The sequence below is a fragment of the Campylobacter concisus genome, assembly GCF_002092845.1.
In the GTDB taxonomy this organism is placed as follows: domain Bacteria; phylum Campylobacterota; class Campylobacteria; order Campylobacterales; family Campylobacteraceae; genus Campylobacter_A; species Campylobacter_A concisus_AQ.
In genome coordinates this window covers 1-57671 of sequence record NZ_LVXF01000039.1, presented here as the reverse complement: position 1 = coordinate 57671, position 57671 = coordinate 1, and the positions used below count along the sequence as shown (strand labels likewise).

51 protein-coding genes, 1 other RNA gene and 1 pseudogene (1 of these 53 running past the window's edge) are annotated in these 57671 nt (G+C 37.9%); 30 read left to right on the top strand and 23 right to left on the bottom strand.

All coding sequences use genetic code 11. The annotated features are described in order from the left end of the window. A protein-coding gene (gene aroC / locus A3854_RS07750; RefSeq protein ID WP_084042000.1) for a chorismate synthase crosses the window boundary here: on the top strand, positions 1-29 show its 3' end. It extends 1039 nt beyond the left edge of the window; only the last 29 of its 1068 coding nucleotides appear in the window; its start codon lies beyond the left edge, outside the window; it ends in the stop codon at positions 27-29. A 46-nt stretch (positions 30-75) separates the two neighbouring features. Here the strand turns inward: aroC and A3854_RS07745 are convergent. Beyond that, positions 76-708 (bottom strand): annotated as a pseudogene (locus A3854_RS07745) (autotransporter domain-containing protein); the annotation flags it as partial. A gap of 260 nt (positions 709-968) precedes the next feature. Here A3854_RS07745 and A3854_RS07740 point away from each other — a divergent pair. Both A3854_RS07740 and A3854_RS07735 read left to right on the top strand, forming a co-directional pair. Continuing rightward, positions 969-2231 (top strand): Y-family DNA polymerase, encoded by a 1263-nt coding sequence (locus tag A3854_RS07740; protein ID WP_084041998.1) that lies wholly within the window; start codon positions 969-971, stop codon positions 2229-2231. Next, positions 2221-2529: a YolD-like family protein gene (locus tag A3854_RS07735; protein ID WP_149714768.1), complete on the top strand. Its 309-nt coding sequence runs from the start codon at positions 2221-2223 to the stop codon at positions 2527-2529. The genes A3854_RS07740 and A3854_RS07735 overlap by 11 nt, the downstream gene beginning before the upstream one ends. A gap of 31 nt (positions 2530-2560) precedes the next feature. Here the strand turns inward: A3854_RS07735 and A3854_RS07730 are convergent, their stop codons facing one another. The 7 genes from A3854_RS07730 to typA all read right to left on the bottom strand — a co-directional run bounded on the left by A3854_RS07730 (position 2561) and on the right by typA (position 10312). Then, on the bottom strand, positions 2561-5002 hold the full coding sequence (locus A3854_RS07730) for a molybdopterin-dependent oxidoreductase (protein ID WP_084041997.1): 2442 nt from the start codon (positions 5000-5002) through the stop codon (positions 2561-2563). Between the two features lie 20 nt (positions 5003-5022). After that, complete coding sequence (locus A3854_RS07725) at positions 5023-5592, bottom strand: hypothetical protein (RefSeq protein ID WP_084041996.1); 570 nt, start codon at positions 5590-5592, stop codon at positions 5023-5025. A gap of 385 nt (positions 5593-5977) precedes the next feature. Further along, positions 5978-6667 (bottom strand): tetratricopeptide repeat protein, encoded by a 690-nt coding sequence (locus A3854_RS07720; RefSeq protein WP_084041995.1) that lies wholly within the window; start codon positions 6665-6667, stop codon positions 5978-5980. 20 nt (positions 6668-6687) lie between these two features. Continuing rightward, a complete protein-coding gene (locus A3854_RS07715) occupies positions 6688-7242 on the bottom strand; it encodes a pyrroline-5-carboxylate reductase dimerization domain-containing protein (RefSeq protein WP_084041994.1) in 555 nt (184 codons plus the stop codon). After that, positions 7233-7604 (bottom strand): hypothetical protein, encoded by a 372-nt coding sequence (locus A3854_RS07710; RefSeq protein ID WP_084041993.1) that lies wholly within the window; start codon positions 7602-7604, stop codon positions 7233-7235. The genes A3854_RS07715 and A3854_RS07710 overlap by 10 nt, the downstream gene beginning before the upstream one ends. Beyond that, entirely contained in the window at positions 7601-8110 is a 510-nt protein-coding gene (locus A3854_RS07705; RefSeq protein ID WP_223155377.1) for a hypothetical protein, read from the bottom strand. Before A3854_RS07705 ends, A3854_RS07710 begins: the two co-directional genes overlap by 4 nt. Before the next feature lie 399 nt (positions 8111-8509). Further along, on the bottom strand, positions 8510-10312 hold the full coding sequence (gene typA, locus A3854_RS07700) for a translational GTPase TypA (protein WP_072595308.1): 1803 nt from the start codon (positions 10310-10312) through the stop codon (positions 8510-8512). A 161-nt stretch (positions 10313-10473) separates the two neighbouring features. Here typA and fliK point away from each other — a divergent pair, with 161 nt between their 5' ends. From fliK to A3854_RS07685, 3 genes are read left to right on the top strand one after another with little or no spacing between them, the layout of a single operon-like run. After that, on the top strand, positions 10474-11874 hold the full coding sequence (gene fliK / locus A3854_RS07695) for a flagellar hook-length control protein FliK (protein ID WP_084041991.1): 1401 nt from the start codon (positions 10474-10476) through the stop codon (positions 11872-11874). Positions 11875-11882: 8 nt separating this feature from the next. Then, positions 11883-12590 carry a flagellar basal body rod modification protein gene (locus tag A3854_RS07690; protein ID WP_084041990.1) on the top strand — a complete coding sequence of 236 codons (708 nt, stop codon included), beginning with the start codon at positions 11883-11885 and terminating at the stop codon, positions 12588-12590. An 8-nt stretch (positions 12591-12598) separates the two neighbouring features. Beyond that, a complete protein-coding gene (locus A3854_RS07685; protein ID WP_084042038.1) occupies positions 12599-14197 on the top strand; it encodes a flagellar hook protein FlgE in 1599 nt (532 codons plus the stop codon). Between the two features lie 45 nt (positions 14198-14242). On the opposite strand, the gene A3854_RS07680 is transcribed toward A3854_RS07685, so the two are convergent. Beyond that, positions 14243-14668: a hypothetical protein gene (locus A3854_RS07680; RefSeq protein WP_072595304.1), complete on the bottom strand. Its 426-nt coding sequence runs from the start codon at positions 14666-14668 to the stop codon at positions 14243-14245. A gap of 112 nt (positions 14669-14780) precedes the next feature. Here A3854_RS07680 and ffs point away from each other — a divergent pair. Then, positions 14781-14878, top strand: an RNA gene (ffs, locus tag A3854_RS07675) — signal recognition particle sRNA small type. On the opposite strand, the gene A3854_RS07670 is transcribed toward ffs, so the two are convergent. From A3854_RS07670 to dnaA, 5 genes are all read right to left on the bottom strand, one after another. Beyond that, complete coding sequence (locus A3854_RS07670) at positions 14865-16100, bottom strand: HD domain-containing protein (RefSeq protein ID WP_084041989.1); 1236 nt, start codon at positions 16098-16100, stop codon at positions 14865-14867. The two genes, ffs and A3854_RS07670, sit on opposite strands and share 14 nt — an antisense overlap. After that, entirely contained in the window at positions 16100-16717 is a 618-nt protein-coding gene (gene queF, locus A3854_RS07665) for a preQ(1) synthase (RefSeq protein ID WP_257639895.1), read from the bottom strand. Before queF ends, A3854_RS07670 begins: the two co-directional genes overlap by 1 nt. A gap of 16 nt (positions 16718-16733) precedes the next feature. After that, entirely contained in the window at positions 16734-19043 is a 2310-nt protein-coding gene (gene gyrB / locus A3854_RS07660) for a DNA topoisomerase (ATP-hydrolyzing) subunit B (RefSeq protein ID WP_084041988.1), read from the bottom strand. A 14-nt stretch (positions 19044-19057) separates the two neighbouring features. Further along, a complete protein-coding gene (dnaN, locus tag A3854_RS07655; RefSeq protein ID WP_084041987.1) occupies positions 19058-20131 on the bottom strand; it encodes a DNA polymerase III subunit beta in 1074 nt (357 codons plus the stop codon). Positions 20132-20285: 154 nt separating this feature from the next. Next, the gene (gene dnaA, locus A3854_RS07650; RefSeq protein ID WP_084041986.1) at positions 20286-21596 is read right to left on the bottom strand and encodes a chromosomal replication initiator protein DnaA; all 1311 of its coding nucleotides are present in this window, start codon (positions 21594-21596) and stop codon (positions 20286-20288) included. 122 nt (positions 21597-21718) lie between these two features. On the opposite strand from dnaA, the gene ruvC reads away from it, so the two are divergent. From ruvC to A3854_RS07630, 4 genes are all read left to right on the top strand, one after another. Beyond that, positions 21719-22198 (top strand): crossover junction endodeoxyribonuclease RuvC, encoded by a 480-nt coding sequence (gene ruvC / locus A3854_RS07645; protein ID WP_180378673.1) that lies wholly within the window; start codon positions 21719-21721, stop codon positions 22196-22198. Positions 22199-22215: 17 nt separating this feature from the next. Next, positions 22216-22905, top strand: coding sequence for an MOSC domain-containing protein (locus A3854_RS07640; RefSeq protein WP_084041984.1), 690 nt, complete (start codon positions 22216-22218; stop codon positions 22903-22905). A 134-nt stretch (positions 22906-23039) separates the two neighbouring features. Continuing rightward, positions 23040-23555 carry an S-ribosylhomocysteine lyase gene (luxS, locus tag A3854_RS07635; protein ID WP_084041983.1) on the top strand — a complete coding sequence of 172 codons (516 nt, stop codon included), beginning with the start codon at positions 23040-23042 and terminating at the stop codon, positions 23553-23555. A 1-nt stretch (position 23556) separates the two neighbouring features. Next, entirely contained in the window at positions 23557-24663 is a 1107-nt protein-coding gene (locus tag A3854_RS07630; protein ID WP_084041982.1) for a DNA adenine methylase, read from the top strand. A gap of 54 nt (positions 24664-24717) precedes the next feature. On the opposite strand, the gene thyX is transcribed toward A3854_RS07630, so the two are convergent. The 3 genes from thyX to A3854_RS07615 all read right to left on the bottom strand — a co-directional run bounded on the left by thyX (position 24718) and on the right by A3854_RS07615 (position 29398). Beyond that, a complete protein-coding gene (thyX, locus tag A3854_RS07625; RefSeq protein WP_084041981.1) occupies positions 24718-25347 on the bottom strand; it encodes an FAD-dependent thymidylate synthase in 630 nt (209 codons plus the stop codon). 118 nt (positions 25348-25465) lie between these two features. After that, positions 25466-27910 (bottom strand): flagellar hook protein FlgE, encoded by a 2445-nt coding sequence (flgE, locus tag A3854_RS07620; RefSeq protein ID WP_084042036.1) that lies wholly within the window; start codon positions 27908-27910, stop codon positions 25466-25468. Positions 27911-28030: 120 nt separating this feature from the next. Then, on the bottom strand, positions 28031-29398 hold the full coding sequence (locus tag A3854_RS07615) for a Na+/H+ antiporter NhaC family protein (RefSeq protein ID WP_084041980.1): 1368 nt from the start codon (positions 29396-29398) through the stop codon (positions 28031-28033). Positions 29399-29517: 119 nt separating this feature from the next. Between A3854_RS07615 and pyrE the strand changes: the two genes are divergently transcribed. The 15 genes from pyrE (at position 29518) to A3854_RS07540 (ending at position 45167) form a co-directional block, all read left to right on the top strand. Then, positions 29518-30126: an orotate phosphoribosyltransferase gene (pyrE, locus tag A3854_RS07610; protein WP_084041979.1), complete on the top strand. Its 609-nt coding sequence runs from the start codon at positions 29518-29520 to the stop codon at positions 30124-30126. Between the two features lie 244 nt (positions 30127-30370). Beyond that, complete coding sequence (locus tag A3854_RS07605; RefSeq protein ID WP_084041978.1) at positions 30371-31060, top strand: response regulator transcription factor; 690 nt, start codon at positions 30371-30373, stop codon at positions 31058-31060. Then, the gene (locus A3854_RS07600) at positions 31050-32477 is read left to right on the top strand and encodes an ATP-binding protein (protein WP_084041977.1); all 1428 of its coding nucleotides are present in this window, start codon (positions 31050-31052) and stop codon (positions 32475-32477) included. The genes A3854_RS07605 and A3854_RS07600 overlap by 11 nt, the downstream gene beginning before the upstream one ends. Positions 32478-32573: 96 nt before the next feature. After that, the gene (locus tag A3854_RS07595) at positions 32574-34640 is read left to right on the top strand and encodes a multiheme c-type cytochrome (RefSeq protein ID WP_021090404.1); all 2067 of its coding nucleotides are present in this window, start codon (positions 32574-32576) and stop codon (positions 34638-34640) included. A 44-nt stretch (positions 34641-34684) separates the two neighbouring features. Continuing rightward, complete coding sequence (locus A3854_RS07590) at positions 34685-35443, top strand: FKBP-type peptidyl-prolyl cis-trans isomerase (protein WP_084041976.1); 759 nt, start codon at positions 34685-34687, stop codon at positions 35441-35443. Positions 35444-35463: 20 nt separating this feature from the next. Beyond that, entirely contained in the window at positions 35464-36135 is a 672-nt protein-coding gene (locus tag A3854_RS07585; protein ID WP_021090331.1) for a 4Fe-4S dicluster domain-containing protein, read from the top strand. A 1-nt stretch (position 36136) separates the two neighbouring features. After that, a complete protein-coding gene (nrfD, locus tag A3854_RS07580) occupies positions 36137-37102 on the top strand; it encodes an NrfD/PsrC family molybdoenzyme membrane anchor subunit (RefSeq protein WP_084041975.1) in 966 nt (321 codons plus the stop codon). Between the two features lie 14 nt (positions 37103-37116). Beyond that, positions 37117-39732: a cytochrome c biogenesis protein gene (gene ccsA, locus A3854_RS07575; RefSeq protein ID WP_084041974.1), complete on the top strand. Its 2616-nt coding sequence runs from the start codon at positions 37117-37119 to the stop codon at positions 39730-39732. A gap of 8 nt (positions 39733-39740) precedes the next feature. Next, positions 39741-40565, top strand: coding sequence for a tetratricopeptide repeat protein (locus tag A3854_RS07570; protein ID WP_084041973.1), 825 nt, complete (start codon positions 39741-39743; stop codon positions 40563-40565). Between the two features lie 73 nt (positions 40566-40638). Then, a complete protein-coding gene (locus A3854_RS07565; RefSeq protein ID WP_084041972.1) occupies positions 40639-41760 on the top strand; it encodes a nitrous oxide reductase accessory protein NosL in 1122 nt (373 codons plus the stop codon). A gap of 1 nt (position 41761) precedes the next feature. Beyond that, the gene (locus A3854_RS07560) at positions 41762-41947 is read left to right on the top strand and encodes a hypothetical protein (protein ID WP_054197437.1); all 186 of its coding nucleotides are present in this window, start codon (positions 41762-41764) and stop codon (positions 41945-41947) included. After that, complete coding sequence (locus tag A3854_RS07555) at positions 41937-43046, top strand: ABC transporter permease (protein WP_084041971.1); 1110 nt, start codon at positions 41937-41939, stop codon at positions 43044-43046. The genes A3854_RS07560 and A3854_RS07555 overlap by 11 nt, the downstream gene beginning before the upstream one ends. After that, positions 43043-43711 (top strand): ABC transporter ATP-binding protein, encoded by a 669-nt coding sequence (locus A3854_RS07550; RefSeq protein ID WP_084041970.1) that lies wholly within the window; start codon positions 43043-43045, stop codon positions 43709-43711. Before A3854_RS07555 ends, A3854_RS07550 begins: the two co-directional genes overlap by 4 nt. Then, a complete protein-coding gene (locus A3854_RS07545; RefSeq protein WP_021090207.1) occupies positions 43708-44661 on the top strand; it encodes a hypothetical protein in 954 nt (317 codons plus the stop codon). Before A3854_RS07550 ends, A3854_RS07545 begins: the two co-directional genes overlap by 4 nt. Further along, a complete protein-coding gene (locus tag A3854_RS07540; RefSeq protein ID WP_084041969.1) occupies positions 44658-45167 on the top strand; it encodes a hypothetical protein in 510 nt (169 codons plus the stop codon). The genes A3854_RS07545 and A3854_RS07540 overlap by 4 nt, the downstream gene beginning before the upstream one ends. Before the next feature lie 64 nt (positions 45168-45231). On the opposite strand, the gene A3854_RS07535 is transcribed toward A3854_RS07540, so the two are convergent. The 5 genes from A3854_RS07535 to rsmA all read right to left on the bottom strand — a co-directional run bounded on the left by A3854_RS07535 (position 45232) and on the right by rsmA (position 50836). Further along, a complete protein-coding gene (locus A3854_RS07535; RefSeq protein WP_084041968.1) occupies positions 45232-46089 on the bottom strand; it encodes a tetratricopeptide repeat protein in 858 nt (285 codons plus the stop codon). Between the two features lie 71 nt (positions 46090-46160). Beyond that, a complete protein-coding gene (locus tag A3854_RS07530; RefSeq protein WP_084041967.1) occupies positions 46161-46934 on the bottom strand; it encodes a pseudouridine synthase in 774 nt (257 codons plus the stop codon). A 1-nt stretch (position 46935) separates the two neighbouring features. Then, positions 46936-47889: a KpsF/GutQ family sugar-phosphate isomerase gene (locus A3854_RS07525; RefSeq protein ID WP_084041966.1), complete on the bottom strand. Its 954-nt coding sequence runs from the start codon at positions 47887-47889 to the stop codon at positions 46936-46938. 9 nt (positions 47890-47898) lie between these two features. Further along, positions 47899-50028, bottom strand: coding sequence for a ribonuclease J (locus A3854_RS07520; RefSeq protein ID WP_180378669.1), 2130 nt, complete (start codon positions 50026-50028; stop codon positions 47899-47901). Continuing rightward, positions 49994-50836, bottom strand: a complete 843-nt coding sequence (rsmA, locus tag A3854_RS07515) for a 16S rRNA (adenine(1518)-N(6)/adenine(1519)-N(6))-dimethyltransferase RsmA (RefSeq protein WP_084041965.1) — start codon at positions 50834-50836, stop codon at positions 49994-49996. Before rsmA ends, A3854_RS07520 begins: the two co-directional genes overlap by 35 nt. Before the next feature lie 106 nt (positions 50837-50942). Here rsmA and A3854_RS07510 point away from each other — a divergent pair, with 106 nt between their 5' ends. The 4 genes from A3854_RS07510 to rlmN are packed head-to-tail and all read left to right on the top strand — an operon-like array spanning position 50943 to position 56795. Then, positions 50943-54230 (top strand): DEAD/DEAH box helicase, encoded by a 3288-nt coding sequence (locus A3854_RS07510; protein WP_084041964.1) that lies wholly within the window; start codon positions 50943-50945, stop codon positions 54228-54230. Continuing rightward, the gene (hisF, locus tag A3854_RS07505) at positions 54227-54982 is read left to right on the top strand and encodes an imidazole glycerol phosphate synthase subunit HisF (protein WP_084041963.1); all 756 of its coding nucleotides are present in this window, start codon (positions 54227-54229) and stop codon (positions 54980-54982) included. Before A3854_RS07510 ends, hisF begins: the two co-directional genes overlap by 4 nt. Then, complete coding sequence (locus tag A3854_RS07500) at positions 54982-55662, top strand: purine-nucleoside phosphorylase (RefSeq protein WP_084041962.1); 681 nt, start codon at positions 54982-54984, stop codon at positions 55660-55662. The genes hisF and A3854_RS07500 overlap by 1 nt, the downstream gene beginning before the upstream one ends. Beyond that, positions 55659-56795: a 23S rRNA (adenine(2503)-C(2))-methyltransferase RlmN gene (gene rlmN / locus A3854_RS07495; protein ID WP_084041961.1), complete on the top strand. Its 1137-nt coding sequence runs from the start codon at positions 55659-55661 to the stop codon at positions 56793-56795. The genes A3854_RS07500 and rlmN overlap by 4 nt, the downstream gene beginning before the upstream one ends. A gap of 277 nt (positions 56796-57072) precedes the next feature. Here rlmN and A3854_RS07490 read toward each other — a convergent pair. Continuing rightward, a partial coding sequence (locus tag A3854_RS07490; protein ID WP_141081841.1) for a pseudouridine synthase family protein occupies positions 57073-57671 on the bottom strand: 599 nt, incomplete at its 5' end.

Sequence of the window (57671 nt, the reverse complement as noted above, 5' to 3'; positions counted from 1 at the left end):
TTGAAAATTTAAAGAAGATTTACGGCTAAATCTATAAAAATAAGTAAATTTAGTGGCCAAAAAGCCACTAAATTTTTAGAATCTATAAGCAAACTTAAGTTTTGCGCTGCTTTGATCTTTTTTACCAAAAGATTGTGCTATGCCAAAATTTATGAGTGTTGCATAAGTTGGTGTATATCTTAGACCGACCTCAACCTCTGAGCTTGTGCCTTTTTGAGTTAGACTGATCTCCTCGTCTTCTTGGATCACTGCTATTTTTGACTTGGTGTTAAATTTATACTCAGCGCTAATTTTCCCATAAGGATTAAATTTGCCAACATCATAGGCTATTTTTGAATAAATTTTAGCTCTACTTGATGTAACGCTGCTAAATTTTAATGTGCTTTGTCCGATATCTGCCTCATCGCTACCAACATAAGAGAGTGCGTAGTTTAGCCCACTATCAAGTATAAAGCTATCAAATTTTATCTTTTTGCCGACGCCAAAGCTAGCATTGTAATATGGTATTGAGATTTTATAATCCGCATCTTTTGCATCAACCTTAGCTTGGCTCCTACCAGCTTTTGCCATGAGATCTATATAAAAATCACGTGGTAAATTTAGCCTTGAAAAAATACCAAGTCCATAATTTCTAACTCTACCATCTATTTTGGCATCTTCATCACTGCTATCAAATGTTGGTATAGCAAAAGCCCCAAGTATAGACTCGCCATTTTTATTTTTACTTTGCTAGAATTTACATCACTTCTATCTGTTAAATCAATATAAACACCTGATTGTCTACTTTTTTCAATAGAAGGTCCAGTTAGTTATATTAACTTCTTTATGCATTGCATTTACCCTAACTCCGCTAGTAAAATTTATCCATTTTGCTTATTTTGTTTCTAAAAAATTTTTATTAGAAATTTTAGCCTTAAGATCGATTTTTCAAAAACGAACTTTTACTAATTTTCATCTATAATCACTCCATGAAAAACGAAGCACAAAAATTTTATTCCGTCATTGATCTAAAGTCCTTTTACGCCTCAGTTGAGTGCGTGGAGCGAGGGCTTGATCCGTTTAAAGCCGATCTAGTCGTGGCTGACGATAGTCGCGGCAACGGAAGTGTTTGCCTAGCCGTTAGCCCAGCTCTTAGAGCCAAAGGTGTGAAAAATAGATGCAGGCTTTTTGAAATACCAAAGGCTATAAAATTTATCATCGCACCGCCTAGAATGCAGTTTTACATCGACTATGCGGCTAAAATTTATGAGATATACCTAAAGTATGTCTCAAAAGATGATATCTATGTCTATTCTATCGATGAGGCCTTTATTGATCTTACTTCTTATGTTAAATTTTATAATACCGATGCAAAATCCATAGCCAAAAAGATAATGGATGAAATTTTAAAAACTACTGGCGTGACGGCCACCTGTGGCATGGGCACAAATTTATACCTTGCAAAAATCGCCCTTGATATCCTGGCTAAGCACAGTGATGATGGGATTGCATTTTTAGACGAGCAGCTTTATAAAGAACGTCTTTGGACGCATCAACCCTTGGATGACTTTTGGCGTATCGGTAAGCAAACTAGGCTAAAGCTGGAAAAACATGGAATTTTTTGTATGAAAGATATAGCAAATGCTCCGCGAAGCTTGCTTGAGAAATTTTTTGGAGTTGATGCATATATAACGATAGATCACGCAAATGGTATAGAGCCAACGACAATAGCTGACATAAAAGCATATAAACCAAGTACAAAATCCTACTTTAGCTCTGAAATTTTACCAAGAGACTACGAGCGTTGCGAGGCGGTAGTCGTACTAAAAGAGATGGCTGATAGGCTAGCGCTTAGGATGATCAACAAAGAAGTAATGGCAAGTGGAATAACGATAAATATAAAATTTGCCGATAAGCTTGAGCCACTACAACGTGCAAGTGTTCGGTTTAAGACACCAACAAATGTCTCAAGCATGCTAATGAGTTTGGCCGAAGAGCTACTTTTAAACAAGATAAAAAATGTTGGGCTGATTAGGCAAATTAGCATCAGTGCAAACGACGTAGTAAAAGAGAGTCTAACTCACTCTAGTCTTTTTAAGGATGACACTAAAGAAAAGGCTGTTTTAAAGTCCCTAAATCTCATAAAAGAAAAATTTGGTAAAAACTCGGTTTTAAGAGCTATCGATCTACTGCCAGAAGCCACTGGACAAGACCGAAATAAAAAGATCGGAGGGCACAAAAGTGGCGAGTAAAGATAGAGCGAAAATTTTTAGCTCGTTTAATCCTCTCTCAACCTTAGAGCGAGCCCTGCGACAAAAAGAGCGAGAAAAATGCGAAAAACTAGAGCTTGATGAGAGCAAAGTCGATGAAATTTTAAAAAAGATAAGCGAGCTAAGGCCGGCTGATGAAGTATATGTGAGCTATCATGACGGCTACACTTATACAAGTGCTAGCGGACTAATCTCCGATGTAAATTTTAAAAATAAAACTCTTATGGTTGTAAAAACTAGGATCAAATTTGAAGATATAAATGACCTAAAAATAATTTAGCCCCCAAGCGAGGGCTAAATTTATATAAATTCTACAAAGATTGTAAAATTTTTGGTTTAGAAAACGCAGTTATTGGCTTGATCTCGCCTTTATATTTTTCAAGATCCGCTAGTATCGTATGTCCGCAGTTGCTTTGAGCGATACTAGATGTGCCTTTGTCGCGAGTTAGGACATTGACGCAGCCATGCTTACAAAGGCTCTTCTCGCCTAGCACTTCAGGATCGTACCATGCGCCTTCGCAGATGGCGATGACATGCTCTGGGATGATGTCGGTGACTAGCGCGCCAACTAAAATTTCACCCCTATCGTTAAATACTCTCACCACGTCGCCAGTCGCGATGCCCTTTGCTTTGGCGTCATTTACGTTTATTAGCATTGGCTCGCGCGCGCATAATTCAGCGTAGTTTCTGATTATTGAGTTATTTAGCTGTGAGTGGAGGCGGTATCTTGAGTGTGGGGTTGTGACGCTAAATGGATACTTTTTAGCCTTTTCGCTGCCAAGCCACTCAAACGGCTCGATCCAAGCAACATGCGGCGCAAAGTCTTTGTAGCCAAATTTAGCGATAGTTGGAGAGTAGAGCTCTATCTTGCCAGATGGCGTGCCTAGGCGGTTTTTGTGAGGATTTTCTCTAAAAGCACTAAGCCTTGTGTAGTATCTGCTCGCTTCGTCATCTTGCTCAAATCTAACATATCCCTCTTTCCAAAACTCATCAAAGCTTGGCATCTTGACATTTATGCCCTTAGCTTGCTCAGCTGCGTCTGCATAAAATTCTTTCGCCCAGCCAAGCTCATCTTTGCCCTCTGTAAAGACCTCTTCTCTGCCCCAGCGTTTGCAGATTTGTGAGCAGATCCAGTAGTCGCTCCTGCTCTCGCCCATAGGCTCTACGACAGGCTTGTAAGCCACGATGTACTCGTTTGTAGGCACGCTTTGATTGATGTCATTTCTCTCGACTTCAAGGGCTACTGGCAAGACGATGTCGCTTAGTTTTGCTGTGCTTGTCCAAAATGGCTCAGCTGTTATTACGGTGTCAAATTTACGCCACGCTTTTACGGCGTTATTTACGTCTTGATGCCTTGTAAACATCGATCCAGACGCCATGTAAGCCACTCTCATGTGTGGTAGCTTGATCTTTGAGCCGTCATAGTCTATCTCTTTGCCAGGGTTTTGCAAAGCCTCGATCGATCTTGAAGATGGGATGGTGACGTTTTTAAATTTCTTCCAAGGAGCGCCATCTACGTTGTCGTATTTCTCGCTTATGCTAGTGCTGATGCCTTTTAGTGACGGAGCGATCTTGTCTGTAGCGCCATTTGAGTGGTAGAGGTTAAACTCGAAGCCAAGTCCCTCTTTACCGATGTGGCCAAGCATCGCGCTAAGTGTTACGATACCCCAAAAGCTCATCTCGCCGTGATCTTGTCTTTGAAGTGATCTGCCTGCGATGATGACGCTTGGCTCTTTTGCAAGTGCTGTTGCAAATTTTGCGATATCCTCAGCTTTTACTCCGCAAATTTTGCTAGCCCAGTTGATGTCTTTGACCACTTTGTCGGTTGTGCCAAGTAGGTAGTCTTTAAATTTATTAAAGCCAACTGTGTATTTTTTGATAAATTCCTCGTCATAAAGCTTGTTTTCATATAGATAGTGGCACATGCCAAGCATCATTGCTACGTCGGTATTTGGACGAACGATGATAGCTTCAGAGTCAAGGTATCTTGTGGTGTCGTTTTTAAAGACGCAAACGCTATAAGTTTTTATGCCTGCCTCTTTTATCTTTTTGATGCCAAGATAGCCATCATGTGTTGGTGGCTGCCATGAAATTTGATCAGTTACAAGTGGGTCAGTGCCCCAAAATACAACATTTTTAGCGTTTTTAGCGATAGCCTCCCACTTTGTCGGAGCATCATAAACGGCGCTGTTGCCTAGGACGTGAAGCATGATAACAAGGCCAGCACCCGTTGAGTAGTCGCCGCTCTCTTCTACATATCCGCCAAGCACTTTTAGCATCCTGTGACCAACAGTCCTACCCCAGCTGATCTTGCCGCTACCGCCCCACCAGTAGCACTCGCCGTAGATGCTCTCAGGGCCGTATTTGTCGAAATTTTCTTTTAAGGCTTTTGCTGCTAGATCAAGGGCTGTCTCCCAGCTAACACGCACAAATTCCTCTTTGCCACGAAGCTCGCTCTTTGCTGCGCCTTTTGCCTTTAGGTAGCTCTTTCTCACGTATGGATAGAGCACGCGGCTTTCGTTTTGGATGAGGTCTGGCAAGCTGTTGTTCATGGTATTTGGGAATTTATCGCCCTCAAATGGATCAACAGAGACGATTTGGTTTGAGTTGGTATTTGCCCAAAATAGGCCAAATCTATTTGCGCCAAAGGTTTTGTTTTGGTCAAAAATGGTCTTAGTCACGCCCTCTATCTTGTTTGCCTGCGCTGCTGTGGCAGCAAGTGCAGAAAATTTTATAAAATCTCGTCTTTTCATATTTTCTCCCTTATGAAAATTTATTTTACTTTTTTGGCATTGTGTTGTAGGTATTTAAGCACTAAATTTAGGTCAGTTTCGTCTAGTGCTACAAATTTTGCATCGACCATTCCAGCTAAATTTGCTGGCCACTGAGCCGCTGTAAAGCTATTTGGCTCATGAAGTCTATGACATGCTGAACAAGTCTCCTCATAAATTTTTTGTGCTTTTGCATAAAGATTTTTTGTATCGCCACCAAGTACGTCATTTGGTATCTCATAAACACCCTCTACTTGGTACCATACTTCGCCATACTCATCTTCAATATCTTTTACTTTTTTAAAATTTGCCTCACTTTCATCATTAAAAGCAATAAAAACTTCCGGATCTTCTATGCTTCTTTGAAGCTGGGCTAAATAGTTTCCTGAAACCACACCATTAACCTTTATCTTACTCGTCTTTTCGCCTTTTTCTATAACCTCAACTGGCGTTAAAACTTCGATCTTTCCAATATTTTTACCATCTAACGTTACATTGGCATCTTTTGCGATGACATCGGCACTAAAAGCAAGACTACATGCTAAGACAGGGGCTAAAAATAGCATTTTCATGTTGCAATCCTTAAAAATAAAATTTAAAAAAATTTTATAACCTAATAACTTAAAATTACATTGTTATATTTAGCTTTATTTAAGAAAGTTAATATTCATTTTTATTAAAAATAAGATTTAGTAGAAAATTTATCAATGGGTTTTGTTGATTGTTTTGATAGCTAAAAATATAAGCAAACACAAACTCTGTAAAAATTTAATCTTACTTTACTAACCACTATAAAAAAGTATGGCAGAGCTTTTATAAACTTAAAAACTTAAATTAGCAAACTTCTTACAGAATTCAAAAATATGCTAAAAGTTACTACTCTAAATTGCTAGCTATGTTAAGACTTCCTAGGGTTTTATTGTTTTAAAATTTTTGTCAAAACGTCTTATTATCAATCTAGCAGCTTTGCTTATCGCCTAGCTCGCACGCTTTTTTTCGCATTTGCTTTGCCTTTTTCGCGTCTTTTTTTACCTGCTCGTATCTATTTTCGTTGAAATTTCCCTCATACAGCCACGCCGCCCTCTCGCAGCCGCCTACGTAGCCTAGCTTACACGAGCGCTCGTAATACCCCATCATCTCGCCTATATCGCCTCCCGTTCGCTCTATCATCCAACCCACGTTGTAGCATCCGGGAGCGTATTTTTTGTTGCATAGGGTATTGTTTATCGCAAACGACTGCGCCTCGTTGCCCAGCTCTTCTTGCATGAAATTTGCTAGCGCCAAGCAACCGGGCAAATACTCGTAAAGGACGCAGCTAGCCTTGTAATACGCGCTAATCTTGGTCTCGCGCTCGCTCTTATCCGCAGCTTTTACTAGATTATTTTTATAAAGTTCGCCCAGATAAAAGCAGCCCTCGCCGTCTCCTTTGGCGCAGGCTAGGCTAAATAGCCCTTCCGCCGCGCCGTAGTCTTGCTTTAAGTTTGCCGCTACCATGCCCGCTTGCACGCACTCTTTGGTGGCGTTTAGGTCGGGATTTTTGCATTTTTTGACCTTTTCTAGCGTATCTGCGGCTAACAATGGCGAAAGGTCCGGCTCGCTAGCGAATAAATTTAACGTCGCAAATAGCGCAAATAATAAATTTTTCATTTTTATCCTTAAAAATTTGCCTAACCCCGCGCTTTGACGATGCAAGCGGCGACGGCATCCATCAAGGCGCCGCGAAATCCGCCCTTTTCAAGCGCGGCAAGTCCCTCGATCGTGGTTCCCGCGGGCGAGCAGACCTCGTCTTTTAGCGCGGCCGGGTGCTTGCCGCTTTGGATCAGACGCGCCGTCCCTTCTACGGCTGCCGCAACGGCGTCGTAGCAAAGCTGCCTAGGCAGTCCGCCCCGCACACCGGCATCGGCCGCAGCCTCGATAAAGGCGCACGCATACGCGGGCAGGCTACCTGCGATGCCCGTAAATGCGGCAAAACCGGTCTCGTCTATCTCATAAATTTTACCGATTTTTGCGATTATCTCGCGCACGGTCTCTTTCTTGGCCTCGCTAAATCCAGCGTCAAAGCAAAGAGCCGTGGCCGACGCGCCGATGCAAGCGGCGATATTTGGCATCGCGCGAGCGATATAAACGCCCTCGCCTACGATTTGCCTAGCGCGATTTATGTCAAAACCCGGCGCCAAAAGAAGCAAAATTTTGCCCGCAAGCTCGGGCGCGATCAGGCGCAAGATAGCCTCGTAGCTAGCGGGCTTAGTAGCCACAGCACGACCGCGTCCGCTTCGCGCGCTAGATCCGTTTCGCTCGCGGCTATTTTTACGCTAAATCTCTGCCGCAAGGCTTCGTTTTTGCTTCTGGCGCAGGCTAGGATTTCAAATTTTGCCTCTTTTTCGCATTCGCACGAGCTCGCGTTTTTATCCGTTTGCGCTAAATTTTCCACCCTTTGCGCCTCGCTACCGCCGCTGGATTTTCGCTCGTCCTCGACCGAGCTTCGCCCCTCGTTAGCTGCGCCGCACTGCGCTCGCCAAAGCGCCTCTATCATCGCGCCGCCCATATTTCCGCCGCCGATGAAGCCTATTTTTACGTTTTTCATTTCGCCGTCTTTTTTAGAGTGCCGATTTTGACCGCTTTGCCCGCGATCGCCGTATTTACCGCCGCGCTATCCGCCCAGATCGCGCCCGTAACCTGCCCAGGCGCCAAGGTATAAACGCCGCCCGTTTGCGCCTCATCGCTCGCCTTAAACTCGTTGCCCACGACCAGCTCATAAACGACGTTCGTGTCATTTTCAAATTTGATCGCCGCTTTTAGCGTCGGCTCCATTTTCTGTTTAGCTGCGCCCGCGTACTGCTCGAGTATGTTTTTGCTAAGCTTACCGTAGACGTCGCCGTCTGGGCTTAGATATATCCGCACGACGCGCTTGTCCGAGTTTTTGCCGCCCTTTTCGCCCTTGCCGACGCTCACACTCATCTCGTAGGCGGTTTCTCCCGTCGGAAAATCCTTAAATTTAGCGTCAGGGACGAAAATGCGAACGTTGTCCGTTACCGTCTTCGTTTCGTGCGTCTGCGGCGTTATGCCAGTTAGCACGATCGTGGATTTCACATCCGCGCCTTTATCCGAAGCAAGCGTAGAGATCGGCACGCGCGTAAGCAGTGTCGTCTCGTAGCAGCCGCCAAAAATTAACGCTGCGGCGAAAGCGAAGATAAATTTTAGTTTTTTCATCGGTTTCCTTTAAATTTACGCCGATTCTAGCATAAACTAAGCATTTTTGTATTGATTATATTAAAAGTAAAAATAGAAAAGTAAGTATGGTATTTTAAAGTATAAATAGTTTTAGGATTGATAAATTTTAGATGAGAGAGAATGACTCTATTTCGTCTTGAACAAAGCCAATTTAAATAAATAATTCAAAAAGATATAAGAATTTATTTAAATCTTTTTTGCTGTTTTTAGAGTTTAATTATTAGCCCCTTTACAAAGGGGCTAGATGACAAATTTTAATTAGAGTTTTGCTTTTCTTTTGCGCTCTGTTGGGTCTAAATAGCGCTTGCGAACGCGGATATTTATAGGCGTAACCTCGACTAGCTCGTCATCCTCGATCCACTCTAGTGCGCGCTCAAGGCTTAGCTTTCTAGGTGGCACAAGCTTGATCGCATCGTCGCTACCGCTAGCACGCACGTTTGTTAGGTTTTTACCCTTGATAGGATTTACGTCAAGGTCGTTTGGACGGCTGTGCTCGCCGATGATCATGCCTACATAGACTTTTGCTTGCGGATCAAGGAAAAGCACACCACGATCTTGCAAGTTAAATAGCGAATAAGCAAGCGTTACTCCGTTTTCCATCGAAACTAAAGCACCATTTGTTCTGTGCTCGACGGTGCCGCTTAGTGGTCTAAACTCCAAAAAGCTGTGGTTCATAACACCCTCGCCTTTTGTATCAGTCAAAAACTGGCTTCTAAAACCGATAAGTCCGCGTGCTGGGATCTCAAACTCGATCCTTGTTTGACCATCACCTGTTGGGTTCATAGAGACCATTTCAGCCTTTCTTTTGCCTAGTTTTTCTATGACAGTGCCTGTCGTATCATCAGGTGCGTCAATCACTAAAAGCTCGTATGGCTCGCATTTTACGCCGTTTATCTCTTTTACAATAACCTCAGGTCTGCCAAGTAAAAATTCATAGCCCTCGCGGCGCATATTTTCAGCCAAAATAGTAATCTGAAGCTCACCACGGCCACTTACTTTAAATTTGCCCTCGCCGATGTTTTCGTATTTCATCGCGATATTTGTCTTCATCTCGTTTGCAAGGCGCTCATCGATCTTGTTTGATGTAACGTGTTTGCCCTCAGTACCCGCTAATGGGCCATCATTTACAGAAAACACAACGCTAAGTGTTGGCTCTTCGATGTGAAGAGGATCAAGCGGATGAGGATTGTTTGGATCAACGACGCTATCGCCAACGTCAAGCGCATCAAAGCCAGCGATCGCTACGATGTCGCCAGTGCCAGCTTCGTTAATATCGGTTCTTTCAAGACCCATAAAGCCGATAAGCTTTGAAATTCTACCAGTTGTCTTTGTGCCATCAGCCTTTGCAAGCATGACATTTTGGTTTTTTGATATCTTGCCGTTAAAAATTCTCGCAATACCGATCTTGCCGACATAGTTGTCATAATCAAGAGTAAACACTTGAAGCTGAAGCGGGTTTTCATCGCTACCACTTGGAGCTGGTACATGAGCTAGGATAGTCTCAAAAAGTGGCTGCATATCTTTGTTTTCATCGCTTAGTTTTAGCTTTGCGTAGCCATTTTTAGCAGCAGCATAAACTACTGGAAATTCTAGCTGCTCGTCATTTGCATCAAGTGCGACAAAAAGGTCAAAAATTTCATTTATAACGCGGTCTGGATCGCCTGCTGGCTTATCTATCTTATTTACGACAACGATTGGACGAAGTCCTAGTGAAAGTGCTTTTTTGACGACGAATTTAGTTTGCGGCATAACGCCTTCTTGCGCATCGACAAGTAGCAAAACGCCATCAACCATCTTAAGAACACGCTCTACCTCACCACCAAAGTCGGCGTGGCCTGGGGTGTCAATGATGTTGATCTTTGTATCTTTGTAGCGAATAGCAGTATTTTTAGAAAGAATCGTGATGCCACGCTCTCTTTCGATGTCGTTGCTATCCATTACACGCTCGCCAAGGTTTTGATGCTCGTTAAATGTTCCTGACTGTTTCAAAAGCTCATCAACCATTGTTGTTTTACCGTGGTCGACGTGTGCGATAACGGCTATATTTCGTATCTTTTCCAAATTTTTCTCCGTTTATTAGTTTGCTATTTTTTGTTTGTCAGTTTTAAAATAGGGGCAGATTATAGCCAAATTTTTATAAATTTTAAGCTGATATCAAGAAATTAATTTTTGGAATAGATTTTGCATGTTTGGCATTAAGTTTAAAAATTTGAAAGGTTTAAATGCAAGCTTATACAGCGAAAAACAACGTAGATTTGTTAGCTCCTGCGGCTACTAAAAAGCCCACAGCTGCGAAGAAGTCTCAAAACAACGGTGAGTTTTTGTCGATGGTTTTGGATGCGGCTGCGAGCAAGGCAAATAGCGGCCAAAAAATCACTGAAAAAGATGTCAAAGAAATAGTAAAAACAGTTACTACTCAAAAAGAGACGCTACAAAAAGCTCAAAGCGAAAATGTAGCAAAAATTTCAACCGCACTTGAAGAAAATTTGGACGAAAACACAAAAAATGAGCTTTATGAAAATGCAAATTTTATGCAGCTTTTGCAAGTTTTAGAAATTCTAAATGGCAATGAAAAAGTAAGTAAATTTCCAAATTTCAGCGACAAAATAGCAAATTTCTTAAGTGTGCCTGAAAACGTTGAAGAGCTTAGCAATGTTAAAAGCGTTAGCGATCTTATCGACCTTGCTAAGAAATTTGACCTTGGCCTTGAAAATATAGAAATTTCAAACGAAGATGTGCCAAAACTAAATGAGATGTTTAAAAATTTAGGCAAGAAAGAATTTTTCACACCTATAAAAACTGAAGAGAAGCCTTTTTACCTAAAAGAGCTAAAAAATGAAGTCGAGCAAACCATCATCAAAAATGAACCAAAAGAGGTCGTAAAGCTTGATACTTTGTTAAAAGAGGTAGTGGCAAATCCAACTAATGAAACTAAAAATTTAGTAAAAGAAGAGCCTAAAAAGCTAGATAGTGAAGTAAAGCTTGATGATGAGATAGTAGATGTTGAGCCAGATGAGCAGCCAAAAGAGCCAAAAACAAAGGTAAATTTACATGAGCAAAAGGCACAAAAAGCTCCAACTCTTGAGTCACTACTCTTTCCTGAAAGAGAACAACAAAAAAATGAGAATTTTGAGAGCAAAGAGACATTTAACAGCGATAATAAATTAGAGCTAAAACAAATGGTAAAAGATATCGCTAGTAGTGCTAAACACCAGCTTCAAACAAAGGCTGAGATAAAAGAGACGCTTAGTAACTTCTCTTCTACACTAAAAGAGCAGGTGCAAAACTACAAAGCGCCTATCACTCGTTTTAACATCACGCTTAACCCGCTAAATTTAGGCGAGGTCGAGATCACGATGGTAAATCGTGGCAACAACTTACATGTAAATTTTAACTCAACCACGGCTACGATGAATCTCTTTTTGCAAAATCAAGCCGAGTTTAAAAATAGCCTTGTAAATATGGGATTTACCGAGCTTGAGATGAATTTCTCAGATCAAAATCAAAGACAAGATAAAAAAGAACAAGCAAAGAATAAATATAGCTCAAATCAAAACGATGAGAGCGAAAACACTCAAGCGGAACAAAGCTTGCTTGAACTAGTAATACCAAGATATATTTAGGAGAGATTATGGCTTCAGTTTCAGATATAACTACACAAACAACTCAACAAAAAAACGCCGAGAAAAAGGCAAAAGCAAAGCAAGATGCGGCAGCTGGCACAGGAACTAATCCAAATGCGCAGCTAGATAAAGATGCATTTATGAAGCTACTTTTAACAGAGCTTCAGTATCAAGATCCAACAAGCCCTATGGATACTGAAAAGATGCTTACGCAAACTAGTCAGCTAGCTTCACTAGAGATGCAACAAAATACAAACTCAGCTATGAAAGAGCTTGTAAATCAGTTAAAATCAAATGCAAATGCCTACGCTATCTCAGCCCTTGGCAAAATGGTCTCAACTGGTTCAAACTCAGTTTTACTAACAGATGAGCAAAAAACTGTAAATTTTGCACTTTATTTTAAATCAGATCTTGCAAATGGTAAGCTCGAAATTAAAAATGCAAATGGAGAGGTCGTTCGTTCAATCGATATAAAAGATCTAAAATCAGGAGTTCGCAGAATATCTTGGGATGGCAAAGATGATTCTGGAAAACAATTACCAAACGGAGCATATACAGTCTCTGTTAATTACACTGGAAAAGACGGTAATTCATACAAAACTCAAGTAGGTAACTATCCGGTTGAAGCAGTAAAATTTGTAGACGGCAAAGCCATGATAAAAATCGCAGGCGAATATGTCCCAATGGATAAAATATCTGAATTTTACGAGGGCTAAAATCCATGATGAGAGGTTTTTACAATGGAATTAGTGGTATTAAAACACAAAGCTTTGGTATGGATGTTTGGGCAAATAATATTTCAAATATCAACAACGTAGGTTTTAAAGCTTCAATCCCTGAGTTTAAAAATTTAATCAATCAACATATGGCTTCTGCTGGAAGTGGCCCAACTAACAATCAAGTAGGTCTTGGAGCTACGAAACAAACGACAGCTTTAAAGATGACAAATGGTAGTTTTCAAAATACTGATAATAACTTTGACCTAGCCATAGGTGGTAAAGGCTTTTTTGGTGTCGTTGATAAAAATGGTAGAAACTACTACACAAGAACAGGTAGCTTCGATATAGATGGGGCTGGAAATTTAGTAGACAATAAAGGCAACTTGCTTCTTGGTACGTTAACAAGTTTTACTCCAGTCACCCCAAGTGCTAATGCTCTTAGAAAATATGGTCAAACAAAAGGTACCACGCAGGCATTTACTGCAAAAGAAGAAGATCTAAAACTAGGCGATACTGGCTCACAAAAAGGTATAAATTTACCTCATTTTTTATATATGCCAGCCAAGCAAACAAAAAATATAAATTTAAAAGGTAACCTAGACTCAAGCCTTATAACAGATAAGCGAACAACAGCCATTGATGCGGCAAATTTTAATTATACACTCGATAATACAAACAAAACTATCTCACTAAATGGACAAATCCCACTAAGCCAGACGAACTTTGGTGCAAAAGCAGGTGACAGCGTGGTGGTAAAAGTAAAAGACGGTGATGGTAAAATTAGTGAGTTTTCAACCACACTAGAGAGCGATGGCAGCTGGCATATAAACAATAAAAGCCTAAAATTTATGAATTTTGCTAATTTAGATGTAAAGGCTGAAGTTACATCACTAGTTGAAGTAGCTAATAAAGAAAAACTAAGCTCAGAGATATATAACAGTGATGGTACGAAGAGCTTAGTAACTATAAATTTTACAAAGCAAATCCCTCAAGGTGGCAATCAAACTATCTGGAATGCTACAGCTACGATAACTGATGCTAATGGTGTTGTACAAAATACAGCTATGGGAACACTTACTTTTGATGGTAGCGGTAGACTTGTTACAAATACATTAACAAGCGTTGGAAACGTAGCTTTAAATTTTCTTGGCGATGGAGATGCGAATGTCTATAATGGCATAACAAGCTCAGCCAATTCAAAAAAAGACTTCGTCATAAAAGCAGATGGCTATGCCGAGGGAAATCTCACAAAATATAGCGTAGATGACCGTGGTAATATCATGGCAAATTTTGACAATTCTCGCTCATTTATAGTTGCAAAAATAGCTCTATATCACTTCCAAAATGAACAGGGCGTATCAAAAGTGGGTGATAATCTCTATGAGGCAACTCCAAATTCAGGTGAAGCATTTTTTTATAAAAATAAAGCTGGTGAGACCATTTATGGCTCACAAATTCTTGCAAATAAACTTGAAATGAGTAACGTCGATCTTGGTCAAGCGCTAAGTGAGGTTATAGTCACACAAAAGGCTTATGAGGCTAGTGCAAAAAGTATCACAACAAGTGATGAGATGATCCAGACTGCTATTCAGATGAAGAAATAATTTTTATGCTAGTTGATGATTAAAAATTTAAAATGAATGATAATTTTAAGAATAGAGTTTAACTTCGTTTATTAAAAACTCATAAACTCTTTGCTGAACTAAAATTTCTTCCTCGCAGCCACTCATCAAGCGACGAAGGTGAGAAAAATCTATCTTTTTGGCGTATCTTTTATGATCTTTTAGGTCTTTATCAATGCTTAAAAGTAGTGCATCAAGTGTGATCCTATCGTTTCTTTTAACTCTGGCTACATACTCTTTAACAGTTTGGATCAAAAAGTCTTTTCTTGTTTGGTCATTTTCATAAATTTCATTTGTAATGTCATTTAAAACAAAAAAATCATCTTCGTCTGGGTCAAATTTAGCAGAGATCATAGCGGCAAAAATTTTTGCACGAAACTCTAAAGATTTGTGATGATAGATAAAAAAATCTCTAAAAGCTGATAAAAAACGAAGTTTAAACTTTCCAGACATTACTCTACTTTTTATGAAATTTGGGCTGATTATATACTTTTAAAGCTAAATTTTTAAAAATGTAACTATAAAACTAAATTTAAGTATAGTTTTTGTATGATTGCGAAGCTCCTTCTTAGACCTGTGCAATGCTTTTTATGAGCACCGCTTCAGGGTGGGAACACAGCAGAGCACTTGTATTAAGTGTGTGCCGCAGTCATCTGAGAGGGGGTCTTTCTAAACCAAAATGCTCATTAAAATCATTGCAAATTTCTAAAAAATCCACTCCATCGATCTTAGGTTTTTCGCTAAAAAATTTATACATATTATTAAAACCATCAGTTAGCTCTTTTGACTTGACACCGTAGCTTATAGAAATTCCTGCTTCGATATAGGCTGATAGCTTGTCGCAGTATTTTAGCGCTTTGCCATCTATCGGGTTAAATTTATCCTCATTTACGTTCTCCATAGTCCCTTCGTGGCAGATGATCTTGCGCTCGTAAGTCCTATTTTCAAACTCATCTTTGATAAATTTCTCGCCATCTTTTCTGATGCCAAGGATGTAGCTAAACTCATCTTTGATCTTTTCAGGCACAAATGGCAAAATCCTCTCATCAATAAGCCTCATCTCATACTCACTGATGATCTCATTTAGCCCCTTTACGCCGTATTTTACAGGGCTTATGATATCCCTTGTTAGGCTCTCTGGCAAGTCGTGAAATAGTGCGCAAAAGAAGTTATTTTCTAGCCGTTTTTTGCAAGCTTTTGCTTTTAGCGAGTAAAAGTAGCTTAGTATCGCAACAACTAGCATATGTCCTAAGACCGCAGTTTCAGGGATGCGTGGCGTTTGTGCCCAGCGCTTTTGAAACCTTAGTCTGCCACTTAGATCAACAAGGCGGGCTAATTTTTGATTCATAGCGATCTTTCTAACGCCAATTAACTCGTAATAATCCTCCATCTCCTCCTCAACCTTTGCCTTAAGCTCGTCGATATCGCTTAAAAACTGGCTCGTTTGATAGACGATAGAAAATTCCCACCTCGTGGCAAGATAGCTGGCTGCTTTTAGTATAAGGCGCTCTTTTTCGTGAGTTTTGTCGTTTTTATAGTGGTTTTTAAATCTCTCCAAAAACTCGCCGCCCTCGATATCTGAGATGAGCGTCTCAAGGTTGCTTAAAACCCAGCTATTTATCTGATCTTTTTTTGTCTTTTGGATGTGATGAAAGACGTCAGGGCGTATGTCTGTGACTACGACCCTGCTTAAAAACTCAAAAATTCCAGCCTCGATGATGTAATTCATGTCGGCATTTTGCTCTTGTTTTGCTATGAAATAAGCGATGATAAATTTATGAGCCTGTTTGTCAAGCTCGACTAAATTTGTCATCTTTGGATAGTCGTTCCAACGTGATATAGATGCTGCTTTAAAGATATGTTCTATAAGCTTAGCACTTATCATTATTTATCCTTTTTGACTACTTTTGGCTTCTTATCATCGGCGTAGCTTATCTTTCTAAAGCCCTCTTTGTTTGAGCTTCTCCTTGGTTTGTCATCTTTTTTAAATTTATCATCTCTGCTGCCTCTACTGCTAGAGCGATCGCTTGTGCTACGTCTCTCACGTGGCTTATCACTAAAGCTTCTCTCCCTACTTCTTGGAGCGTATTCTTTCTCTTCAGCTGGCTTTTTTACCACTAGATCAGAGCTGATCTCGATAACCGTATGGACATTTCCACGTGGGTTAAAATCACCAACTATCTTCATAAATTTTGGCTCAAGTTTTTTCTCTAAAACAGAGTAAATTTCATTTATACTATCTTCGTGGCTGATGTTGCGGCTCATAAAGCTATTTATATAAAGCTTTATCGCTTTTAGCTCGACAACTAGCTTATTTGGGATGTACTCAAGATAGATCGTCGCAAAGTCAGGATAACCAGAGCGAGGGCAAAGGCAACAAAACTCAGGCAGAGTGATCTTTATGACATAGTCCCTTGTTTGCTTATTTTCCCAGACCTCAAGGTCACTCTCTACGTCAAATTCTTTCAAAATTTTCTCGCCATACTTCATCTCTTCGCTCATTTTTTATCCTTTTTTTTTAAATATCCAAGTGTTTAACGTCTTTTGCGTGGTCTTGGATGTAATTTCTTCTTGGCTCGACCTCATCGCCCATGAATAGATTAAACGTATCAGAAGCGCTTATAGCGTCGTTTATATCGATCTTTAAAAGTCTTCTGTTCTCAGGGTTCATCGTAGTCTCCCAAAGCTGCTCAGGGTTCATCTCACCAAGACCTTTGTAGCGCTGGATGTATGCACCTTTTTTCGCATTTTTTTCTACTTCATCAAGTACATCTATAACGTCACTATGCAAGTCTAGGCCGCGCTCTTTTATCTTTTGGCTGATGTAAAGTGCCTCTTCATAGAGTGGATTTGTGAATAAATTTTCATTTACCACAAGCTCTTCTAGGCCACTTTCAGTTTGGACATAAATTCTAACCTCATCATCGCTAACGTAGTGGTTTAGGATGTTGTGTCCCTCAGCTTTTAAGAAGTCTCTTAAAATTTCAAAAATTTCATTGTAGCTTTTTGAGACGATGTCTGGATTTTCTATCATATAGCGGATCGCTGAAAGGACGTTAAAGCGTTTTTCAAGCTCTTTTAAGACGCTTCTATAAGCTGCAACGATCTTTAAAAAGTCAATCAAATCAGCACTGCCAATGCCCTCTATATCAACGCCCTCGATGCCAGTTTCGATAAGAAATTCGTTTAGTGCCTTTTCATCTTTTAGATAAATTTCTTTCTTACCTTTTTTATAGCGGTAAAGTGGCGGCTGAGCTAGATAGATGTGGCCGTTTTCAACAACTTTATTTAAAAATCTAAAGAAGAAAGTTAAAAGTAGTGTCTGGATGTGGCTACCATCGACGTCGGCGTCTGTCATGATGATGATCTTATGATATCTAAGTTTTTCAGCGTCAAATTCATCTCCGATACCGCAGCCTAGCGCTGTTATCATATTTTTTATCTCATCAGATTTTAAAATTTTATCAAGTCTTGCCTTTTCAACGTTTAGAATTTTACCCTTAAGCGGCAATATCGCTTGAAAAACTCTATCACGTCCTTGTTTTGCTGAACCGCCCGCAGAGTCGCCCTCCACTAGGTATAGCTCGCTAATTACTGGATCTTTACTCTGACAATCAGCTAGTTTGCCAGGGAGTGTGCCTACGCTCATGCTCTCTTTTTTACGAGTTAGATCTCTAGCTTTTTTAGCAGCTTCCCTACCACGAGCTGCCATTAGGGCTTTATCCATTATCGCTCTTGCTTCGATAGGATTTTCTTCAAAATACTTTGTAAGCACGTCAAAAACCATCTTTTGAACGATAGGTTTTACATAGCTTGAGCCTAGCTTGCCCTTTGTTTGTCCCTCAAACTGCGGCTCTGGCACCTTTACGCTAACAACTGCGATAAGTCCCTCGCGGATATCTTCACCAGTTATCTTTGTATCTTTTTCACGTGCAGCAGCGTTTGCTTGAACGTAGTTTGTGATAACTCTTGTAAGGCCCGCTCTAAAGCCAGCCTCGTGAGTACCGCCATCTGGAGTTTTGATGTTATTTACAAAGCTTAGTAAATTTTCACTATAAGTGTCGTTGTAAAGTAGGGCAAAATCAACCATAACATCATCTTCGCCGCCGCTAAATGAGACTGCTTTGCTAACAGCATTTGCCTTGTTCATATCAGTTACAAAGCTCTCAAGTCCGCCCTCAAAATGAAAGCTCTCACTTCTGCCATTTCTTTGATCTTTAAAATTTATAGTTATCTTTGGGTTTAGATAGGCTAGCTCGCGAAATCTTTTTACTAAAATTTCATCATCAAATTCAGTCACTTCAAATATGCTATCATCTGGCCAAAACTCGACTTGCGTACCTGTGCGGTTTGTAGTTTTTATAACTTCAAGATCGCTTTGAGGGATGCCTTTTGCAAATTCTTGTCTGTGAAGCTTGCCATCGCGTTTGATATTTACGACTAGCTTTTTAGAAAGGGCATTTACGACAGATACACCAACGCCGTGAAGACCACCGGAGACCTTATAAGTATCCTTATCAAATTTACCACCAGCGTGAAGCACTGTCAAAACAACAGTCGCAGCTGAAATTTTCTCAGTTGGGTGCATATCTACTGGGATACCACGGCCATTATCACTAATGATCGCCGAGCCCTCGCGTGTAAGCTCAACGTCTATCGTATCGCAGTATCCTGCCATCGCTTCGTCGATAGAGTTATCAACGACTTCATAGATCATATGGTGAAGACCGCTTATATTAGTATCACCTATATACATGCCCGGGCGCTTCCTGACCGCCTCAAGCCCTTTTAGTACTTTGATATTTTCTGCGCCGTAATTATTTTCCATAATCTTGCCTTATCTTATAAATTTATCGGCATTATTACTGTTGTTAATTCTTTTGAATTTACAACAAATGCTAGTGAGCTTTCATTAAATCCAAGCTCAAAATTTTCATCCTCGATGCTACTTAAAAAGTCAAGTAGATATCTATTTTTTATACCTATGAAAAATTCATCTCCAAGCTCTAAACCAGTTTGATAATCAATCGTAGTTTTTGCTTCAGAGTTATCTTCTATAACACTTTCAAATGTTATATTGTCTTTTGCAAAAGATATTTTCATTGTATCACTTAGCATTGAAATAGTTTTTATGCCCTCTATCATCTTATCTCTACTTAGTTGAAGTCTTTTTCTTACCTCTTTTGGTATGACACGTTCGTAATCTGGGAATTTACCATTTATAAGTTTTGTGAAAAATTCAAAATTTTGACTTTGAGCGATTAAGATATTTTCATCATAGTAAATTTCTATCTTGTCAAAAAATAATTTTTGTATTTCATTGATAGCTTTTTTAGGGATTATAAGTGAAAATTCTTTTTCAGTTGGTGTTTGAAATCTAAATACACTAAGTCTTCTTGTATCAGTACCAACGATGTTTATAAAGTCTTTTTTAATATCAAGAAAAGCTCCGTTTAGTTCAAATTTTGGGTTATTACTATCAATACTTGGTAAAATTTTCTTTAAACTTCTTCCTAACATAACAGCATCAACGTCAAATTTTGATTTACCCTCAATCGTTGGAAATTCTGGAAAATCTTCAAATTTATACATTGGAAGTTTATATTTTGAGTTTTTTTGTTTTATATAAAGATAGTTGTTTACAGTTTCTAACATCACTTCTTCGTCTTTTAGACTTTTTATAATGTCAAGTAATTTTTTACCATTTGCAGTTGCGTAACCTTCATCAACGATTTTTACATTACTTAGCTTATATGCTAGACCTATTTCATGATCAGTTGCTTTTATGTTTAAAACACCATCTTTTGCTGAGATATAAATGTGAGAAGTTATAGCACTAAGATCTCTTTTTTCAAGATATGGATTTGTATTTGTTACTATGCTTTCAAGCATATTTTTGTTTATTAAAACCTTCATTAAAAACTTCCTTCTATTTTTAAATTTAATTTTTTTGTTTTAGTAGGTGATGTTAAAAAGTGAAAAGTACTTTTAAACACCGAAATACAGCTATTTGAAATGTGAAAAATTATATTTTTTTTTTCACATTTATTCACAAATTTCATATTGTATTTTATCCTTTTGTCAAAATTTTGTTTTTTAATTCAGTAACTTTTAGACTAAAAATTTCATTAGTTTGTATTAGCTCATTTATCTTTTTAATATTATGACTAACGGCACTGTGATCTTTCATACCAAAATAGTTTGCAATTTGTGGCATTGAGTTTGTTGTAAGCATCTTTGCAAGATATATGATGATTCGTCTTGCTTCTACGATATTTGTAACTCTTGATTTGCTTTTTATATCACTTTGTTTGATATTTAGTTCTTTACTAACTATTTCAACGATAGTATCAAAATTTATATTTTCACGTTTTTCTTTGATAAGATCTTTTAATATACTTTTTGCAAGATCAAGTGTGATCTCTTCTTTCATAAGAGTTTTAAATACGTTTAAATTTATGATAGCTCCCTCGATCTCACGGATATTATCTCCCATGTTTGTAGCTATGTAGTTTATGACCTCTTTATTTAGATCGATTTTATCAAATTCGCATTTTTTGATGATGATGGCTATCTTTGTATCAAGTTCAGGCGGCGTAATATCAGCCATAAAAGCCTTATCAAATCTTGAAATCATCCTATCCTCAAAGCCTTTTAGTGTCTTTGGAGGTCGATCTGAAGTCATAACTATTTGACCATTTTTTGCTAAAAGCTCATTATATGTGTTGAAAAATTCCTCTTGGATTTTATCAGTTTTACCAAGAAACTGTACATCGTCTATTAGTAAAACATCGCAGTTTCTATATTTTTCACGAAATTTTGGCATTGAGTGGTTATTTATGTGACTGGTAAAATCTATCATAAATTGTTCGCTAGTTACGCAAATAACGGTTTTTCCTTTATTTAGGCAATGATTTCCAACTGACTGGAGTAAGTGAGTCTTGCCAAGTCCCGTCGTGCCATATATAAAAAGTGGATTATAAAGTATACCAGGTTTTTCAGCGGCTGCTTTTGCGCTTAAAAATGCGTATTGATTTGAAGCTCCACAGACAAAATTTTCAAATGTGTAGCTTGGATTTAAAATGCTACTTTGTGTTTTTATTTGCTTAACATTTATTTGATTTTGTTTTGATGTCTTGCTACTTTTAGTAGATGAAATTTCTATATTTGGTTTTATGCCTGTTCTAACTTCATATAGATGAGCGATTTTATCAGCATATCTTGTATTTATAAATTTAGCCATCAACTCATTTGGTGCAGTAAATACGATAATATGATCGTCTGAAGCCTTTTCATTAAATTTTAATTGTTTGATATAACTTTGGTATTCTTCAGGTGAAATTTGTGTTGAAAGATTTTCTAAAATTTCGTCTGCTATCAAATTTTTATGCCTTAAATTTCGAGAATTTTTATAGTGATACTATCTTAATTTTAATAAAACCTTTGTTAAACTCCGACAAACTTTTTCACATCGTGAAAAAGTCGTGAAAAAGTATTGAAAAGATAGTGATGAAAATTTTAGGAATCGACCCAGGTACGAAGAATTGTGGTTATGCAATACTTGAAAAAAATAAATTGAAAACTACTCTTCTTGAAGCAGGACTCATAAAAATAAAACCAAACACACTTCAATATCAAATTACCGAGCTTTGCGAGGGACTCGACTTAATTTTTAAAAATCATAAATTTGACGAGGTCGCGATTGAAGATATATTTTTTGCTTATAATCCAAAAACGGTTTTAAAGCTTGCTCAGTTTCGAGGGGCACTTAGCCTTAAAATTTTACAGCTTCATGGTGATTTCGCCGAATACACGCCGCTTCAGGTGAAAAAGACGGTCACTGGCAAGGCTAAAGCTGACAAAGAGCAAGTGGCATTTATGGTGAAGAAAATTTTAGGTATAAATAAAGAGATAAAACCGCTTGATATCACTGATGCAATCGCAATCGCACTAACTCATGCAAATAATTTAAGAATAAGCTAAATTTTGATAGGAAAAAGATGGCAACATTAAAAGCATTATTAATTGGCGAGGTGAAAAACTATGGCTCGCAAAGTGCGACTGATAAGCTAAATTTACCTTGGAGCTCAGCTATTTTTAAAGTAGCTCAAAATGGTGAAATTTTTGCAAATGAACTTGGCTTTGAGGGTGATAGCGTCGCTGATACAAAGCACCATGGCGGCCCTGAAAAGGCAGTTTTTGCAAATTCATTTGCAAATTACGCCGATTGGGGGAGTTTTTTAGGATTGAAAAATATGGCTTATGGAGCTATGGGTGAGAATTTATGCATTGATGGACTCGATGAGAGTAGTGTCTGTGTAGGTGATATACATAAAATCGGCTCACTAATCCTTCAAGTCTCGCAGCCTAGAAAACCATGCTTTAAGCTCTCAAAAAGATGGGGCAATGAAAATATGGCTACTCACATCTTTGAAACTGGGCTTACTGGCTGGTATTACCGCGTCATAACACCAGGATCGTGCAAAGTGGGCGACGTGATAGAAGTTATAGAAAAAGATCCAGTTCATATGAGCATTTTAGAAGTAAATAGACTTTTTTGTGCTCCAAATAAAAATTTAAATTTACTAGAGAAATTTAACTCTCTCACCACTATTCCAAAAAGTTGGTATAGTGACATGGAAAGACGTATTCAAGGTATTTATAGTACAGAATATATGAGAAATTTATAATAGTAAGTAAAATTTTTATTATTTTAATACCCACAAATATTCAGATATTACAAGGCTTATGTAAAATTTTTCATGAGCCTTTAAATTTTAAACATTTTTTACGCTAGAATTACCAAAAATTTAAAGGAGAAGATATGCCATTACTTGATAGTTTTTGTGTAGATCACGTAAAAATGCAAGCCCCAGGAGTAAGACTAGCAAAAAGTATGAAAACGCCAAAGGGTGATGATATAAGTGTTTTTGACTTGAGATTTTGCAAGCCAAATGAAGAAATTTTGCCTGAGAAAGGTACTCACACTTTAGAGCACCTATTTGCTGGCTTTATGAGAAACCATCTAAACGGCAACGGCGTAGAGATCATAGACATTTCACCGATGGGCTGTAGAACTGGCTTTTATATGAGCGTCATTGGCACACCTAGCGAAGAAGCTGTAAAAAAGGCATGGCTTGCCTCTATGAAAGATATCTTAGAAGTCAAAGATCAAGATAAAATTCCAGAGCTAAATAAATTTCAATGTGGCACTTATAAGATGCACTCTCTTGATGAAGCGCATGCCATAGCAAAGAAAATTCTTGATCAGGGCTTAGTCATCATAAATAACGATGAGATCAAGCTTGACGTTGATGCTATGGGACTAAAAAAGCACTGATTTGAAGCCAGTAAAACAAGAAAATCAAGCCTATCTAAAAGAGCAAATTTTAACCTATCTTGGTAACAAACGCTCTCTTTTAGGCTTTATAGATCTAGGTGTAAAATACGCAAAAGACGAGCTTAAAAAAGAAAAACTTAGCTGCTGCGACCTCTTTAGCGGAAGTGGCGTAGTGGCCAGGTTTTTAAAGCAAAATAGCGAATTCCTAGTCGCAAACGACTTAGAGCTTTACAGCTTTATCACAAACTCATGCTATTTGCAAAACGCCACAAACGAGCTAAGAGATGAGATAAATTTCTGGCAAAAAAAGCTTGAAAAAGAGATAGAAGATAATCTTTCTGAAGGCTTTATAACAAAACTTTACGCCCCACAAGATGATAAAAATATTACCGAGGGCGAGCGGGTCTTTTACACAAGAAAAAATGCTATGTTCATTGACACTGCTAGAAGGCTTATAGATGAGCTAATGCCAGAGGAGATGAGAAAATTTTTCATAGCTCCACTACTTTATAATGCAAGTGTGCATGCAAATACAAGTGGAATTTTTAAAGGTTTTCATAAAAATAAAGAGGGCATTGGCCAGTTTGGTGGCAGGGGGCAAAACGCCATATCAAGGATCACTTCTGATATAAATTTGACTAAGCCTATTTTTTCAAATTTTAGCGTGCCATTTGAGGTCTATCAAAAGGATGCAAATTTGCTCGCAAAAGAGCTTGATGGGCTTGATCTAGTCTATCTTGATCCACCTTATAACCAGCACCCATACGGCTCAAACTACTTCATGCTAAATCTCATTGCAAGCTATGAAGAGCCAAGTAAAATTTCAAAGGTTTCAGGCATCGCAAAGGACTGGAACAGATCAGTTTTTAATAAAAAATCATCAGCAAGCGAGGCATTTTTCGAGCTGATAGCAAATTTAAAGGCAAAATTTGTACTCATTTCGTTTAACTCAGAGGGCTTTATCAACCAAGATGAATTTGATCAAAATCTAAATAAAATGGGCAAAGTTCAACTATTGCGCCAAAAGTATAACGCCTACCGAGGCAGCAGAAATTTAAAAGCTAGAAACATCCACGTAGACGAGCTTCTTTACGTTTTGAAAAAGTAAATTTAGCGCGCTCGTTTCATCACTTCTAAATCACAAATCACACTAACATAAATGTTAGTTTTGCTCATCCTCTGGCAAACACTTCTCAAAGATAAATTTATGTTCTTCAGGTAAAGCATCGTAGATGGCATTTGCTAAATTTCTTATCTCCCAAAGGGCTGACTTTGAGCTTCTTAGAGAGATGAAATTTTGTAAGCTTCTAGCATTTATGCTCCATGTAAGCTCGGTTTTATAGCACTCTGGCAAGCAGTATTTGACTATATCAAGGCTTTTTGTAGTTGAGGCTAAAATTTCACGCAAATTTTCAAGTGCTTTTATGCTTGCGTTATCGACTAGTTCGTCATTTGTTAGCACGATAAATTTAGCCGCACGCTCAAACTGCCCTACTTCAAATTTCTCCTCTTTTTTTAGCTCTTTTAGCGTGTAGCGAGTTGATTTGACGCTTAGACTTGCCAAGCGGTGACGAGCTAGCTCTTGAAGTAGTGCGCGAGAGATGCCTTGGATGTAGAAGTTATAGTATAGGTGCTCTAGCGTTGAAGCGTGTTTAAATTTATTGCCTACTCTATCTATTAGCTCAACATCTTTTTCGCCACCGTTGTCGCCTTTTTCAAAGCTTTGCCAGCATGTGCGGATCGCGTGAGAGCAGATATTTAGTGGAGTATGATTTAGTAGTGTTACTTGCATTTTTTCTCTTTTGTAAAATTTTTTAACATTTTACAAAAAGAAGGCTGATTTTATTTGTAAATTTAAAGCATAAATTTCAAAGGGAGACAAACGCTCCCTTTTGTAAAAGTCTTAGTTATTATTGTTTTAATTGAAGAAGTGTATTTAGCATCTCATCACTTGTTGTGATCGTTTTTGAGTTTGCTTGGAAACCTCTTTGGATAACAATAAGATCTGTTAGCGCACGGCTTAGATCGACGTTACTAGCTTCAAGTTTTGAAGCTGCAATCGTTCCCTTATCGCCTGTACCAGCTGCACCAATAACTGCTTCACCTGAGTTTGCGGTTTGTGAAAATACGTTTCCACCCTCGCTTTGAAGACCTTCGTTATTTGTAAAGGTAGCAAGTGCTACTTTAGCCAGGCCAAAGCTTTGACCATTTGAAAATGAGCCTATTATCGTTCCAGTCTCATCTATTTTTATGCCGTTTAATGTGCCGCCTGTGTAGCCATCTTGCGAGATTGATTCAGTTGATGAGTCTTTATCAAAGCTTGTTAAGCCGTTAAAGTCAGTTCCAAGACCAAAATTTAAACTAATGTTTTGGCCACTTTGTGAGCCGTTGTTAGCTGAAAATGTTATCGTTGCTGGATGAAAACTTGCAAGTGAGCCATTTGCGTTAAATCTAGCTGTTCCAGTTATAACGTTATCTGGGCCTTCACCTGTGTAGTTTATCTTAGCTGGCTCTGGTACTTGTATAACCATGCTCCACTCAGTTCCACCATCTGTTGTAGTGCCTGTCTTTGTCCATTTGATACTAACTGTGTGTTTTGAGCCAAGTGAGTCAAAAATTTCTGCCGTTGAGCCGTGGCTTGACATCATCATCTTACCACTTGCTCTTAGAGCTTGGCCTGGGCTTAGTGCGCCATCAAGTGCTTTCATAATAGTTGTAAGTCTAACATTTTCATTTATAGCTGAATTATTTGTACCTTGAGCTGGCTTTGTAAGGCCAGTTGTTGTCATATAAAGTGCATGATCTGCTACTTCATTTGATGGATTTTCTAGTTGAAATTGACCTAGTTTATTTACAGTGATCTTTACACCATCGTTTGTATCATCACCTGCAAGTGCTTGAAGTGCTGCGATACCAGCTGCGTGTTTTGCATCCGGAGTACCAGTAGCAGCGGCATATGCTGTATTATAAGCTGTTTGATATGCAGTGTTAGTTATGGCTGCTCCACCAGTTCCAGGTGCTATTCTATGTGCTGCGGTTGCTAGTTTTGCCGCATCTAGTGCATCTGAGTTCGCGTTTATTTGGCCGTCGCCGTTATAGTCAACGTGGTTTCTAGCATCTTCTTGCATAGCAGCGCGAAGATCTTCTGTTGTTGTTACTTGTCTTGCGATTTTATCGTTATTTGGATGAACAGCTGTTGTTTGTGAGCTTGTATAGACATATTGATAAGCTGTGATGATATCTTTATCAGCTAAACCAGTAACAGTATTTCCGCCATTTACTTTTAGATGGATATTTTTTGTCTCTTCAGTGGTGCCTGAGTTATTTCTATTTATAAGTGTTAGTTTATTACCTTCTGAAATTTCAGCTCTAACGCCAGTTTTATTGTACTGGGCGTTGATAGCAGCTGCAACATCACTAATACTTGTTATTGTATTAGCTTGAGATTTGATGTTTGTGCCATTGATTGTAATATCAAGTGTTGCTGCTGGGTTTATCTGTCCGATACTTTGTGGCAATCCACTTCCTACTGTAAATTTTTCAGTTTTAGCATTTGCATAGCTCACCCAGATGCCTTGCCCATCTCTTAAAGCAAGGCCATTTCCAAGCTCATCAAATGTAACACCAAGATCTACACCACGCTCTGTTAAGCTTTGCTCTTTTCTTGAGTTCGTATAAAACTGATCATTATTTACATCATTCTCGTTATGGACTTCGTTTGCATTTAAAATTCCGTCATTATTATAGTCACGTCCACCAGCAACAGAGTCTAGTGAATAAATAGGCGTACTTCTTTGTCCTATGGTATTGCCTGAGTCAAGGTTGCCTTTTATCTTTACTTCTGTTGTCGCTCTTGCTGGAGTGGTAAGACCCTCTTTTATCACGATATTTTTTATCGGTCCAGTTGAGTCGATAGTGCCAGTTTCTTCATCTCTTGTCCAGCCTTGAACGATATAGCCACTATTGTTTACAAAATTTCCAGCTTTATCACGGACAAAGTCGCCATTTCTTGTATAATATCTTGTAGTTCCACCATCTGGAGATACGACGAAGAAACCATTTCCTTGAAGTGCAAGGTCTGTTTGCTTATCAGTAGATGTTAGTGTGCCTTGTGAGAAAATTCTTGTAGTTGAGTTTATAGTCGTTCCTAGACCTATTTGCATAGCATTTTGACCGCCTAGCTGACCTTGTGGAGCAGTAGCGACTCTTGGAGTTTGGCTTAGTATATCAGCAAAATTTGCACGATTGTATTTATAACCATAGGTATTAACGTTTGCGATATTGTTGCCTTCTACATCCATGGCTATCTGGTGGGCTTGCAGGCCTGAAACACCAGACCAAAGTGATCTCATCATTGACTTATCCTTTTTGCATTTTAAATTTTTATATTTTTCAAAAGCAAAAGATGTTCCAAAATTTATATTGATAAAGAGTAGAAGAAATAAAAAGAAATTTGGCGTAATTAACGCCAAATTTTATCCAAGTATCATAGCTCCAACGATGCCACCGATTATGAGTGGTATGTTAAAAAATATAAATGTAGGTACACAAGTATCATATATGTGGTTGTGTTCACCATCAGCATTTAGACCGCTTGTTGGCCCAAGTGTGCTATCGCTTGCAGGACTTCCAGCATCTCCTAGAGCTGCAGCTATGCCAACTAACAAGATGATGGCTGGTACGCCAAAGCCAAGGCTAACGCATAGTGGCACATAGATAGAAGCTAAGATAGGGATCGTGCCAAAGCTAGTGCCTATACCCATCGTAACAAGAAGTCCGATAAGAAGCATCAAAAGTGCTCCACCTATCTTGCCGCCAGATACCAAGCTAGCGTATTTTACAAGCTCGTCTATTCCGCCACTCTCCCTTAAGATAGTGCCATAACCTGCAGCAACTAGCATGATAAAAGCGATAAATCCCATCATAGCAAGGCCATTGTCCATGATCTTATCTACTTTTTTATACTCGATACCGCCAAAAACAACCATAACCAAAAGTCCAAGTAGTGCGCCAAGAGGTAGTAGCTCAGTATAAATTTGCACACCAAAAGCCACAACTGCACCAGCTAAAACCGCCCACTCTTTTTTAGTCATCTCAAGGCTTTTTGCGCGCTCGATCTCATCAAGCTCTTCTTTTTCAAATTTTGAAGTTTTATAAGCTCTTTTTTTGCCATAAAAAAGTATAGCGAGGATAAGTCCGATAAGCATAGAAGCGCCGCCTATCCACATAACAGAAGAGATATCAGAAATAGATGTGGTTATGCCATTATTTGCTAGCTCTTTTTTTAGGATATTGTGAAAAAGAAGACCAAAGCCAACGCTAAGGCTTACATAAGGTGCTTGAAGACCAAATGTCAAAGCACAAGCCACGGCACGTCTATCTATTCCCATTTTGTTCATAATAGCAAGAAGTGGCGGGATCAAAATAGGTATAAAAGCTATGTGAACTGGGATTAAATTTTGAGATAAGCACGCTATAAATGCAATAGTTAGTATAAAAATCACTTTATTTGAGCTAAGGAATTTACTCAAAGCATTTATCAAGATAGCAGTTAAATTTGTATTTGCGATGGCAGCTGCTAGAGCACCAAGTAAAATATAACTAAGTGATGTCTCAAGATTGCCTTGCATACCGCTTATGAGGCTTTGTGTAGTCTCTTTTAGGGCTGTAAAGAGGCTATCTATCCCATCTACAATGCCACTTTCAAATCCACTAAATCCATGCTTATACATTACTCCCGCAACAAGAGCAGAGATAAGGATAGAAAGCAAAATGTTAAAACGCAATAGACAAAGTATCGTCATTACCAAAATGCTAAAAACAACAGGGTTAAATATAAGCATGAGCGTCCTTTTTGTGAGTGTTGAGAGATTATACAAATGTGTGGCTTATTAAATTTTAAAAAGAGTGGCTTAAGTGGGCTTGTGTTAAGATTTTGAGTAAATTTTAAAAGGAAAAAACGATGGATTTAGAGAAAATTTATAAAGAGGCTGGGGCATATTTAGAGGGACATTTTTTACTAAGCAGTGGCAATCACTCGCAGTTTTATCTCCAAAGTGCAAAGGTGCTTGAAGACCCAGCTTTGGCTGGAAAGCTAGCCGACGAGCTTGCCTGCGTGATAGAGAAATTTGGCATTAAATTTGATAGCGTTTGCTCGCCTGCACTTGGAGGAATTTTAGCTGGCTATGAGCTAGCTCGCGCAGCAAAGAAGCGTTTTATATTTACAGAGCGAGTTGAAAAGGTAATGAGTCTTAGACGTGGTTTTGAGGTAAAAAAGGGTGAGAAATTTATCGTTTGTGAAGATATCATCACGACTGGCGGCTCGGCACTTGAGGCAGCGCATGTGATAGAGAGCCTTGGCGGCGAGGTAGTTGGCTTTGCAGCGCTTGCAAATCGCGGCTTTTGTAAGGTTACAAATTTAGACAATGAGGCTAAGCCAAATGCAAAACTGCCAAGCGATAAGCCTTTTTTTGCTTTAGGAAATTTTGAGTTTGAAATTTATGAGCCTGAGCATTGCCCACTTTGTAAAAATGGAAGCAAAGCGATCAAACCTGGAAGCAGAGGCAACTAAAATTTAATACTATAAATATAGCTATCTTTCTTTTTTAAATTGATCGATAGCTAAAATTTTTATAAAAATCCAAAAATAGTACTCATAAAAAATTTTAATCAAGACTTCAAGTCACTTCAACAAAAATTTATAGTTTAATTTTTAAAAGTAATCTATCTTTTATATCGGTATGAATTATTTTTTAGATAATCTTATTTTTTAAGCTACCAAGTGATAATATCTGCTCAAAAAGCGAGATGAAGCTATGCAAGAATATGATATTTTAGACGTTTTATCAAACAAAAAGGTCCTTTGCCTTGAAGATGAAGAGGCGATTTTAAAAAATATTTGTGCTTCTTTGGAGCTATTTTTTGCCGAGGTAAATGGCGTAACAGATGGCTATGATGCACTTGAGCTAGCGATGAGCGATGCTTATGATGTTTTGGTGCTTGATATAAGCGTGCCAAATATCGATGGTCTAGAGATCGCTAAAAAAGTAAGAACTATAAATCAAAAAATTCCTATCGTGATCTTATCAAGCCACGTCGAGCAAGAGTATTTGTGGAGAGCAGTTGAGTTAAAGATCACAAGGTATCTTGCAAAGCCATATGATAAAAAGTCATTTATAAAAGCCCTAGAAGACGTTGCTTTAGAGCTTGTTGGACGCAAACCTACTCTTAGGCTAAATGATAAATTAGAATACGATTTTGGCAAAAAAGTACTTTATATAAATGGTGAAATTTCTCATCTAAGTAAGAGTGAAAGTAGGCTTTTAGAGTATTTTTTAAACAACAAAAATCAAACTATAACTTATGAACAAATTTTCGATTATATTTGGGAGTATGAGCAGCCAAGCAAAGAGGCGATAAAGACGATCGTAAAAGAGCTTAGAAGGAAGCTTGGCAAAGATGTGATTAAAAATTTATACGGTGTAGGTTATCTTTGTGAAATATAAATTTCAACTAATCGTTAGTGTTTTTATCTTTGTTTATCTCTTAATATCCGCACTTGTTTTAAATTTTTATAATAATCTTGCAATGAAAGATGCCAAAAAAGAGGCGTATTATGTGCTTGAGAGTATAAATTCTGTAAGAGAATACATTGCAGGCGTTCAGCGTCCGCTAATAGAGCAGCTAAAGCGTGATGGCATTATAAAAGAGGATTTTTTTGATGAGAGATTGCTTTCATCTTCATATATAAGCCGTGAAATTTATAATATCCAAAAGAAAAAATACAATCTTGACTTTGACTACAAACTAGTCGCCATGGCACCTTTAAATAAAGCTCATGAACCAAATGAATTTGAAGCGCAGGTGTTAAGAGGCTTTAAAGAGAATAAATTTAGTGAGTTTTCAAAGATTATAAAAGATGAAAACGGCTCACAATTTTTTGTAGGACTTCCTATAAGAAGTCAAAATACATCTTGCTTAGCCTGTCATAATAGCGAAAGTGCTCCAAAACAGATGTTGGATCGTTATGAAATTTCAAATGGAAAAATTTCTGAAGCAAGTGAGATGATGGCAATGCTATCTTTTAAAATCCCACTACGTGCCATTTTTTCTTACCATTTAAAAGAGGTTGTCATCATAATGAGCGCGATAGCCTTTGTATTTGGGATATTTTTGCTACTTGTTTATAAGATGCATAGGCGTGGCGAAGAGAGTAAAAGGCAGACTGAGCAGCTAATGATACATCAAAGCCGCCTAGCCTCAATGGGCGAGATGATAGGCAATATCTCGCATCAGTGGAAGCAGCCTTTAGCTCAAATCAGCTCAGCTTTAATAAATTTAGAACTCTATCAGGAGCGAAAAAAGCTCGATGAAGCAAAAATTTATGAGTTTATAGAAGAGACTAGCAAGCAGATAAATTTTATGTCTGAAACGGTTGATGATTTTAAAAACTTTTTTAAGCCAAATACTTTAAAAAGGGAGTTTAGCGTAGAGGAAGTGATAAATCAGACTATAAAAATTCTAAACGCCTCACTTAAGAAATATCAAATTGAAATAGAGATCGATATAAGAGAAAATTTTACAATCTTTGCAAATTTTAATGAAATAATTCAAATTTTAATAAATATTATAAATAACGCAAAAGATGCATTTAAACAAAGCTATGTAAAGCCAAGAGTAATAAAAATTTATACTTTTATAAAAGATAATCGTAAAAATTTATGCGTTCAAAATAATGCAGGAGCGATAAAGACTTCGTTTTTAAAAGTTATCTTTGAGCCACACTTTAGCACAAAAGAGTCTGGCAGTGGGCTTGGTCTATATATGAGCCGGCTAATAGCTAACAAAAATAACGCTCTAATCTTTGCTAGAAATGTAGATGAAAATAGTATTACATTTACAATTAGTTTCGAAAATTTATAATTTATTAAAATTCCCCCTTTTCTACCCTTTTTTGGTGTTAGTATTATCAGTATGAAATCATTTTGATTTTAGGATAAAAAATTTAAAGGAGGGCACATGAGAAATCTACAAAAAGCCTTAGCTGGTTTGCTCATGGGTGTTAGCATCTTCGCTTCACAAGCCTGTTGCGAAGAGCATAATATGCAGATGTCCGATAAAGCACGTGATGTTATCGCAAATCCTAAAGGCACACTGCAAAGTAGAGGTGTTATCTCCTTGCAAGACTACGTTGTAGAAGAGCAAGAGATGTATAACTGGTTATTTAAAAACCACCCTATTTTTACAAAGTATGGTGGTAAAACCGTCGGTAAAATGGTCGTTCACGACCGTGGCTTAGAGTGGCTTGCCGAGGGACATGGCTTTGATATGTCAAAGCTTAGTAAAAGAGATGGCGGTAAGGGCTATAGCTCTATGATGTATAGAATTCCAGCCACTTCATCACTTCAATTTCCTAACAAATTTGTAGGTCCAGAAAAGTGCGGTGAGTGTCACCCAGCTCAGTATGAAGTGTGGAGCAGATCTCGCCACGCAACTACTATGCGTTTCCCTGGTGAGCACCCAGAGGTTAATAACAACCTAACTGAGCCAGTATTTGACAAAGATACGGCTTCTATCCTTCCAAAAGGTATCACTCCAGATGTTATCTACGCAACTGTTGGTCACTTAAGAACCAAAATGGGCTACGTTGATGCGTGGCTACTTCGTGGTACTTACTATGTTGAGGGCGGTTTGCTAAGAGATGGTACAGGTCAGATCGTAGCTGGTGGTAACCAATGGCAAAGAACATGGGCGTTAAATTTAGACGACGCAACTGTTAAAAAGATAAAAGAGCTTGTTCCAGAATTTCCTGGCACGCTTGAAGAGTATGGCGACAATGGCGGATATGTTAGAGGTCTAGCTTCATACGCCGCAAAACATAAAAAATCAATGTTTTTCCAAGCAAACTCATCATATTGTGAAGTTTGTCACCCAGTTAAATTCGATTTCAAATCAAAAGCAGAATTTTACGCAGCACTTGGTAATGCTAAAGAGCTTCAAAAACACACTATCTCAAAAGGCGTAAGCTGTGAGGAGTGCCACGGAGCTGGCGGTCACCTTGATGGAGCTACAAATTTTAGAACATCAAACTGCGAACGCTGCCACCAAAGATTTAACTTTAGCCCAGATCTAGCTCGTGCTAATCCTCTTAATAATGGTAAGCTTGATCTATCACTTAGCTCTAAATTTAAATCAATGGGACCAGGATGCGGATCTGAGGGTTCACAATCATACTTTACGGCTCACTATGATAAAGGTATGAGATGTGTTACTTGCCACGATCCACACGATAACACAGGCCCAGTTGTAGGCGATAAGAGCGTAACTGGTATGAACTATAACTCAGAGCAAGGCTATCTAAGCTCATTCTATACTAAACCAAAAATTAGAAAAGAGTGTAAAGATTGCCACGAGACTCAAGCATATATCGCATCTAAAGCAGATACTCACAAAGACAACACTTGTGCATCTTGCCACATGCCATTTATGATGAGTTGTGAGAATTTCTACGCTGTTCAGTTCCAAGACAACGCTGGCTTTGATACTCAAAGAAGATCTCACATCTGGAAGATCATGGTTGATCCAAAAGAGAAATCTCTAGTACCAGGCGATGCTGCTAAAGGTCCAAGAGATGCTAAAGATTGGCACTTTGAAAGAGATAAAAATGGACATAACTACGTTGACTTGATGTGGGCGTGCGCTAGAACATCTTGGGCTGATAAAGATATGAAAGATACCAAAGGCTGCCACAGCCCAGTATTATCTGAGCTAAAACCAACACTTCACTTCAAAAACCAAAAACAAGTTTATGATGAAGTTATGGGATGGCAAACTCCAGTTAAGAATGAATTCTCTGAAGTTAAGATTGGTATTGAAGGACTTTACTCACTACTTGAGACTAAAAAACTTGATGCAAGTGATAAAGTAAGAGTTTATGAGCTTATCCAAAATGCTCAAGAGATCATCGATATGGTTGAAAAAGATGGTTCGTGGGGTATGCACGGATTTAAATTTACTAAACAAAAACTCGATGCATCAAAAGAGTATATAAAAGAAGCTCAAAGAATTTTGAATAAAAATTTATAGCATTTAGGGGCTAGTTTTAGCCCCTTTAATCTTAAGGGTTTGATATGAAAAATAAGGTTTTAAAATTTACGCTACTTCTTAGCTTAAGTGCTTCTGGTTTGCTTGCAAATGTAGATTCAAATGAGTCTTATGCTATGGGAGCAACAAGTGGTGGATATGTTTTAAAAGGGTTACTTGAACAAAAACAAATAGGCATTAGCTACGATGCTGAGGCCGTTATCAAAGGTTTTAGTGATGCACTAAAAGGAGAGCTAAAACTAAGCGATGATGAGATAGCAAAGCTACTAAACAAAAGAGCTGAAAATTTAGACAAGATAGTAAAAGAAAAAGAAGCCGCCATACTTAAAGAGAATTTAAAGCAAGGCGAGGCTTTTATGGATAAAAATGCAAAAAATAAAAATGTAAAAACGACAAAATCAAAATTGCAATATGAAATTTTAAAATCAAGCAAAAAGGGAGCGACTCCAAAACAAGAAAGTATCATCATAGCAAACTACAAAGCTAGCTTTATCGATGGTAAGGTCTTTGATGAGACAAAAGAGGCTCCAGCTCATCTTTCTATGCTAAATTTGATCCCAGGTCTTGAAGAGGGCTTAATGCTCATGAAAGAGGGCGATAAGTTTAAATTTGTTATCCCGCCAGAACTTGCGTACGGCGATAGCGGCATGGAGGGCATACCTGGAGGCGAGACTATCGTTTTTGAGATAGAGCTTGTTAAGGTCTTAAAGCCAGGTGAATTAGCCGAGGCTGCAAAGAAAATTCACGAGAAAGAACTAAATGAGGGCATTAAAAAGCCTCATTAAGATATAAAATGGAGTTAAAAATGCAAAATCAAAAAAATAGAAGAGCCTTTTTAAAAAGCATGGTAGTTGTAGCTGCTGGTGCTGGTGCGGCAAGTAGTGGTTTTGCTTTTAAGAGTGAAGAAAGTGTAAAAAAACCACACTTTGGTATGATATTTGACCAAAATAAATGTGTTGGCTGTACAGACTGCGAGATAGCTTGCAGAAAGGTAAATTTAGTCCCAAAAGGACAGATGAGACTTTTTATAGAAGATAAGACTAATCCTAAAAATTTACTAGATAAAAGATTTGTAAGAGTGTCTTGTCAGCAGTGCGTTGATGCGCCTTGTGTAGCTGTTTGTCCAACTAAGGCTTGTCATAAAGACGAAAAAACTGGCATACAAACTACAAATATAGATGATTGTATCGCCTGTAAATACTGCATCGTAGCCTGTCCATATGACGTGAGATATATCGATAAGGTTACGCACTCAGCTCAAAGCTGTAACTTTTGCGTAGATACAAATTTAAAGGACGAAAAAGAGCCAGCTTGCGTAGAAGCTTGTAGATACGAGGCGATCGTCTTTGGTGATCTTAACGATGAAAATTCGCACATCAGTAAGCTACTAGCCGTAAAAGATAGCATAAGGCTAAGAGCAGAGCTTGGTACAAAACCAAGCCTTAGATATATTCCTAAAGTAAAAATGGGGGTGTAAGATGGATGGTGCATTAAATTTTACTGCAACATTTTCGCATGGAGTAGAGTGGGGCTGGCCGATCGCTGTTTATCTTTTGCTAGCTGGTATGAGTGGTGGAGCGCTAATCGCTGCCATACTTTTAAAACACTATAAAAAGCAAGAGAGCTTTAGCTCATTTTTCAAGGCTGCTTCGCTTTTAGCATTTGTTAGCATCATGCTCGGTATGGTTTGCTTGATAGCTGATCTTGAAAAGCCGCTTTTATTTTGGAAAATTTTGATTAATTATAATTTCACATCAGTTATGTCTATCGGTGTTGCTGGACTTTGTGTATTTATACCGCTTAGCTTTTTGATGTGCCTTTATGCATTTAATGATGAGATTTCAAATTTCTTAGCCAAAAGTTTAAAATCCTTTAGCGCTCTTTTTGCATTAATAATGAAAATTTTAATACCGCTTTATCCATTTTTAAGTCGTATTTGTCTTATTTTTGCTGTAATAATTTGCGCTTATACTGGATTTTTGATCTCAGTTTTGATTAGATTTCCACTCTTAAACACAGCTGTGCTTCCAGCTTTATTTATAGCTTCAGGACTAAGTGCTGGTATAAGTGGCAGTAGCTTGGTCGCAGCAGCTTTATTTAAAGAAGATCCACATTCAAGCGACCTTCATTCGCTTCATAGCGTAGAATTTAGCGTTTTGGGAGCTGAAATTTTACTCATTTTAATGCTTTTTGTATCGCTTTTACTTGGTTCAAGTTATCAGCAAAATGCAGCTGTTGCTTTTTATAGTGGCGTTTGGGCAAATTTCTTTTGGCTTGGTGTTGTGCTAGTTGGCTTCATTGTGCCTTTTGTTTTAAATTTTGCATTTGGCAAAAAAGTAGCTAGCCTAAAATTTAGCTTTTATATCAGTTCATTAGCGGCTGTTATCGGTGTTTTACTGCTTAGGGTGTTTATACTTTATGCGGGACAAACTTATAGCATTTAAAGTAGAGGCGAGCGATGAGAATTTTAAATATCTACCGCTTGTCTTTGATATTATTATTTATTCTTGCTTTTGGTGCAGGGCTTGCGACTTTTTTAGAAAATTTTTATGACACACAAACGGCCAGAGTGCTTGTTTACGAAGCGCTTTGGTACGAGTGTGTTATGTTTGCTTGCACTATTTGTTTAGCCATTAGTATCGTAAAAACCAAGATGTATAAAAAATTTGGCGCATTTTTGATACATCTTGCTTTTATTGTTATCTTCATCGGGGCTGCACTTACAAGGTATTTTGGCGAAGAGGGTGTTATGCATCTTAGAGCTCTGCAAAGCTCAAATGTAATGCAAAGCGTCAAGCCTTATCTTATAGTCGAAATGCTTGGAGAAAATTTTAGTTATCCATTAAAATTAAGCTTATTTGGTAAAAACGACTTTGAGTTTAAAAATTTTATAGATGGCAAGGAATTTATAATTAACTTGCTTGGATATAAAAAAGATGAGAAAAACGCTCCTGCTACGCTTATTTTAGAAATAAGTTTTAACGGCGAAAAAAAGAGTGTTAAGCTAAAAGGCGGAGCCGGATATGAGCTGGAGCCTAGTGTGCTAATTTTTGGTGGGCAAGAGGTGAAATTTTACTTTAGCTCAAAGGCTTTAAATTTACCATTTTCATTAAAGCTTGACGAGTTTACTTTAGAGCGATATGCGGGGCTAAATAGTCCATCATCTTATACAAGCAAAGTAAGTATCGCTGGCGGCAAGTACGACATCTCGCTAAACAATCCACTAACGATTGATGGCTATAAAATTTTTCAGTCTTCATACGATCCTGATGAGCTTGGAAGCGCTTTTGAGATCAGCCGTGATCCTGGCAAAATCCCAACTTATATCGGATATTTCTTGCTTTGTCTTGGCTTTGTGGCAAATTTATTTAGTAAAAAGAGCCGATTTTTTAGGCTGCTAAATTTTATAAAAGGTTCGCAAATCGTATTTTTGGCTATTTTGCTTTTAAATGCTACTCCAAATTTTGCCAATGAAAATAATAAAAATTTAGACGCTCATGCAAGCAAATTTGCCAAAATTTTAACTCAAGCTGATAACAGAATCGCTCCAGCTGGCTCTTACTCAAGAGCTGTGATAAGTAAAATTTCAACCAAAACTACGCTATTTGGGCTTAGTAGCGAGGAGCTAATGCTCTCTTTTGCTATCTCGCCAAAAGAGTGGATGGATAAAAGGATGGTAAAGATCACAAGTGAGCGTGTGGGCGAGCTTTTGGGAGTTAATGAGAAATTTGCTAGTTTTAACGATGTCTTTAACGAAAATGGCGAGTATAAGCTGGCTAAATTTGTAGAAGCTGCAAATGAAAAACCCGCCTCTAAAAGAGATAAATTTGATAACGACGTGATCAAATTTGACGAGAGATTAAATGTCTTATATCTCGCGCTAAAGGGAGAAATGCTTAAATTTATCCCAGCTAAAAATGGCGATAAATTAACTTGGCTAGGCGTAAATGAAGCCTTTGGCTCAAGTGAAATTTCAAACGAGTTTAAAAGCGTTTTAGGCGCTTATATAGAAAATTTAAGCCTTTGCGTAAAAAGTGGCGAGTGTGAGGGAGCTGATAAGAGCTTGGAGAAAATTTCAAGCTATCAAAGAAGCATTCTAGGCTCTCTTGCGCCAAGCGAGGCAAAGGTGGAGCTTGAAGTGCTTTATAATCAAATGGAAATTTTTAAATTTCTTATATATTTTTACATGATCCTTGGATTAGTTTCGCTCGCTCTTGGCTTTTATAGGCTATTTTCTGGAAAGAAATTTAGATTTGAAAGTGCATTAAGCCTTGCATTTTATTTTGGCTTTGCGGTGCATTTGTTAAATTTAGCTCTTCGTGCTTATATCTCAGGGCATGCACCTTGGAGTGATGCCTATGAGAGCTTAGTGTATATCTCGCTTGCAAGTGTACTAGCTGGAGTTTTATTTTTTAAACATCAAAGCTTTGCTCTTGGAGCTGCTTCACTTTTTGCAAGCGTGAGCTTGCTTGTCGCTCATCTAAATTTTATAAATCCACAAATAACAAATCTAGTCCCAGTTTTAAAGTCATTTTGGCTTAGTGTGCATGTAAGTGTCATCACGGCAAGCTATGGCTTTTTAGGCTTTAGCTTTGTGCTTGGGCTTCTTGGGCTTCTTTTAATGGCTATAAAAAACAAAAAAAACGAGCAAAAGCTCAGCGAGCAGATAAGATACCTCGCCGCAACTAATGAGCTAAGCCTCATCATAGGACTTAGCTTGCTAACTATTGGAAATTTCCTTGGCGGTGTCTGGGCGAATGAGAGCTGGGGTAGATACTGGGGCTGGGACAGCAAAGAGAGCTGGTCATATATTACGATAATTATTTATGCCATTGTGCTTCATTTAAGATTTATCCCAAGATTAAAAAATATTTTTACCTTTTTGGTAGCTAGCGTGCTCTCTTTTGGTTCAGTTATTTTTACCTATTTTGGTGTAAATTTCTATCTAAGCGGACTTCACTCATACGCAAATGGCGATGGATTTAGCGTTTCAAATTTGCTTTATTTGCTTTTAATGCTCTTGGCTTTGCTAATCGCCTTTGCTTATAGAGGTAAGGATATAAAAGAGATTTAGGAGATATGATGAAAAAGAGTTTGGTTTTATTGTTTGCTTGTTTGGGACTATTGAATGCTGGCTATATCAAAGAGGCTTTAAGCGCAAAAGACGATCACAACAAGCTAGCACAAATTTATGAAGATGCTTGCGATAAAGAGAAAAAGGCATCAGGCTGCTACAATCTAGCTGTGCTTTACAGCAGAGGTGATGGTAATGTCAAAAAGGACGAAGCAAAGGCGGCGATGCTTTATGAGAAAGCTTGCGATCAAAATTTTTCTATGGCTTGCAGTAATCTTGGCTACGCCTATGAAAAAGGCAAAGGTGTGGAGAAAGACCTAGAAAAAGCGGTTAAATTTTATGAAAGAGCTTGTAAGGATAATGAGGGTTGCACGGAGCTTGGCTTGCTTTATGCAAATGGCGCCGGCGTGACAAAGGATCTTAAAAAGGCAAAAGAGCTTTACGAAAAGGCTTGCAAGGCAGGTGATGGCATAGGATGTAGCAATCTCGGCTATCTATATGCGCAAGGTGAAGGTGTAGAGAAAGACTATGCAAAAGCCAAAGCAAACTACGAAATGGCTTGTGCAAACGAAGCTGGCATAGGGTGTGATAATCTCGGCTTTTTATATGTATATGCACAAGGCGTTGATCAAAACCTCACAAAAGCCACAAAACTTTATGAGCAAGCGTGTATATATGGATATGAAAAGGGCTGCAATAATTACGCTATCATGCTAGCTGAAGGTAAAGGCGTAAAAGAAGACGTGGAGAAAGCACGTGAAATTTTTACTAGAAGCTGCAAAAATGGCTTAAAAGAAGCGTGCGAGAATTTAGAAATTTTAGGAAAGCATTGATGCTTGATAAAGTTAGCCCAGTGGCATTTAAAGCTTATAAATATAAAAATAAAAAATACTAAAGGAGATAATTATGATTTTACGTTCTATCTTGAGTTCAGCACTACTAGCAACCATACTTTTTAGTGCTTCTACAAATGAACAAGCCGTCAAAATGAAACCGATGTTTCAAAGCGTGGATCCTAGCAAGGCTACACTAGTAGGAAATGGCGAGGGCAAGGAGTACTGCGCCGTTTGTGGAATGAATTTGGTTAAATTTTATAAGACCAATCACGTATATAACGGCAAGCAAGTAGCATCACTCCACTGCCTATACGAGCTAACAGAAGGCAAGATCCCAAGCGACGCACAAGTCGTTGATACTAAAAATTTAAATTTGATCGACGTAAACAAGGCATTTTACGTAGTTGGTAGTAGCGTCAAAGGCACAATGACTAGAAATAGCAAATATGCCTTCTCAACCGAGGCTGACGCAAAAGAATTTCAAGCAGAAAATGGCGGCGAAATAATGAACTTTGCTAAAGCTTACGAGATCGCTGGACAGGATTTCGAGGGTGATAATAAAATGATAAAAGCTAAACGTGAGGACGGCGTTTACGCACATGGTAAGGAATTTTACGAGGCAAACTGCGATAAAACTGATCCAAAAAGCTTTAAAGCTATCTCTGAGCTAAAAGCTCATCTTAAACAAGTATGTGACTCAAAAGAGGTCAGCAAAGCTCCAGAGTACGACAAACACCTACAAGCTGCCGCTTTGTATCTATGGGACGCTCCGGCAAATTTAGGTACTAGCAACCAAGCCTCAAAAGCTAAACAAGAAATAAAAAAACCTGAGAGAATAGTCGTACCAAAGGGCGCAAGATGCGCGGTATGTGGCATGCTTGTCAAAAATTCTCCATGGGCGACACTCATCAAAGCAGATGGCAAGGATTATTATTTTGATGGCGTAAAAGATATGGCACAATTTTACTTTGCGGATGGCAAAATGAAAGATGCTTATGTGAGTGATTATTACACGCTAGAAAAGCTTGATGCAAAAGATGCGTTTTATGTTCACGGCTCAAACGTTTATGGACCAATGGGCGATGAGTTTATTCCATTTAAAGATGAAGCAAAGGCAGAGAGCTTTTTAAAAGATCATGCTGGCAAAGGTGTCATAAGATTTGACGAGATAAAGAATTTTATCGGTAAATAGTGTGAAATTTCTAGTTTTTTTGGCGTTATTTTTTGGACTTTCTTATACGCTTTTAGCGGCACACTATCTTAGCTTTGATCATAAAGCAAAGCAAGATGAGCTAAGAGAAATTTCTAAGATAACAAGAGCAAATGCTGCTTTTAGTTTTAATCAAAAGGGGCAAAAAGGCTTTGTCTATGATAGGTAAAAATTTTATAAACTACGCCGTGGTTCTGCTTTTTAAAGATAGAAAGGATCACCTTTTTAGCTTTTGCCTCTTTGCACTCATTATCTTTGTGCTAAGCTCGGTACTTTTCATCTCTGGATCGATCCAACATGATCTTATAAATTTAGTAAAAGATAGATCAAGTATCGTAGTGAGTGCATTTCGTGCTGGCAAAAATGATCTCATGCACCCTGGCTATATCTACGACATCTCAAAGATTGATGGCGTAAGTGATGTAAGGGGTGTGGTTGATGGAGAGTACTACTTCGTTCAAAAGCGTGTTTGGTTTCATCTATATGAAGATGATAGCTTAAAAGAGGATGAGATGATCGTCGGAGAAGGTGTCAAGGCAGCGATGAATGAGCTTTACTACGATGAGAGCTTTAATTTTCTAACTGAAGAGCGCATGATACCAGTAAAGATATTAAAGACTATGCCGGCACAAAGTGGTTTAATCTCAAATAACGCTATATTTTTGCATCCAAATACGCTAAGGGCCATCTTAAATTTAAAAGATGAAGAGTATACAAAGCTCTACGTTGAGGTGCCAAATACCGATGAGATCAGTGAAGTGGCTTTAAAGATAGAGAATTTATATCCAAATTCTTTCGCTCTTAGTATAGAAGATGAGGTGGCTAAGGTTAGGCACCTTTACTATTATAAGGGTGGAATTTTTATGAGCATTTACGTTAGTGTTATGCTTATATTCTTTGTCTTGCTTAAAAACCAAATTTCACTCGCCTATGGTAGTAAAAAGCGTGAAATAGCTATTTTAAGAAGCATTGGTTTTTGTATAAAAGATATTATATTTTTAAAATTTATACAAAATTTCATCGTTAGCGTTAGTGCTTTTTTGCTAGGTGTTATGCTGGCTTATCTCTTTGTTTTTGTATTAAATGCTCCACTTCTAAAAGGGATATTTTTAGGTGATGAGCTTTTAAATTTTACAAATTTTACGCCTATTTTAGAGTTTGATAAGCTCTTTTTGATCTTTGTTTTTGGTGTGATACCATTTTTGGCGTTTGTACTCATACCTTCATGGAGAGTAGCAAGTAGTGATATAAATGAGGGGCTAAAATGATAAATATAAGAGGTGTTAGCCTAGTTTATAACCAAAACAAACAAAATGAGTTTTGTGCTTTAAAAAATATAAATTTAGATATTAATGATGGCGAGTTAGTGATACTAAAAGGCATTAGTGGAAGCGGTAAAAGCACACTACTTTCTCTTATTGCCCTACTTCAAAAGCCAACTAGCGGAGAAATTTTGATAGATGGCACCAACATCGCAAAGCTACCCGATGCCTTTTGCTCTGAGCTTAGACACAAAAGGCTTGGATTGGTTTTTCAAAATTTTAACCTTATTGATGGTTTGAGTGTTTATGAAAATTTACTAGCTCCATTTGCTCTAACAAATTTTAAAGCAAATGTGCGAGATGAGATGATAAAAAAGGCTCTAAGTCTCGCAAATATCTCTCATAAAAAAGATGAAAACGTATCAAATTTAAGTGGCGGTGAGCGTCAAAGATGTGCGGTAGCTAGGGCTTTATCTATGGATGCTAACATCATCTTGGCTGATGAGCCAACGGCAAATTTAGACAGACAAAATGCGCGTGCATTTTTGGGCTTACTAGAGTCTTTTAAAACTCTAAAAAAGAGTGTTATTGTCGCTACTCACGATAGCATTTTTGATGAGCTAAGTGCAACAGATAGGGTTGTCAGCTTGCAAAACGGAGAGATAGTATGAGTGTCTTTTTATCAAACGCCGTTATTGCCTTTTTGTTAGCGGAGTTTGTGCTTTTAGTTTTGATGAGCATTTCGCTCTTTTATGTCGTTAGGATCGTGAGGTCGTGGGATTACAATGCACTAACATCGCTTCAATACTCGCTTGAAAAGCAAAACTATCTTGTAAATACGATCTTACTTTTTTGCGTCTGTATCAAGATCGTATTGTTTATATTTTTTGCACTTTGCCTAAATGAACTCTCTGATATTGTGCCCGGTGCCATGTGCTCAGCTGGCGTGATTGGCTCAAATAAATTTGGTGGCATATTGATGCTCACTAAAATTTTGCTGATCTTTGGGCTTGGTATTTGGCTGGTTATAAATAAGCTTGACTTACAGGCTCTAAATTTCCCTTATCTAAAGAAAAAATACGCCATTTTTATCTGCCTTTTTGTCATGATACTACTTGAGCTTGGCATAGAAATTTCGTTTTTTTACAATATCCCACTAAAAGTGCCGGTCTTTTGCTGCTCTGTTACTTTTCAAGCTCCAAAGCTACCATTTGGCTATACAAATTTTGGTTTAGTAAGCGTATTTTTTGTGCTATTTTTTGTCATTTTGGTGCTAAATTTTTTAAAGCAAAGTATGGCGAGTTTCGTGGCAAATTTATTGTTTTTGGTACTTAGCTACTACGCCATCACCTACTTTTTTGGCCTTTATGTTTACGAGCAACCGAACCATAAATGCCCATACTGCATGCTAAAAGGTGACTATTTTTACGTTGGCTATCTTATCTGGGGCAGTTTGTTTCTAGGTGTTTTTTACGGCCTTATGCCATATCTTGTTGAGATCATAACAAAGACAAACTACTCACACAAGCTTAAATTTTCATCGATCTGGCTAGGTGTTTGCGTGCTGATCTGCTCGCTTTATGTCCTGAAATACTATTTGTTAAGAGGATTTTTATTTTGATAAAACAAATTTTTTCTTTGTGTTTGTTAGCTCTAGTTTTAGCTGTACTTGCCTATAATGCCGACATAAGCGACGATAAAATTTTAGTACTAAATAACGGCAAATCAGAGCCGATCGAGCAACTTACGCCAAATAAATTTATATGTTATGAGAGTAGGACGCTTATCACTGATAACAACGACACAGCCCAAGCCATCATGCCAAATGGTGATATCTATTTTTTTAACGATATCACAAATTCTTTCATCTGGTATATGGCGCAAAAGAGCAAAGATAAGATCAAGCTATATGTCTATTCAAGAGATACGAATCGCTACATCCTAGCGCAAAATGCTTGGTACTCAAGGGTTGATATCACGCCTATGGGATACGGCATAGGGGCGTACGAGTTTCACACATATGGCATAAACGACAACTACTTTAAAGAGGTCTTGCTCTACGCAGCACGCGGTGAGACGCTACTAAATCCATATATAAACATCCTACTTTCAGAAAATAAGATATAAATTTGCATGAGCTCTAAATTTAGCAGAGCTCGTTTAATTTAAATTTATTGCCTAAAATCTACTACTAGTTTATTCTTATTATGTCTATGTTGCTATTGTTTATTTTTTTATAATAATCACATCCTGTCTGATATCCTAAATCACAAGCTTTTTTAAATAGTTTAATTGCTTTGATATAGTCATGTTTTATACCCTGGTCTTTTAAATATAAAACTCCCAAATTAGAACAACTTTGGCCAATTTCATCATCACATGCTTTTTGCCATAGTTTGGCTGCTTTTAGGTGGTCTTGTTTTACTGATTGCCCCTTTGAGTAAAAATTTCCTAAATTATTACAGCTTTGAGAATATCCATCATCACAAGCTTTTTCAAACAATTTGGCTGCTTCTATATAATCTTGCTTTACACCATTGCCATTCATATACAAAACTCCTAAATTGTGGCAACCATTGGCGTATTCGCCATCGCAAGCTTTTTCATAGAGCCAGGCTGCTTTATAGTAGTCTTGTTTTGTTAGTTGTCCATTTTCATAAAAAAATCCCAAATAAAAACAACTTTCAGCATATTTGCCTTCACAAGCTTTTTCGTATAGCTCAATCGCTTTACGAATGTCTTGCTTTACACCTATTCCGTCCCTATATTGGTCTCCCAAATTACTACAAGCGATAGTACTTTTGCCATCACAAGCTTTTTTATATAGCCAGGCTGCTTTATGATAGTCTACTTTGACGCCAAGACCATCTGAGTATAAAGCCCCTAGCATATTGCAGCATTCAGCATTTCCATCATCGCAGGCCATGCTAAATATCTCGGCCGCCTTATAATAATTGCCTTGATCATAGGCTTCAATTCCAAGTTTAACTATATCCTTAGAGAAGCTGGTAGTTAGTAGGATCACGGATAAAAGAACAGCCTTTTTCATTTTTCTCCATTTTTGTAAATTTGTAGTTATTGTGGTTTGGCTTGCCTCTTTGTTAGAGGAATAAGCCAAATTTAGTATCTAACGTTATTAACCTTTAAAAAGTCTCTTAGGTCTTCGTATTCGCTATTTTCGAAGTAGCGCCATTTGCCAGGCTTTAGCATATCAAGGCTAACACGACCAAAGCTAACCCTTTTTAGATCCATTACTTCAAGGTCAAAGTAGCCAAAGAAACGGCGAAGCTCTCTGTTTTGACCTTCATTAATGATGACTTTTAGTTTTGTGTAACCGCCGCTTGAGCCAAAGACTTTATAGGCTAGAAATGGCTTAAATTCCATTGATTTTATAGTGGTTTTTGCGTGCGCGCCTTTGGTAGCGTCCTTGGCAAAAAAGCCATTTGTCATGGCCTCTATCACCTCTTTCGTTACTTCGCCTTTTACCTTTAGATAGTATTCTCTCTCTATGTCGCTATTCATTAGCGCTGTGGCGATAGCTGGGGCGTCAGTTAGTAAAAGTAGCCCTTCGCTTGCATAGTCTAGGCGCCCTACGCTAACAAATTTGGCAAATTTCTTGTCTAACGTGTCATAGATCGTTTTTCGTCCGCGATCATCTTTCTTACTAACTAGCTCGCCCTTTTGTTTGTGATAAACGATAACGGTAAATTCTTTTTTTAGCTTTATCAAACGGCCATTTATACGCACTTTATCATCTTCATCCACGCTTGTCGCAAGATCGCTAACCACGCGCCCTGCTATGCTAACCTTGCCAGCTTTTATCAGCTCATCTGCCTCACGGCGTGAGTAGTTTGTGTTGTGTGAGATAAATTTATTAAGTCTTGTTTTTTCCATTTTATAGTCCTAAATTTGCAAGGTCGTGGATATGTAAAACACCCACAGGTACGCCATTTTCTACGACGGCTAGAAGTTGAATTTTATACTTTTCTATCAAAGCTAACGCATCTACAGCTAACATCTCTTTGTTATCTATCTCTTTTGGTTTTAGGGTTGCAAATTTCATCGCTGGCTCGTCTAAGTCAAAGTCCTCTCTCATAAGCGCGCGCCTAAGATCGCCGTCACTTAAAAGGGCGTCTAGTACGCCATCTTTATCAACTATGAGAACCGTGCCAAGTTTGCCATGCGTCATCGTATCGATCGCACTTTTTAGGGTTGCATTCCAGCGAACTATCGGTAAATTTTCGCTTCTCATTACATCTTTGACCTTTAAAAATAGTCTCTTGCCAAGGCTGCCACCTGGATGAAAATTTGCAAAGTCCTCTTTTTTAAAGCCTCGTTTTTGCATCAAACAAACAGCTAACGCATCGCCAAGAGCTAACGTTAGCGTAGTTGATGCTGTTGGAGCAGCGTTTAGTGGGCAGGCCTCTTTCTCTACGTCAATGCTAATAAATGCATTACTAAATTTACCAAGCGAGCTTGTTTTGCTCCTTGCCATGGCGACGATTTTTACGCCAAAGCGCTTTACGTGAGGCAAAATTTTGATAAGCTCATCACTCTCGCCACTAAAGCTAATGGCTAACAAAACATCATCTTTTTCTATCATGCCAAGGTCGCCGTGCATAGCCTCTGTTGGATGCAAGAAAAAGCTTGGCGTACCAGTACTAGCAAGCGTGGCAGCGATCTTTGCGCCTACATGACCGCTCTTGCCCACGCCTGTGACTATTACCTTACCTTTTGTATTAAATATCAAATTTACAGCATCTTCTATCTCTAAGTTTTTAGCATGTCTTAAAAGCTCGTTTGCTTCTATCTTTAAAACTTCGGCTGCGATTTGGTTGATTGTTTGCATAAATTTCCCTTACATTAGATAGATAATCGGTACGATAGTTGGGTACTTTTTGACCTTTCTAAAGATATGCTTTCTAATCACTTGACGTACTTGTGACTCGAGCAGTCTGCCATCTTTTAAAAGCTCCTCTTTTATATTGCTTAAAAACTGCGTCAAAATTTCTTGCATCTCTTTGCTAAACTCCGCATCTTGTTTATTGCCCACAAGGCCGTAGCTAATGACGCGAGGCTTGTTTATAAGTTTTGCACCATGACGTGAAATTTGAGCGATTATCATGACGACACCTGCTTCGGCAAGATTTTGTCTATCGATGACGACATCGTCTGAGATTTGTTTATTTATTTGATTGTCTATGAAGACTTTACCGGTTTTTACCGTTTTTACACGTTTTAAGTATTTTTGACAGATCTCCATTTGATCGCCATCGCTCATTAGATAGATGTTTCTCTCGTCTACACCGCAGCTTATAGCTGTCTCTTTGTGTTTTGCGATGTGATTATACTCGCCATGTACTGGCAAGAAAAATTTTGGTTTTATAAGACGTAGCATCAGCTTTTGCTCTTCTTGTGCTGCGTGACCGCTGACGTGGATCTCGCTAAAGTCTTGGTAAGCGACGCTCGCGCCTGATTTTATTAGGAAATTTAATACAGTTGAGATACTACTTTCATTACCAGGGATTGCTTTTGAGCTGATTATTATCTGATCGGTTGGCTTTATTTTGATGTATTTGTGTTCATCAGTAGCCATTCGGTAGAGTGCGCTCATGGTCTCACCCTGAGAGCCTGTGGTGACGATCAGCACTTCGTTATCTTTAAATTTGCCAACCTCGTTAGCGTCGATAAAAATTTTCTTATCAAGCTTGATATAGCCAAGCTCCATTGCAGTATATAAATTTCTCTCCATTGATCTACCGATGACACAGACTTTGCGGTTGTATTTTAGCCCCCACTCGATCGCCTGATAAACGCGGTGGATGTTTGAACTAAATGTGCTCATAATGACGCGTCCTTTGGCCTTTGAGAATATCGCATCAAAGGTCTTGCCCACGCTGCTTTCGCTTTTAGTAAAGCCCTCTCGGTAGCTGTTCGTACTATCGCTCATAAGGCACAGTACGCCGCGCTCGCCGTAGTATGCAAGTCTGCCAAGGTCAGTTGGATAGCCGTCGATCGGCGTATGGTCGATCTTAAAGTCGCCCGTATGGATGATGGTGCCCGCCTTTGTCGTGATCGCAAGTGCTGAAGCGTCGATGATAGAGTGAGTTATGTGTATCCACTCAACCTCAAAGTCGCCTATTAGATATGGCTTTCTTTTCTCGACAGAGCGGAAAAGTGAGCGCTCCTGCTTTAAGCCGTGCTCTTCAAATTTATTATTTATCATACCAAGTGGTAAAGGCGTGGCGTAAATCGGAAATTTAAACTCTTTGTAAAAGTAAGGCACTGCACCGATATGATCTTCGTGCGCGTGAGTGATGATGACACCTTTTATTTTATCTTTTATTTTTCTAACATAGTCAAAGTCAGGGATTAGTATATCCACGCCGTGCATACTCTCGCTAGGAAAGCTCATGCCGATATCAACGATGATAGCACTAGTTTCAGTTTCAAAGACGGTCATATTGCCACCGATCTCACCAAGACCGCCAAGTGGAGTTATGCGAATTTTATGTTCGCTTGAGTTTAGATACTTCATCGGCTCCAGACGAAGCTCGTGAACGGCCTTGTTTGCCACCATTGCACTTGCAATATCTTGCTGCCATTGCTCATTGCCATTTAGTTTTGCAGGTAAATTTTTCTTTGGCTTTTTAACCTTTTTTGGCTTTTCTTTTTGTTCTTGTGTTTTGGTTTTTGTTTCTTGTGATTCTTGTTTTTGCTCTTTTGGCTTATTATTTTCGCCGTTTTTGTTTTGATTTTTATTGTTTCTTAGCTTTTTTGGGCGAGAATTTTGGCTCTTTGGCTCGGCGTGCGTTTTGGCTTCAGTCTGCTCTGCTGCAAAGAAGTTATCTATCACGCTTTTGCTTGCTAGTGAAGTTTGCTCGGTAGTTTCACCATCTTGTTTTGGTTTATTTTTTGGTCTAAATCTTCGTCTTTTGTTGTTTTTGCTTTGGTTAGTTACAACTTTCTCTTCGTTTTTGTCGTTCATTATCTTCCTTTAATCTTTCAAATACTTTTAGATAAGAATCGACATCTAGCTCGTGTGGACGTAAATTTTGGTTTAAAGCTAGGCTTTCAAAAATTTCTTCTAACGCATTTTTGTCAAAATTTGTGGATAAATTTTTCAAAAGCGTCTTTCTTGGCGAAGCAAACGCAGCTCTTAAAAATACTTTAAAAGCCTCGTATTGTTTTGCATCTTTGAAAATCCCGTCTTTACCAAAAATCTTTTTTGTTTTTTGTAGTTTGATGACTGAGGATGTGACCTTTGGGGGTGGATTAAAAAGCTTTGCATCCACGTCAAACAAAAGCTCACATCTGCCCTGGAGTGAGGCGAGGATCGATAAAGCGCTAAATTCTTTATCCTTGCTCTTTGCACTAAATTTAAGAGCAACCTCTTTTTGTATCATCACGATAAGTCCAAGGCATTTTTCGTCATCTATCGCATTTAGTATCATTTTTGTAGCAACGTAATAGGGTAAATTTGCGACTAAAAAGTAGTTCTCGCTACTTAGTCCGCCCTCTTGCTGACACTGTTCTAATGCATCTTTACAAAAAAGTTTTAATTGTCCATTTTGGATCTCATTTGCAAATTTGACCTTTAAAATTTGAAACAGCTCACAATCTATCTCAAAACAGGTTGTCTTATAAATTTGCAAAAGTCTAAATGTCAAATCACCTAAGCCAGGCCCAATTTCAACGACGTTTGCTACGTCATTGGGTATCGCTTGGATGATCTTATCTAGTGTCGCTTTGTCTTGTAAAAAATTCTGTCCAAAGTGCTTTTTTGCCTTTATCATAGCCGCGATATTAGCTAAAAATTACTTATACAATGATTACAAGTTTAGTTTAATCATATATAAAATGGACTATAATCACTAAATAATAACGAAATAGGGCATAAATTTGAGCAAGGCAAATACCTTAAAATACTTTTTATTATCACAATATTTAGAGCCAAAAACCTTAGACGAGCCAAAAAAGACAAATACTAGATTTAAAAAATCAATAGACCTTGAGATCGCAAATTTCGATGAGAAATTTATGCAAATTTTAAGAGCGTTTGATAGCTCACTTTTAAAAAATGGTGTAGAAATTTCAATTTATGGCGGCATTTTTGAGACTGACTTGCTCGCCATTGCGATATCAAAGCTAGCAAATGTAAAATTTGAAAAAGAGCAAATTTTAGATGAGTTGCGCTCTGAGCAAACTAGCTTTGATAAGGCGTTTTGCTATAAATTTAAGCTTGCCGGTGATTTGGTATTTTGTAAAGATGATCAAAATTTTGCTTTAAAAGATGTAATTTTACTTGATGATGATTTAACTCCATTTTTTACACCAAACTCATCTGATGATCTTTTTATCTCAACAGCTCCTTGGGCAATGGCTCGTCTAAATCATCTAAAGGAGATAAGCCAAAGTGATTTTAGCAAAGAGTGTGAGCGCATAAAAGACAAGCTATCTATTTATAAAGAAAAAATGGAATTTGGTAAATATATAAAGCTTATAAACGATGAGCTAAAAAGTGCACTTAAAACACCATTTTGTAATGATTTCTTAAGGCTTGAAGTAAAGATCATAAATCCAAATTTTAAAGAAAATGATAGCCTTTTAAATAGCTTTTTCATAGATGATATAAATTTGCTTATCAAATTTCACGAGTCAGGCAGGACGCATGAGCTAACGGATCAGTTTTTGGATGATGGCAGTGAGAATAAATTTGAAAGACTTGATGTAAGAGATGAGCAAAATAGAAGGCTTGTTAGAGATTTTTTTAAAGCAGAAGAGTATCCAAGATCGGCCTTTGCTAGCGACTTTGCACTAAATTTCTCACAGCAAATTGCTGTTAATAACATCATTAAAAAATTTAAAGAAAGAAGTGGTGGAATTTATAGCGTAAATGGCGCTCCAGGAACTGGTAAAACAACGCTTTTAAAAGACGTAATGGCTGAAGTTGTTACGCTTAGAGCGATGAAGCTCGCACAAATGAGTAGACATGATATCTTTGCACCAGCTCGAGATAGTAGCGATAAGGTGCTTTATTTTACTCTAAATAAAGAACTCCAGGGCTATGAGATGGTTGTTAGCTCTTGCAATAACGGTGCGGTTGAAATTTTAAGTAAAGAGCTTAGCCAGTTAAAAAGTATTGGTAGTTATGCAGGTGAGATTGATTATTTTAAATTTATAGCTACAAGGCTTCTCTCGGCCGATGAAAAGACAAATTTTGGAGAAAAATCTTTTATCTCAAAACCTGCATGGGGGCTTTTTTGCATACCTCTTGGCTCAAAGCAAAATAAGTCAAATTTTATTTTCAACGCAATTAATGGCGTAAAGATCGAAAAAACACATAGTCAGTTTGAAGATATTTCAAAAGAATTTAAAGAATTTATAGAGCAAGATGGCTTTTTGATGGGGCTTGGCAAATACTTGGCTACCGGTGAAGGAGTTGATGGTTACGACGAGGCAAAGGAGAAATTTAATCAAGCCCTACACGAAGTAAATCTACTTTTTAGCGAGATCAGGATCAAAGAAGAGGAGCTAAAAAGTATAAATAGTGAGCTTATAAATATTGATAAAAGACTTGATAACTATAATTCAGCAAAGCAAATAGACGAGCTTTTAAAGCCACTAATAGATGAGCTGGATTTGAGCAAAAATGAGCTAGAGCAAAAGGCTACGGAAGCTAACGAGCTAACAAAGCTTATTGGCCAAAATGAAATTTTGCAAGAGTATCTGAGTGCGCCTATAAAGCCATCATTTTTTATTTTCCAGCAAATTTTAAAGACGCAAGCTTTTGAAAAATATAACAATGAAGCGCAAAAAGTTAGTGAGATAAATCGCCAAATAGCTGAGCAAAATTTGAAAGCAAGCAAGCAAAATAGTGAAAATAAAGAGAAGAATGAAGTAAAATTAAACGAACTAAAAGCTCAAATAACTCAGCTTGAAGAGAAAATTTTAGAACTTAACACCAAGATAGACCATCTAAACAAGCTTAATGATGACTTTATTAGACGTCAAAAATTAATTGGTAGAAGTGAAGAACTTGATGGCTTTTTAAATGGTAGTTTTAATCAGAGTAATGAAGAAATACAAAAGAGCATGCCATTTATGATGGAGCGTGATCTTGATGAGAAATTTTATAAGACAAAGCTTTTTAACGCAAGAATCAAGCTTTTTAAAGAAGCGCTTAATCTGCATAAAGCCACTATCTTTGCTTGCAAAGAAGCTGTTAGAACAAATTTACGAGCTCTTAGTGTTATATTTAATGATGAAAAAATGGCTGAAAAAAACGGGCTTGAGGCTAAAGATAGACGTGAAATAATAAAAGGATTATTTTTATTAACGCCAGTTGTTAGTTCTACTTTCGCATCTTTTAATAATACCTTTAAAGAGCTACTAAATGGTGATATAGGCTTGCTCTTAATAGATGAGGCAGGGCAGGCAAATTTAACTAACGCATTAGGTGCACTGCTTCGTTCAAACATGGCTGTTGTAGTTGGTGATCCACTTCAACTTGAGCCTGTTGTAACATTGCCACCAGCTTTAAATAACGCTATTTTACACTACTGTGATGCAAAAGATGAGTTTAATCTACTAAAATCATCAGTTCAACTTCGAGCCGATAAAGTACAAAATATTGGTACATATATAAAAGGAGAGGGTAAGTCCATTTGGGTTGGTTCGCCACTTATCGTTCATAGAAGGTGCGCCAACCCTATGTTTAAAATTTCAAACGAAACAACATATGATGATATGATGATACTTGGCAGAGATAGTGAAAGCAAGCTTAGTGACCCTAACATCAAAACAGAATGGATTGATGTTAGTAGTGATGAATGGATAGGTAACTATAATAAAGCCGAAGGTATGATCGTTAAAGAGCTTTTAGATGGTAAGCTAGCCAAGCTAAAAGATAGCGTTAAAATAATAACACCTTTTAAAGATGTTTGTAAAAATTTAAAAGGAGCTGGCACTATCCATACTATGCAAGGCAAAGAAGCTGATGTTGTTATCTTTGTCCTTGGCGGTGCTACAAAAGGTGCTAGAGCATGGGCTGCTAGTACGCCAAATTTACTAAATGTAGCACTAACAAGAGCAAAAGAAGTTGTTTATATAGTTGGCAACCGAGAAAATTGGTCTAATTTGCCATATTTTGAGGTAGCTGCTAGAAAAATAGATAAAGGACAGATTTGAATCATTTTGCAAAACGCATAATCCCATGCCTTGATGTAAAAGATGGCAGAGTTGTAAAAGGTGTAAATTTCGTAGGACTTGTCGATGCTGGAGATCCTGTGGAAATAGCTAAAAGATACAATGACGAGGGTGCTGATGAGCTTTGCTTTTTGGATATCACTGCCTCTCATCTTGGGCGTGATACGATAGTTGATGTCGTAAAAAAGGTCGCAAGTAAGCTTTTTATCCCACTAACAGTTGGTGGCGGTATACGCACGTTAGATGATATATCACGCCTTTTAAATGCTGGCTGTGATAAAGTAAGCTTAAATTCATCAGCCATACAAGATCCAAATTTGATTGACGAAGCAGCTAAGAAATTTGGCTCGCAATGTGTTGTAGTAGCGATCGATGCCAAGAAGATCGAAAATGGTTATAGTGTTTTTATAAATGGTGGCAGGATCGATACTAAAAAAGATGCCTTTTCTTGGGCAAAAGAGGTCGAGTCGCGTGGAGCAGGTGAGATATTGCTAACCTCTATGGATAATGATGGTGTCAAACTAGGCTTTAATCTTGAGCTAACAAAGATATTTAGTACGCTTTCTATACCGACTATTGCAAGCGGCGGAGCTGGTAAGATGGAGCACTTTAAAGAGGCTTTTGAAGCCGGGGCTGATGCGTGTTTAGCTGCTTCGATATTTCACTTTGGCGAAATCGAGATAAAAAAACTAAAAGAGTATCTCAAAGCAAATGGTGTTGAGGTTAGGCTCTGATGTTGATTGTCTCTGCTGGAAAAAACGAAATTTTTGACTTTGCTTTGCCAATGGGTGTGGGCCTAGTTGATATGGCGATAAATTTGACAAAATTTTTGCAGAAACGAGCATGTATTGGAGCGGATGAAAAGGGTATAAATTTAAAAAATATCGATCCGCAATATCTTGCAAAGATCGAGGCTAAATTTGCAAACTCATCAAATCCAGAGCTAAAAAATATAAGCCAAAATTTGTCAAAAAATCCTGAACGAAATTTATATCAGATGCCAGAAAAAATAGTTTTCGTTGGCTCAGCTGGTCTTTATAAAGATGGTGAAATTTTACAAATTTATGAAAGCTCGGTTGGGGCAAATATTGAAATTTCTAGCGTAGAAAATAGATCTTATTCACCGATTGAGTGTGAAATTTCTTCTATCGTTTCACGTGGAACTATCAAAACAAATTCATCAAATTTCATAACTATAGACAAAAATTTGGCTCATAAGATATTTGAAAAAGGCTATTTTTTAGAAAATATGGAGTTTTTTTCTGTTCTAAGAGTAGCTCAAATTTTTAAAATTCCAGCTTATGGAATTTTTGTAGCGACAAATTTTTGTGATAAAAATGCACATGCTGATTTTATAAAAAATCACGCAGAGGCCAAGAAAATTCTAACAAAATATATAAAGGAAAATATGTGATAAATTTGCTTGATCTTAGTATTGATGAGCTAAAAGAGTTAGTTTCTCCACCATTCAGAGCAATACAAATCTACGAGTGGATATATAAGAAAAATGCAACCGATTTTAGCCAAATGCTAAATTTACCTAAAGATATGCGCCAAGGTCTAGCTGAAAAATTTTATATCGAACCTTTAAAATGTGTAAAATTTGAGCAAAGTAGTGATGGTTCGATCAAGTATCTTTTTGAGCTAAAAGATGGGCTAAAGATAGAGAGTGTCTTGCTCCCGATGAAAGAGGAGATTAGTGATGAGAATGGAAAGGTCAGTCGCCATGCTCGTTATACGGTTTGTGTTAGTTCGCAGGTTGGCTGTAAAATGGGCTGTGCTTTTTGTCTAACAGCAAAGGGTGGGCTTGTTAGAAATTTGACTGCAGGCGAGATTGTGGGACAAATTTTATGGATAAAAAGAGAAAAAAAAATACCTTATGAAAGACGTATAAATGTCGTTTATATGGGTATGGGTGAGCCACTTGATAATCTTACTAACGTTAGTAAAGCTATCAAAATTTTAGCTCTTAATGAGGGTCTAGCCATATCACCACGTCGTCAAACCGTTTCAACTAGCGGACTTGGCAGTCAGATAAAAAAGCTTGGTGAGATGGATCTTGGCGTGTTATTGGCCATATCGCTTCATGCTGTTACTAATGAGCTTAGAAGCCGCCTAATGCCGATAAATAAGGCATATAACATCGAGGCTGTTATGGATGCTGTTAGGGGATTTCCTATCGATATGCGAAAGCGTGTAATGTTTGAATACCTTGTTATAAAGGATTTAAACGATAGCGTGAGTGATGCTAAAAAGTTGGTAAAACTACTTCATGGCATAAAAGCAAAGGTAAATCTTATATATTTTAATCCACATGAGGGCAGTGAATTTGGACGACCTGAGCTTACCAGCATGCTAAAATTTCAAGAATATCTAAGAGATCACGGCGTTACTTGCACGATCAGACAGAGCAAAGGACTTGATATAAGTGCAGCTTGTGGACAGTTAAAACAACGCAATGAAAATGCAAAATTTAAAGCTATTGCCAGTGATAAAAATTTAAAAACACAGTCGCTTGAAGATAATAGTAAAGCCAGTGTGAGTTAGAATGAGTGTACTTGATATAGCCGAAATAGTCTTTGTTACTATTGTGGTTTTACTTGGATTAGGGCTTATTTTAAAAGTTTTAAAAGATGAAAAAGATAGGCATAAATTCTAAGCCTTAACATCAAGATAAAGCCTAACTCTTATAAAGAAATAAAATGGAGTGTTAATTGCATAAACTATAAAATTATTATTGTGGTATTTAAAAGCGATAAACTTTGGCAAAACGTAGGTAAAGGTTTATGAGAAATAGAAATTTATTAAAAAAATTAGACTAAAGTTAGCTCTCTTTTGCAAATCTATAAAATTCGTTTTCAGCGTCAAATTTGCTTTTTATCTTGTAAAAAATTTCATCAAATTTAAATGAAATTTCGTCCGAGTGAAGCAAGAGCCTTTTTGCACCAGTTAAATTTATCCGTTCACGCTCACACATTTCTTTATCTAAAATTTTCTCGATCTGTGGACGTGACAAACCATAAAGTGGTTCGCCAAGGATCTTGTGTTTCACATGAAACAAATGTAAGCGAATTTGATGCTGCCTGCCAGTGAGAGGAATAGCCCGAAGTAAAGTTGTATCGATATCGTCAAAATATCTGATCGGCAAAATTTTAGTCACAGCGCTCTTGCCGTTTTTGCAAATTTGCATCCGCATTTTCACATCGTCGTAGTTGTTTGCTAGATCCATTTTGGCATCGATCATAAATTCTCGTTCGATCTTACCTTGTACCATTGCGACGTAGCTTTTAAAAACCTCTCTATTTTCAAAAATTTTCTTTAGTTTAATCGTAGAATTTCTATCTTTGCCCACGACTATCACACCGCTCGTCTCAAAGTCCAGCCTATGTGCCACGCTTGCATCTCGTCCAAAAAGTGTATAAA

Excerpts from the sequence above, each read along its gene's own strand:
- pyrE (WP_084041979.1), top strand. The coding sequence starts at position 29,518 with ATGGATTTAGAGAAAATTTATAAAGAGGCTGGGGCATATTTAGAGGGA.
- A3854_RS07680 (WP_072595304.1), bottom strand. The coding sequence starts at position 14,668 with ATGTCTGGAAAGTTTAAACTTCGTTTTTTATCAGCTTTTAGAGATTTT.
- A3854_RS07525 (WP_084041966.1), bottom strand. The coding sequence starts at position 47,889 with ATGCAAACAATCAACCAAATCGCAGCCGAAGTTTTAAAGATAGAAGCA.
- rsmA (WP_084041965.1), bottom strand. The coding sequence starts at position 50,836 with ATGATAAAGGCAAAAAAGCACTTTGGACAGAATTTTTTACAAGACAAA.
- A3854_RS07550 (WP_084041970.1), top strand. The coding sequence starts at position 43,043 with ATGATAAATATAAGAGGTGTTAGCCTAGTTTATAACCAAAACAAACAA.
- A3854_RS07595 (WP_021090404.1), top strand. The coding sequence starts at position 32,574 with ATGAGAAATCTACAAAAAGCCTTAGCTGGTTTGCTCATGGGTGTTAGC.
- A3854_RS07585 (WP_021090331.1), top strand. The coding sequence starts at position 35,464 with ATGCAAAATCAAAAAAATAGAAGAGCCTTTTTAAAAAGCATGGTAGTT.
- A3854_RS07740 (WP_084041998.1), top strand. The coding sequence starts at position 969 with ATGAAAAACGAAGCACAAAAATTTTATTCCGTCATTGATCTAAAGTCC.
- dnaN (WP_084041987.1), bottom strand. The coding sequence starts at position 20,131 with ATGAAGGTTTTAATAAACAAAAATATGCTTGAAAGCATAGTAACAAAT.
- A3854_RS07570 (WP_084041973.1), top strand. The coding sequence starts at position 39,741 with ATGAAAAAGAGTTTGGTTTTATTGTTTGCTTGTTTGGGACTATTGAAT.
- queF (WP_257639895.1), bottom strand. The coding sequence starts at position 16,717 with ATGAGCGAAGAGATGAAGTATGGCGAGAAAATTTTGAAAGAATTTGAC.
- A3854_RS07730 (WP_084041997.1), bottom strand. The coding sequence starts at position 5,002 with ATGAAAAGACGAGATTTTATAAAATTTTCTGCACTTGCTGCCACAGCA.
- gyrB (WP_084041988.1), bottom strand. The coding sequence starts at position 19,043 with ATGGAAAATAATTACGGCGCAGAAAATATCAAAGTACTAAAAGGGCTT.
- A3854_RS07590 (WP_084041976.1), top strand. The coding sequence starts at position 34,685 with ATGAAAAATAAGGTTTTAAAATTTACGCTACTTCTTAGCTTAAGTGCT.
- thyX (WP_084041981.1), bottom strand. The coding sequence starts at position 25,347 with ATGCAAGTAACACTACTAAATCATACTCCACTAAATATCTGCTCTCAC.
- A3854_RS07500 (WP_084041962.1), top strand. The coding sequence starts at position 54,982 with ATGTTGATTGTCTCTGCTGGAAAAAACGAAATTTTTGACTTTGCTTTG.
- flgE (WP_084042036.1), bottom strand. The coding sequence starts at position 27,910 with ATGATGAGATCACTTTGGTCTGGTGTTTCAGGCCTGCAAGCCCACCAG.
- A3854_RS07605 (WP_084041978.1), top strand. The coding sequence starts at position 30,371 with ATGCAAGAATATGATATTTTAGACGTTTTATCAAACAAAAAGGTCCTT.
- A3854_RS07535 (WP_084041968.1), bottom strand. The coding sequence starts at position 46,089 with ATGAAAAAGGCTGTTCTTTTATCCGTGATCCTACTAACTACCAGCTTC.
- A3854_RS07530 (WP_084041967.1), bottom strand. The coding sequence starts at position 46,934 with ATGGAAAAAACAAGACTTAATAAATTTATCTCACACAACACAAACTAC.
- A3854_RS07725 (WP_084041996.1), bottom strand. The coding sequence starts at position 5,592 with ATGAAAATGCTATTTTTAGCCCCTGTCTTAGCATGTAGTCTTGCTTTT.
- ccsA (WP_084041974.1), top strand. The coding sequence starts at position 37,117 with ATGAGAATTTTAAATATCTACCGCTTGTCTTTGATATTATTATTTATT.
- A3854_RS07640 (WP_084041984.1), top strand. The coding sequence starts at position 22,216 with ATGGCAACATTAAAAGCATTATTAATTGGCGAGGTGAAAAACTATGGC.
- A3854_RS07545 (WP_021090207.1), top strand. The coding sequence starts at position 43,708 with ATGAGTGTCTTTTTATCAAACGCCGTTATTGCCTTTTTGTTAGCGGAG.
- fliK (WP_084041991.1), top strand. The coding sequence starts at position 10,474 with ATGCAAGCTTATACAGCGAAAAACAACGTAGATTTGTTAGCTCCTGCG.
- A3854_RS07615 (WP_084041980.1), bottom strand. The coding sequence starts at position 29,398 with ATGCTTATATTTAACCCTGTTGTTTTTAGCATTTTGGTAATGACGATA.
- A3854_RS07710 (WP_084041993.1), bottom strand. The coding sequence starts at position 7,604 with ATGAAAAACGTAAAAATAGGCTTCATCGGCGGCGGAAATATGGGCGGC.
- A3854_RS07520 (WP_180378669.1), bottom strand. The coding sequence starts at position 50,028 with ATGAACGACAAAAACGAAGAGAAAGTTGTAACTAACCAAAGCAAAAAC.
- A3854_RS07690 (WP_084041990.1), top strand. The coding sequence starts at position 11,883 with ATGGCTTCAGTTTCAGATATAACTACACAAACAACTCAACAAAAAAAC.
- nrfD (WP_084041975.1), top strand. The coding sequence starts at position 36,137 with ATGGATGGTGCATTAAATTTTACTGCAACATTTTCGCATGGAGTAGAG.
- A3854_RS07555 (WP_084041971.1), top strand. The coding sequence starts at position 41,937 with ATGATAGGTAAAAATTTTATAAACTACGCCGTGGTTCTGCTTTTTAAA.
- A3854_RS07720 (WP_084041995.1), bottom strand. The coding sequence starts at position 6,667 with ATGAAAAATTTATTATTTGCGCTATTTGCGACGTTAAATTTATTCGCT.
- A3854_RS07565 (WP_084041972.1), top strand. The coding sequence starts at position 40,639 with ATGATTTTACGTTCTATCTTGAGTTCAGCACTACTAGCAACCATACTT.
- luxS (WP_084041983.1), top strand. The coding sequence starts at position 23,040 with ATGCCATTACTTGATAGTTTTTGTGTAGATCACGTAAAAATGCAAGCC.
- A3854_RS07685 (WP_084042038.1), top strand. The coding sequence starts at position 12,599 with ATGAGAGGTTTTTACAATGGAATTAGTGGTATTAAAACACAAAGCTTT.
- A3854_RS07670 (WP_084041989.1), bottom strand. The coding sequence starts at position 16,100 with ATGATAAGTGCTAAGCTTATAGAACATATCTTTAAAGCAGCATCTATA.